A 57,671-nucleotide genomic window follows, 5' to 3' on the forward strand; every position below is an offset into this window, starting at 1 on the left:
CCTGCGCGGCGCGGCGCCGGCGCAACGGGCCGCTGCGCTGGCGCTGTGCGAGCAATGGGGGTACGACGGGGCTTACGTCGAAGCCGGCCGCAGCTTCGCCGATTTCGGCCTGCTGGTGTCGGATATGGACTCCACCCTGATCACCATCGAGTGCATAGACGAAATCGCGGACATGAACGGCCTCAAGCCGCAGGTGGCGGCCATCACCGAGCGCTCGATGCGCGGCGAACTGGATTTCGCCGCCTCGCTGACCGAGCGGGTGGCGCTGCTGCGCGGGCTGCCGGAAAGCGCGCTGGAACAGGTCTATCGTGAAAGAGTCAAGTTGATGCCGGGCGCCGAGGCGCTGCTGGCCGCCTGCAAGCGCCACGGCGTCAAGTTCATGCTGGTGTCCGGCGGCTTCACCTTTTTCACCGACAGACTGAAAGCCGAGCTGGGCCTGGACTTCGCCTACGCCAATCAGCTGGAGATCGAAAACGGCGCCTTGACCGGCCGTGTGCGCGGCCCCATCGTCGACGCCGCAGCCAAGAAGCGCTTGCTGATCCAGCAACGCGAAGCGCTGGGGCTGAAGCCGGAACAGGTGCTGGCGATGGGAGACGGCGCCAACGATTTGCAGATGCTGGCCGAAGCCGGCGTCGGCGTGGCCGTGCACGCCAAGCCGGTGGTGCGCGCCCAGGCCGACATCGCCGTCAATCACGGCGGCCTGGACCGCATCCTGAACCTGTACCACTGAACGGCCACAGCGGGAGCCGACCAATGAGCTTATTTCCTGAACTGGACAGCGCCAGCTTCGACGCTGAATTGCCGTTCTCGGTCCAGCCCCTGCCTGGCGGGATCTGCCCGGCGCGCCAAGAGCGCGAAACCCGGCTGGCGCTGCGGGTGCTGGCCGCGCCCACCGAAACCCTGCCCGAGGCGGACCCGATGCTGGTCAGGCTGGAGGCCAAGCTGGATCTGGCGCTGGAAGTGTCGCTGTTGTCGCGTCACCCGGAACGCCCGCCTCTGACGCCCTGCCGGCTGGGCCTGGACAGCATCGCCTGGATCTCAGACCACGCCAACCACGGCAGCGAACCGGTGCTGGTGGCCTTATGCCCCAATCCAGACTCCGCGCTGCTGCTCTTCCTCGCCGCCCGCATCAGCACGGTGACGCCGGGCGAAAACGGCAATTACCTGATCCGCGCCGATATTTCCGGCGCCTTCGACGAGGCCACCCGCCTGCTGTGGGAGAAGTGGGTGTTCCGCCGCCATCGCAAGGCGATACTGGAACGCTAAGAGCGTGTTTACGATCTCGCGAGCCAAGAGCTCGCGGGCAAGGGGCGAGACGAAACCGTACTCACCGTGGGGGGCCTCACGAAGCGCAGCAGACTTTGAACAGGTTCTTAGCCCTGGCGCGGAAAAGCGATCAAATGATCCAGTTCCAGCCGGATGCCTATCGCCTCCCCCACCGCGTGGTCGTGATGGCTGGGCACCTGAGCCAGCACCCGCTGGCCGGACGGCAGCGCCAGCGTGTAATGGAACTCCGCCCCGCGGAACACCTTGGCGCAGACCAGGGCTCGCGTCGGGCTGGCGTCGTCGTGCTGCACATCGTCGGGCCGCACCAGCACATCCACCTCGTCCCCGGTTTCGAACTGCAAGGGCACAATGCCGCAGAATTCGCCTATCTCCAGTTCCACACAACGCGGCCCGGTCACCTTGCCGTCCAGGAACACGCCCTGGCCGATGAAGTCGGCGACATAACGGGTGGCCGGCTCGTGATAAAGCCGGTACGGCGCGTCCCACTGCAATAGCCGGCCCTGCTGCATTACCCCGACGCGGTCCGCGATGGCGAAGGCCTCGTGCTGGTCATGGGTCACCATGATGGCGGTGGCGCCCTGGCTTTTCAGGATCTCGCGCACCTCCCGCGAGAGGCGTTCGCGCAAATCCACGTCCAAGTTGGAAAACGGCTCGTCCAGCAACAGCAGGCTGGGTTTGGGCGCCAAGGCGCGCGCCAGCGCCACCCGCTGCTGTTGGCCGCCGGACAGCTCGTGCGGGTAACGCCGCGCCCACTCCGCCAGCCCCACCACCTCCAACACCTCCAGCACCCGCGCCGCGCGCTGGCTCTTGGGCAAGGCGTCCAGGCCAAAGCCGACATTGCCGGCCACGGTCAGGTGCGGGAACAGCGCGTAGTCCTGGAACACCATGCCAATGCGGCGTTGATGCGCCGGCACTTGCTCGCGGATAGAACTGATCACCTCCCCGTTGAGCCGGATCTCCCCGCCCAGCAGGCTCTCGAAACCGGCAATGCAGCGCAACACCGTGGTTTTGCCGCAGCCGGAGCTGCCCAACAGGCAAGCGATCTCGCCCGCCTGCAATTCGAAACTCATATTGTCGACCACGCGAGTCTCGCCGTACTTCTGGCTGACCAGGTCGAACTCCAGCAACGCTTGCATATCCATCCGCTTCATCTCAGACCGCATCCTTCTGCCGCGACAGCACCCATACCGGCAACAAGCCGGCCAGCACGATGGCCACCGCCGGCAAGGCCGCGCGCTCCCATTCGCCCTCGGTCGTCAAATTGAAAATCCTCACCGCCAGCGTGTCCCAACCGTAAGGCCGAGTCATCAAGGTGATCGGCATCTCCTTCATCACATCGACGAACACCATCAGCGCCGCGGTGAACAAGCCGCCGCGCAATAGCGGCAGATGCAGCCGCGCCAACAAACGCAGGCCGCTGTAGCCCATATTGCGCGCCGCCTCTTCCTGGCTGCGGCTGATGCGATGCATGGCCGCATCCACGGCGGAGTGCCCCACCGCCAAAAAACGCGCCGCATAGGCCAGCATCAGCACCAGCAAAGTGCCCTTGACCACGGCGCTGGCGTCCTCCGCCAGCCACGGCCGCAGCCAGTCCAGCAATAGATTGTCGAACCAGGCCACCGGCACGAACACCCCCACCGCCAGCACCGTGCCCGGCACCGCGTAGCCCAGCGTCGCCAGCCGGCTCCACAGCCGGGTCCAGCGCGTCGGATCGCGCCGCGTCGCGTAACTCAACAGCAGGGCGATGAAGGCCACCAGGACGGCGGCCATCGAGGCCAGCAGCAGCGAGTTGGCCACATGGCCGAAAAAGTCCGCGTCCAGATCCTCGGCCAGATGAGCGCCGGCCCAAACCAGCAACTGACCGAAAGGCAGCGCGAAGGCCAGCGTCAGCACCAGCGCGCAGGCGGCGGCGGCCAGCCAGCCGGCCGCGCCTTCCAGGCGCAAACGCGGCTGCGGCGCCGCCTTGCCGGCCTGGGTATAGGCGCGGCGCCCGCGCGAGCGTTGCTCCAGCCATAGCAGCAGCAACACCATCAACACTAGCAGCGAGGCCAGCTGTTTGGCCGCCGGCAAGGAGAACAGGCTGAACCAGGCTTTATAGATGGCCGAGGTGAAAGCGTCGAAATTGAAAATGGCCACGGTGCCGAAATCCGCCAGCGTCTCCATCAGCGCCAGCATCAGGCCGCCGGCGATCCACGGCCGCGCCATCGGCAAGGCCACGCGGCGAAAGCCCTGCCAGCGCGACAGGCCCAGCGACTGCCCCACTTCCAGCGCGCGCCGGCCCATGGTGGCAAAGGCGTTGCGCGCCAGCAGGTAGACATAGGGATAAAAAGCCAGCGACATCACCAGGATCACGCCCGGCGCGGAACGGATATTGGGCACCCAGGACGAATCGCCGAAACGCTCGCGCAGCCAGGTTTGCACAGGCCCGGTGAAATCGAACAGGCCCAGTTGCGAAAACGCCAGCACATAGGCCGGCATCGCCAACGGCAGCATCAACGCCCAGTGGAAGAAACGACGACCGGGAAAGTCATGCACCGCGGTCAGCCAGGCCAGCGGCACGCCCAGCAGCAGCACGCCGGCGCCGACTCCGCCCGTCAGATACGCGGTGTTGAGCAGCAGCTCCGGCAAGGTGTAATCGTACAGATGCCGCCACACTTCCCAGTCCGGCGCCAACAGCGACCATAAAATCACCAGCAAGGGCGCGACGGTGAGCAGGCTGACGCCAAAGGCCAGGCCGCGCCAGGGCGACAGAGAACGAATCATCGGCGGAGAAACCATGTCAAAAACGCGGGGAAACAAGCAAAGACAGCCCGCCGGGGCTTTGGTGCCCGACAGGCTGTAAAAAAATACGGGCCGGGTCGGCCCGTCAAAGTTTATTTATATCCGACGCGGTCCATCAACTTCACCGCCTCCGCCTGGCGCGATCCGGCGTTGGCGACATTGATGTAGCTGTGCTTGAAATCGCCCCAGGCGGCCACGCGCGCGTCAGGCTTGACCTTGGGGTTGACCGGGAATTCCATGTTCACATCGGCGAACATATTCTGCGCCTTGGCGCTGGACAACCATTCCAGGAACTTCAACGCGCCCTTTTCGTTCTTGGCGTGCTTGACCACGCCGGCGCCGGAAATGTTCACATGGGTGCCCTTGCCCGCCTGATCGGCCCAGAAGATGCCCACCGGCAGATTCGGCGATTTTTCCATCAGGCGGCCGTAGTAATAGGTGTTGGCGATGCCCACTTCGCACTGGCCGGCGGCAATGGCTTCCAGCATCTTGGTGTCGTCCGGGAATTCGCGAGTGGCCAGATTATCCACCCAGCCCTTGACCACTTTCTCCGTCTTCACCGGGCCCAGGTCGGACAGCATCATCGCCACCAGCGACTGATTGTAGACCTTCTTGGACGTGCGCAGACACAGCTTGCCCTTCCACTTGGGGTCGGCCAGGTCGGCGTAGCTGGACAGTTGGCCCGGCTTCACTTTCTGGGTGTTGTAGAAAATGGTGCGCGCGCGGATGGACAGGCCGTACCACTCATGGCCGGGGTCGCGCAGATAGGACGGGATGTTGGCGTCCAGCAGCGGCGACTTCACCGGCTTGAACAAACCCATCTTGGAGGCCTGCCACAGATTGCCGGCGTCCACGGTCAACAGCAGATCCGCCGGGCTGTTGCTGCCCTCGGCGCGCAGGCGCTCCATCAGCGGGCCTTCCTTGTCCGACACCAGCTTGATGTTGACGCCGGTTTCCTTCTTGTAAACCTCGATGATGGGCTTGAGCAGCTGCTCGGCGCGAGCGCTGTAAACCACTACATCTTCCGCCACGGCGTGACCGGCGAACCCCGCCAGAACGGCGGCAAGCATCAAGTGCGTTTTCAAGGTGTGTCCCCTGTTGGGTTGAGCGATAGGAATCAGAGCCTCAATTAAGAGCCTGTTTACGATCTGCTGCGCTGCGTGGAGCGTTACACGGTGAGTGCGCCTTCGAAATGCTCATGTACCGTGTGTACATTCCGCTTTCTCAGCCGTTTTCGCCTTGTCTCGCTCTAGCTCGCGAGATCGTAAACGGACTCTAACAAAAATGAGAATGCTTATCAATCTAGTAAACACTCGCATCTTAGTTTTAATCAAAACAAATAAGAAAACCCGCCGCGGCGGGTCTTCTTGCTGCATCCCGGCGCTATCGCGCCCGGGCCTCACACATCTTCGGAATCGCCCCAGCCGCTGCGGTCGCCGATATTGAACACCTTGTCTTCCGGCACCACGTCGCCGGCGCCCAGCGTCGGCTCCGCCGCCAGCCGCGCGTAGATAGGCGCGAAGTCCGGCGCGGTGGCGTCGAACAACTGCTTGAAGCTGTCGATGACGAAATAGGTTTTCTGGAAAGTGTCGATGCGATAGCGGGTGCGCATGATGCGTTCCAGATCGAAGCCGACACGGTTGGGGCTGGCGCTGTCCAGGCAGTACACCGACTCTCCCTTGCTGGACACAATGCCGGCGCCGTAGATCCGCATGCCCTTGGGCGTGTTGATCAGGCCGAACTCCACCGTGTACCAGTACAAGCGCGCCAGCATCGGCAAAGCGCCCAGCGCCTTGGCCTTCATGCCGCCCTTGCCGTAAGCCTCCAGATAGTCGGCGAACACCGGGTTGATCAATAGCGGCACATGGCCGAACAAGTCATGAAACACATCGGGTTCTTGCAGGTAGTCCAACTGGTGCGGCTCGCGCAGCCACCAGGTCACCGGGAAGCGTCGGTTGGCGAGGTGCTCGAAAAACACGTCGTCCGGAATCAGTCCGGGCACCGCCACGATTTTCCAACCGGTGGCCGCCATCAGTTTTTCGTTCAGCTTGGCGAAATCCGGCACCCGGTCCGCGTCCACGCCCAGGCGCTCCAGACCTTCCAGGAATTCGTCGCAGGCGCGGCCCGGCAGCATCTCGCTCTGGCGGCGGTACAGCGTGGCCCAGGTGGCGTGGTCGGCGGCGGTGTAGCGCTCCAGCGGTTGCGGCAGGGTGAAATCCGCGCTGTCGTGGCTGAGTCCGACATTCTTGCGAGTGGTGATGTCGGGCACGACGAAATCGGCTCGGTCGTTCATGGCGGTGGGTCCGGATATTTAGGTGGATAACTCTAGTTTAGGCCCGGAGCCATGCGGGAAGACCGCAAAATTTGCCTGCATGCGATTTTTTTTGCACACTTGCCGCATATAACCGCCATGAAACGCTCACTATGCGCAAAATTGAATTAGACCGCTTCGATTACCAGATTCTGGAAGCGCTGCAACACGACGCCCGCGTCACCCATCAAAAGCTGGCCCAGCAAGTGGCCTTGTCCGCGTCCCAGATCGGCCGCCGCATCCAGCGCATGGAGGAAAACGGCGTGATACAGGGCTATCAGGTGGCCTTGAAGCCGGAACAGGTCGGCTTGTCCGTGATGGCTTTCGCCCACGTCAGCCTGGAGCGCCACAGCGAAAGCGCCTTGCAGGAGTTCGCCCAAGCCATCAACGAACTGCCGGAGGTGCTGGAATGCTACGCCGCCGCCGGCGAGGCGGACTACCTGCTACGCATCGTGGTGCCGGACCTGCCCTCGCTGTCCACCTTCGTGATGAACCGCCTGATGCGGCTGTCGCTGGTGCGCAGCGTCAAATCCACCATCGCCTTGAACGCGATCAAGCAGACGATGAAGCTGCCGCTCTCGTCGGTGCCGGAATGAAGAACGGCGGGGAATCCCCCGCCGTTCTTCTAGAACTTGTTCAAAGTCTGCTGCGCTTCGTGAAACTTGGCACGGTGAGTACCGCTTCGAAATGCTCATGTACCGCTTGACCATTCCGCTTTCTCAGCTGTTTTCGCCTTGTCTCGCTCTAGCTCGCGAGACTTTGAATAGGCTCTTAAAACCGCCTCAGCGCTTGAGCTTGGCGAACGCCGCCGCCATCGCGGTATCGCCGGCCGGTTGCTGGCCGCGCTGGCGATCGCCGCCGCGCCGGTCCTGCGCGCGCGGGCCGTCGTTGCGCGGGCCGCGGCTATTGCCGGCGCCCGGCGTGTCGTCCAAGCGCATGGTCAGCGCGATGCGCTTGCGCGCCGCGTCCACCTCCATCACCTTGACCTTGACCACATCGCCGGCCTTGACCACCTTGCGCGGGTCGTCGACGAACTTGTTGGACAAGGCCGAGATGTGAACCAGTCCATCCTGATGCACGCCGATATCGACGAAGGCGCCGAAGTTGGCGACATTGGTGACCACACCCTCCAACACCATGCCCGGCTGCAGGTCCTTGATGTCCTCGACGCCGTCCTGGAAGGTGGCGGTCTTGAACTCCGGACGCGGGTCGCGACCCGGCTTGTCCAGCTCGCGCAGGATGTCCATCACCGTGGGCAGGCCGAAGCGTTCGTCGGTGTAGTCCACCGCCTTCACGGTTTTGAGGAAGCCGGAATCGCCCAGCAGCGATTTCATCTCGCGGCCGGTTTTGAGCACAATCTGCTCCACCACCGGATAGGCTTCCGGATGCACGGCGGAGCCGTCCAGCGGGTTATCGCCATCACGGATGCGCAGGAAGCCGGCCGCCTGTTCGAAGGTTTTGTCGCCCAGCCGCGGCACTTTCAGCAATTGCTTGCGGCTGCGGAAGGCGCCGTTCTGATCGCGGTAGGACACGATATTGGCCGCCAATGTGGCGTTGAGGCCGGAGATGCGGGTCAGCAGCGGTATAGAGGCGGTGTTGACGTCCACGCCGACGGCGTTGACGCAATCCTCCACCACAGCGTCCAAGGCGCGCGCCAATTGACTCTGGTTGACGTCGTGCTGGTACTGGCCGACGCCGATGGACTTGGGATCGATTTTCACCAGTTCGGCCAGCGGGTCCTGCAAACGGCGGGCAATGGACACCGCGCCGCGCAGTGACACGTCCAGGTCCGGGAATTCTCGCGCCGCCAGTTCCGACGCCGAATATACCGAAGCGCCGGCTTCGGACACCACGATCTTGGTCATGCCCAATTGCGGATAGGCGCGGATCAGCTCCTGCGCCAGCTTGTCGGTTTCCCGGCTGGCCGTGCCGTTGCCGATGGCGATCAGATCCACGCGATGACGCGCGCACAAGGCGCCCAGCACCGCCAGCGAACGGTCCCAATCGCGGCGCGGCTCGTGCGGATAGATGGTGGCGGTGTCCAGCAGCTTGCCGGTGCCGTCCACCACCGCCACCTTGCAGCCGGTGCGCAGGCCCGGGTCCAGGCCCAAGGTGGCGCGCTGGCCGGCCGGGGCCGCCAGCAAGAGATCATGCAGATTGTCCGCGAACACCTTGATCGCCTCGGCGTCGGCGGCGTCCTTGAGCCGCGACACCAGTTCCAGCTCCAGCGACAGGAAAATCTTGGCGCGCCAGCACAAGCGCACGGTGTCCAGCAGCCATTTGTCGGCCGGACGGCCGGCGTCGCGCACGCCGAAGCGCGCGGCGATCAGTTGCTCGTAGGCGGAGCGTTCGGTGATCGGGGTTTCGTCCGGCTGGTATTTCAGCGCCAGACTCAGCACGCCCTCGTTGCGGCCGCGCAATAACGCCAGCGCGCGGTGCGAGGGCGTGGCGCGGATGGCTTCGCGGTGTTCGAAATAATCGGAAAACTTGGCGCCCTCGTTCTCCTTGCCAGCCACGACCTGGCCAACCAGCTCGCCCTCGTTCCACAGCTTTTCGCGCAGTTGGCCCAAGAGCTCAGCGTCTTCGGCGAAGCGCTCGATCAGGATGGCGCGCGCGCCGTCCAGCGCCGCCTTGGCGTCGGCCACGCCGGCTTCGGCGTTGACATAGGCGGCCGCGACGACGTTGGGGTCCTGGCTAGGATCGGTCAACAGGCCGTCGGCCAAGGGCTCCAGCCCGGCTTCGCGCGCGATCTGCGCCTTGGTGCGGCGCTTGGGTTTGTAGGGGAGGTAAAGGTCTTCCAGCGCGGTCTTGTTGTCCGCGGCGTAGAGCGCGGCTTCCAGTTCGGGGCTCAGTTTGCCTTGCTCGGAGATGCTGCCGAGGATGCTGACGCGGCGCTCGTCCAGCTCGCGCAGATAGACCAGGCGCTCGGCCAGCGTGCGCAGCTGGGTGTCGTCCAGGCCGCCGGTGGCTTCCTTACGGTAGCGGGCGATGAAGGGAACGGTGGCGCCGCCGTCTATCAGGTCGATGGTGGCGGCGACTTGCGCCTCGCGGACGGAAAGTTCGGCCGCCAGGCGGCTGGAAATGCTTTTCAACATCGGTTTTTATTCTTTCGAGTTGAACAAAAACCGCTACTGTACCGCCATCGCCGACAAAATCAACCGGGACGCCGCGTCGGACGTCCCGAAATCAGCGCCCCGGACAAGTCAGGTACCCGCCGCCACCGGGCTTTCCAACCAGGCCTGGGCCTCTTCCGCGGTATCAAAATACTGAGTGCGGGTATTGGACAACAAGCCGGCGATGTGGGCGGCCAGCTTGATCCAAACATCGCTGACCACCAGCGCCACGCGGCCGACGTGATTTTCATGGGCGCGCATGAATTTGACCTCTTCCAGCGCCATGTCCAGCGTGAAGTCCTTCAGTTCGGTCAGGTCCAGCAGCAGATCGGGCTTTGCACGCTCGGACTGGCGCTTGAGCAGGGCCTCCTCCAGCAGCTTGAAGTCCGCCAGCGTGAATTCGTTGTACAGCGCCACGTCCAGGCCGTAGTGTTGTTCGCGTATCGAGATCATGTCCTTCTCCTTTGCTGTGTCGCTTTCATTTTAAGGCTTGGCCGCACTGGCGCGGCAAGCTTTTTCAGCCGGCCGGCGGCGTCTTGAGCCAGGCGGCTAGCCGCCCGCGGGCATTGCGGCAGGGCGAGGCGGTATTGAACTGAATCATCCGCCCTCGCGTCCATTTGTCGTACCAGGGGCCGCCGTAAAGCGCCTCGTCGGAATAGCTCTCCACCAGCGCCTCTACCTGACGCTGGCTATCGTCCAGCATCGCGCGCAGCCTCGCCCAGTCGTCGACATCCCCGTAATCGCGGTAGAACCTCTGCGCCAGCAGGCCCAGCTGATTCCAGCGGTAGCCGGTGTCGGGAAAGTCTATAGGCAGGCCATCCCGCTCCAACCGATGCCACTTCAGCACCAGCGCCTGCCAGCCCAGCAGATAGGCCGTCAGGTCCGCGGCGCTCATCCGGCTGCCCTTGGCGTGCCCATCCAACTCCTGAGCGAAGGCGCGCTCCGGCGGCACCCGCGCCAGCACCGCGCTCAAGCGCCGGTATTCGTCCCTCATCGCCGCCAACAAGGCGGCCTTGTCCGCAGGCACCGTCATTGCCGTCCCCTCGCCGCGTCCGGTCAAACGCCGGACCATGGTTGCAGCTTAACGCCGGCTGGCCAACATGCCGCTGACGATGATCAAACCCATCGCCACCAGGCCGGCGGCGCTGAGCGGGTCGCCCCACAAGCCGACGCCCAGCAAAGTGGAAAACACCACGGTCAGGTAAGACAGATTGGCGGCCAAGAGCTTGCGCCCCACCTTGTAGGCGCGGGTCATCGCCAATTGGGCGATGGTGGCGGTGGCGCCCAAGCCCAGCAGCAGCCACGCGTTCTCCAGCGTCACCGGATGCCAGGTTTCAAACAGCATCAACAGCAGGCCGCCCAGCGTGGAAATCAGCGCGAAATAGAACACGACCTTCCATTCCGGCTCGCCCTGGCGGCCCAGTTCCCGCACATGCAGATAGGACCAGCCGGCCAGCAGGCCGGAGCCGACGCCAAGCAAACCGGCCACCCAGGCCTCGCTGGACAAGGTGGGCCGCAGCAACAGCACCACGCCGACAAAGCCCAGCGCCAGGCCGGCCAGCGCCTGCTTGGGCAGGCGCTCGCGCAACAGCGCCACCGACAGCAGCGCCAGGAACATCGGCGAGGTGTAGTTGAGCGTCACCGCCGTGGACAAGGGCAAATGGGCGATGGCGTAGAAATACAGCAATAAGGAAGCGTAGCCGATCAGGCCGCGCTGCACGTGATAGCGCAGCAAGGGCGTGGAGAAGCGCTCGCGCCGCCACAAAGCCGCCGCGCCCAGCGTGACCGCGCCCACCAGAGTGCGCCAGAACACCAGCTCGGTGGAGGAGAAATATTCGGCGCCCAGCTTGACGAACACCCCCATCAGGCCGAAAAACACCGCCGCCACCACCATCCAGCCCGAACCCAGGCGCCACTTTCCACTAGTCAAACCACATTATCCTTATTCATTCTTGTTGAACCCCCAAGCTCTGCTTCAACGCAAAGCCGCCATCAGGCCGGAGCCCACTATCAAGGCCATCGCCGCCAGCGACCAGCCGCTCAGCGGATCGCCCCACAACACCACGCCCAGCAGCGCGGAAAACAGCACCGTCAGATAGCCGAAGCTGGCCACCAGGTATTTACGTCCGTCCTTGTAAGCGCGGGTCATCGCCAATTGTCCCAACATACCGCACACGCCAACCCCAAGCAGCGGCAAGACATTGTCCGCCGTCACCGCGCTGAAACCCGGCCCCAAAGCCAGCCAGATGCCGCCGAACACGCTGGAAATGGCGAAAAACCAGAACACCACCTTCCAGGACGGCTCCCCCATCCGCCCCAACTCGCGCACCTGAAACACCGCGAAGCCGGCGCTGACGCCGGACATCAGACCAATCAAGCCTGCCAGCCACTGCTCTGAGCTGAAAGTGGGGCGCAGCAGGATAACGATGCCGACGAAGCCCAGCAACAGGGCCAGGCCGGTGCGCGGCGTCAGCCGGTCTTTCAACTTGATCACACACAGCAAGGCGAAGAACAGCGAGGAGGTGTAGTTCAACGTGACCGCCGTGGACAAGGGCAGCCGGGTCAGCGCATAGAACAGCGCCACCATGGACGCGTAGCCCACGAAGCTGCGCTTGACGTGCCCGCGCCAATGCGGCGTCCACGGCGACTGGCGCTTCCAGGCCATCGCAGCGCCCAAAGCCAGCGCGCCGATGGCGGTGCGCCAGAACAGCAACTCGGTGGAAGCGAAGGCGTCGGCGCCCAGCTTGACGAACATGCTCATCAGCGCGAAACACAACGCCGCCACCACCATCCAGCCGGAACCCAGCCGGCCTTGGCGCAAGCGCCGTCCCATGGCCCGCGCGCCGTCGCTCAACGCCGGCGTCATCGCTTCAACAATTCAAGCGACAGGCAGATGGCCTCCATCTGCCGACGATAGGTTTTGAATTCAGAAGCGTTGGCGGCGCAGCGCGCCTCGGCCATGCGCTTTTTGTCCCCCAACTGAAACACATGCAGGTTGTGGCGGACAATCCACAGCCGATTGGAAACGAAGCGGCCGTCGCGGTATTCGGTCACCAGCCGGCCGCTGCGGCTGTTGACGCGGGCGAAATTGGCGGCTTCGCGATTGTCGTCCTCCCGGCGGTATTTTTGCGCCAGCCGGGCCAGGGTGTCGCCGCGCCCCGGCTTGCGCGAGAACACCTGCACATCGATGGCGGCGCGCTCGCGCTGATCGGCTTTGGGCGGCACCACCCGCAGCACGCGCTGGCCGTCCACCACGCTGGGGCGAACCTTCCAGCCCGGCGGCACATTGAAACGCACGCGGCTCACGGCATCGGTGTAGACAGCGGCCTGGGCCAACGGAGCCAGCAAGGCCAGCGACAAGGGCAAACAGCGGAAAAGCGTTTTGAGCATGGAATCGGGCAAACCAGATAAGAGCCTGCTCACAATCCGGCGAGCAAGACAAGACGAAGACGGCGGAAGCAGCGGCATGTGCTGACGGTACATGAGCATTCTGCAGCGGTCCTCCCGCGTGACGCCTTCCAACGCGCGGCAAACTTTGAACAGGCTCGTAAAAAAGGCGCGGACAAGTCCGCGCCTTTGCATTATGACACCGCAAGCCGTCGCTTAACCAGTCAGCGCCTCGCCCATCTTGCGTCGGTAGAACTCGTGGAAGTGCAGCATGCCTTCTTCGGTGGGCGATTGATAAGGCCCCACCTCGCTCTCGCCGCGCATCCACAAGGCACGGCGGCCTTCGTGCATCCGGTAGCAGATCTCGTCGTCTTCCTTGGCGGTTTCAAAATAGGCCGCCTGCTCCGCCTCGATAAACTCCGGCTCGAACCACACCACGTCCTCCGGGTAGTAGAACTCGGTCAACACCGTGCACTGCTCCGGCCCGCGCGGCATCACCACGCTGACCACCAGCACGTGCGGATACCACTCCACCATGATGTTGGGGTAGTAGGTCAACCAGATGGCGCCGAACTCCGGCTGCTGGTCAGCGTAGCGACGGCGCACTTCCTCGTGCCATTTGCCGTAGACGCGGGAGCCGGAGGTGGCCAGCTTGTTCTTCACCCCCACGGTTTGTACATGGTATTGCGCGCCCCACTCCCACTTCAGATCGTCGCAATCGACGAAATTGCCGAGGCCGGGGTGGAAGGGATCGACGTGGTAGTCCTCGGAATACACTTCGATGAAGGTCTTCCAGTTGAAGGCGTACTCCGTCAGATGGCTGGAATGGTAGGCGTAGCCGTCAAAGCTCATGTGCTTGGCCACGCCCAGGTTTTCCAGGTCGCGCGCCACATTGCGGCGCGCGTCAAACAGCAGGCCGTTCCAACGCGTCAGTTCGGTCTGGCTCAGGTTCAAGCACGGCGTCTCCGGGAAATGTGGCGCACCCAGCAAAGAGCCTTCGGCGTCGTAAGTCCAGCCATGCAAATTGCAGACGATATGATTGCCGTTGCCGCGGCCCTTATAAATGATGGCCTGGCGGTGACGGCATACATTGGAGATCAGCTTGATCCGGCCATCCACATTCTTGAGCATCTTGCCGTGCCCCATCCATTCCAGAGTCTGATAATCGCCGGCGTTGGGCGTCATCAGCTCATGGCCATAGTAGATGGGCGCGTCTCCAAACAGCAGCCGCTGTTCCTGAGCGTAATAGGCAGGATCAAAATAGGTATAGACGGGTAGCTGGGCAGCAGATGCTTGAAGCAACTGCGCGGAAGCCAGATCAGACATTATTCCCACACCTCCGGTAGAAGATATAAGACCAGCCGAATCTCGCTTAAAACGAGTTTGCGGGACTATCAAAAACAATCAACAAAAACAAGGCCGAACCTTGCAACAGAGGGGCGGATTATGCCCCCGCCCCCCCACTGGGGCAAGCCTTTCCTCTCTACCGGAAGTAGGTTTTTGGCGTAAAAACATCAGCTTGCCGTACCCAAATCATACTTAGAATAATATTTTTGATAGGAATCAAAGATTTAGCATTCACGCTGCAATGCAATATTAGAGTCGCTTAATTCATGATGTTATAATCACCGTCATCGCCTCCATCCGGCTTTAAGCTACGGCCCCTTCTGGACTGTAGCCGATATGCCGCCAGTTACAATGCCTGCAGCGTAAATACAGGCGCAGCCATGCTTTTCGCCGATGGCCCGGCAGCGCTGACGCCAGCTTCCGGCGATGCTATACCGATTGAAAAGCCGTGCCCGCCACAGCGAGAACCCACCCTCGCCGCCGCGGCCGCAAGCTTGGGATCCATGGCGACAAAACCGCTGATTTTTGCCTAAATGCCAAATTTTACGACTCATCGCGCCACGCGCCTACAGCCTGCGACACCGCTCGGTCGGTGCCGGACCGTCGTTCGCGCCCATTCCCCCCGCGCGTCACAGGAAAGCCTCTGAAAACATGCAAACCTTTTTCCTCGCTCCCATCGGCTTCAACGCCGGCCTGACCTCGGTGGCGCTGGGCGCCATCCACAGCCTGGAGCAAGCCGGCCTGCGCGTCGGCTTCGTCAAACCCATCGCCCAGGGCGCGGACCCCAAGGAGCCGGAACGCTCCACCCACTTCGCCCGCGCCATCTGCCGGCTCAATCCGCCGGAGCCGATTCCGATGGAGCGGGTGGAACGCCTGCTGTCAAAAGGCCAGGTGGATCAATTGATGGAAGAAGTGGTCAGCCTGTATCAACAGGCGGCTAATCAGGTGGACGTGGTGCTGGTGGAGGGCCTGGTGCCGGACCAGAAACAGGTGTTCTCCACCTTTCTAAACACGAAGATCGCGCGCAATCTGCAAGCGCAGACCATCCTGGTCAGCGCGGCCGACAACCTGGCCAGCCACGAGATCGCAGAGCAGCTGGAAATGAGCATTCAGGCCTTTGGCGGCGGCCAGGGCGGCCAGATCGCCGGCTACATCCTCAACCGGGTGCCCAAGGACCAGAACGCTCAGGACATCGCCACCGAGGTGCTGGAAAGCGGCAGCTTGATGAAAAAGGCGCGGCTGCCGATGCTGGGCGCCATCCCGCACGAGCCGGAACTGCTGGCGCCGCGCACCCTGGACGTGGCCAATCATCTGAAGGCGCGGCTGTTGCACGCCGGCCAACTGACCAGCCGCCGCGTGCGCACCATGGTGGTGACCGCTCGCACCGTTCCTAATATCGTGCACCTGCTCAAGCCCGGCGCGCTGATCATCACTCCCGGCGACCGCGAGGACATCGTGCTGGCCACCGCGATGGCGGCGATGAACGGGGTGCCGCTGGCCGGGCTGTTGCTGACCTGCGATTCGATGCCGGACCCGCGCATCATGCTGCTGTGCCAGCAGGCCTTTACCGGCGGCATGCCGGTGATGGCCAGCGAATCCAACACCTTCGACACCAGCAGCGCGCTCAACAATATGAGCCTGCAAGTGCCGTCCGACGACCGCGAGCGCATGGAGCGAGTGATCGAATTCGTCGCCGAGCACCTGAACGTGGCGCCGCTGAAACAATACATCGGCACGCCTCAGGAACTGCGCCTGCCGCCGCCTGCCTTCCGTTACCAGCTGATGGAAAAGGCGCGCAAGGCCAATAAACGCATCGTGCTGCCGGAAGGCAACGAGCCGCGCACCATCCAGGCCGCCGCCATCTGCCACGAGAAGGGCATCGCCCGCTGCGTGCTGATCGGCCAGCGCGCCGAAATCCTGCAAGTGGCGGAAGCCCAGGGCGTGACACTGCCGGAGTCGGTGGAAATCATCGATCCCAACGAGGTCCGCGGCCGTTACGTGCCCCCCATGGTCGAGCTGCGCAAGAGCAAGGGCCTGAACGCTCCGATGGCCGAACAGCAATTGGAAGACAATGTGGTGATGGGCACCATGATGCTGGCGCTGGACGAAGTGGACGGCCTGGTGTCCGGCGCGGTGCACACCACCGCCAACACCATCCGCCCCGCCTTGCAGCTGATCAAGACCGCGCCGGGCGCCAGCATCGTGTCCAGCGTGTTCTTTATGCTGATGCCGGAGCAGGTGCTGGTCTACGGCGACTGCGCGGTGAACCCCGATCCTGACGCCGAACAGTTGGCCGACATCGCCATACAGTCGGCGGACTCCGCCGCCGCTTTCGGCATTCCGCCGCGTGTGGCGATGATCTCCTACTCCACCGGCTCCTCCGGCAGCGGATCGGACGTGGAGAAAGTCCGGGAAGCCACCCGCATCGCCAAGGAAAAGCGCCCGGATCTGATGATAGACGGCCCGATGCAGTACGACGCCGCCAGCGTGGAATCGGTAGGCCGCCAGAAGGCGCCGGACAGCGAAGTGGCCGGCCGCGCCACCGTGTTCGTATTCCCGGACCTCAACACGGGCAACACCACTTACAAGGCCGTTCAGCGCTCAGCCAATGTGGTGTCGGTGGGCCCGATGCTGCAAGGCCTGCGCAAGCCGGTCAACGATCTGTCGCGCGGCGCGCTGGTGGACGACATTGTCTACACCATCGCCTTGACCGCGCTGCAGGCCGAGCAAGGCGAGTCCATCTAAAGAACCTGTTCAAAGTCTCTGAGTAGTAGCGTAGTGTGAGAAAATCCAGAGGTGAGAAAAAGCTACCCAAGTGATATCAGTCGCGAACAATTTGAAGTGATCAGACCACTTCTGGAAAGTGCGCGTAAAAGAACAAGCCCCGTCGAGTGGACTTGTATGAAGTATTTTGTGCCGTGCTGTACCTGCTCCGAAGCGGCTGCCAATGGCGAATGCTTCCTGAAGCGTTTCCCAAATGGCGTACCGTCCATTCGTACTTCACCATGTGGAGTGAGCCGCGTGAAGGGGGCAGCCTGCTGGAGCAGGCGCTAAAAAATCAGGTTGGCGCGGCCCGAGAGAAACTGGGGCGGAGCGCTTGCAGCAGGTTCTTGATCGTGGACGCGCAGAGCGTGAAGAACACTGATACCGCAGGATTAAAAGGCTACGACGCAGGTAAGAAGGTCTCGGGTATCAAGCGCCATATTGTGGTGGACACGCAGGGCCTGCCACATGCGGTGGCGGTCACCACTGCGGAGGTTACAGACCGCAAAGGGGCGCTACAGGCGCTACGGCAATGTAAATCCAGATTGATTGGGGCTCAGAGCCTGCTGGCGGATAGTGGCTATGTTGGCAAACCCTTTGCTCAAGGCGTGAGCGAGATTCTGGGGGCGGACGTGACGGTGCAGATTGCCAAACGGAGCGAGCTGCACACCTTCAAGGTGATGCCCAAACGCTGGGTTGTTGAGCGCAGCTTCGCTTGGTTGGAAAAGAGCAGAAGGCTGTGGAAGAACTGCGAGCGGAAACTCAATACCAGCTTGCAGTTCATCCATCTGGCCTTCTTGGGGCTCTTACTCAAAAGACTTTGAACAGGTTCTTACTCAAAAGACTTTGAACAGGTTCTAAGCCCTGCCCCCTATCCAACCGCCCGCCTCCCGGCAGGCGGTTTCGCCATTCCGCGCAACAGTTCCCCTCCCCTATTCCACCCTGCCAGGCCATGCCATTGCGTTAATTCAAACAATTGTTTTACATTGGAGCGCCATAAAAGCCGCACAACAACAAACTGCGTCCGCAGCCGCGTCTACAACGCATCAGAGGGGCACTCCATGTCGATTCAAACCATCACCGAATGGTTCATCCCGGACCGCGTACGCCAATCTCCGGAACAGGCTATCCGCGGCCGCACCGTCGTCGGGGTCGGCCTGCTGGCCGGCCTGGTGGCGCCGCTGTTCGCCATCGAATACCTGCAACTGGGCCACCGTGCGATGGCCGTCGGCATCGCGCTGGGCGGCCTGGGCCTGCTGCTGGGGCCGCTTCTGCTCAAACTGAGCGGCGCGGTGCGCTTCAGCGCGGAATTCATCACCAGCTGCATGTACGCGATGGTGTGCTGGATGGTCTACGTCAACGGCGGCATCCAGTCCACCAGCATCGTCTGGTTCGCCGCTATTCCCTTCACCGCCGTCTTCGTCGCCACCCGCGTCTCCGGCATGGTCTGGCTGGGACTGACCGCGGCCGCCATCGGCCTGTTCCTGTGGTTGAGCGCCAAGGGACTGCTGCCCGCCAACCCGATTCCACACGCCGAAATCCCCAAGCTGCAGGCCAAATCGCTGGCCGGCTTGTCGCTAGTGGTGCTGGCCCTGGCGCTGGCCTTCGACAAGGCCAAGGTCAAAAGCTTTGAGAAACTGGAAGGCGCGCGGCGCGAGGCGGAACAAGCTCAACAAGCGATGCGGCAGCTGATGGCTCAGTTGACCGAGTCCATCCAGGCCGCTTCCAGCGCCAGCCGCGATATCGCCGGCAGCACCGGCAATATGGCCGAAACCATGGCCAGCCAGCGCGAACGCTCGGAAGACATGGTGGTGATCGCCCAACAAATGGCGGTGGTCACCAGCCAGAACGCCGAGCAATCGGTGACGGCCACTCAGCTGGCGCACACCGCCGGCCAAGCGGCCTTGGGGGGCGGCGAAGCGATGGACCAGGCGGTCAGGCAGTTGAGCAAGGCCGGCGAAGTGATCGCGTTGGCCTCCGGCCGGCTGGAACAGCTGGGCGAGCGCAGCGCAGAAGTCAGCGGCATCGTGCAACTGATCCGCGACATCGCCGACCAAACCAACCTCCTGGCGCTCAACGCCGCCATCGAGGCGGCGCGCGCCGGAGAGCTGGGCCGCGGCTTCGCGGTGGTGGCCGACGAGGTGCGCAAACTAGCCGAGCGCACCCAGAACGCCACTCTGGACATAGAACAGAAAATCCGGCTGATCGTCGACGGTACCAATCAGGCGCTCGTCGCGATGCGTGACGGCAATCAGCAGATGCAAGCGGGCCGCGACAACTCGCTGGACGCACAGCGCAAGCTATCCGGCATCATAGGCGAAACCGGCGAGCTGGCCAGCTTGCTCAGCCAGATGTCGCAGGCGGAAGCCAATCAAAACCGCGGCTTCGCCCAGTTCGCCAACGACATCACCGCGGTGGGCGAATCCACCCGCAGCCTGTCCGGCGAAACCCAGGCCATCGCGGACGCCATCGCCCGGCTGGACCGCTTGCTGGAGGATCTGGGCCAAAACACCCGCCACCTTCAAACGCAAAACGCCACGGCATGAAAAACGCCGGCCCAGGGCCGGCGTCGTCCTTTGAACAGGCTCTCGCCCGCGAACGCCCTTATTGCGGCAACTCGCTATTACTGAATACCTCCAACTGCACTTGCTTCACCCGCTTGTCCGCGGACAGGCGCTGTTGCAAGGACAGCAACTCGACCTGGGCCGGCGCGTCGAACACCACCACGCTTTGAGTGCGGTAACGCACGCTCAGGCTATGGTCGCGCGCCACCGCGGCCTCGTCTCGCGGCGAAGCCAGCTTCACCATCACCACGCCGCTGACCCTGGACGGAGCCAGTTCCCCTTCGGAACGCAGCACGTCGCCGCGCTTCAGCGTCACACCTCCCTCGCTCGCCGCCGAGCGGGCGCTGACGCCCTGCGGCAGCTTGCCGGCCGGAGCCGCTTGTTTGTAATAGGTCTTGCCGTTGATCACCAGCGGCTGGCCGCCCGGCTTCTGCTTGAAGGACGGAACGTCGGCGGCCTGAGCGCCGGCGGCCAAGGCCAGCAGGCCGGCCAGAATCAGGGAATGTTTCATCGTTATGCTCCTTTGTGGCCGATGAAGCGGATGGACCAAGACCGCAGGGTGCCGGTGGCGTTGGGCAGGCTCAGCGTGCTCTGGCCCTTAGCGTCCCGGTAGTCGTAATAGTACTCGGCGCCGTTGGTGTCGATCACGCGCAGCCGCCATTGACCGCGCGCCGATTCGCCGTAAAAGTGGTTGGACAACAAACGCTGCTGGTTCAGGCCGTAACTCTCGTTCACCAGGCCGGTGCGCGGCGACAGCAATACCGAGCGGGTACCCGCCGGCGAAATCAGTTCCACCGCCAGGTCGTTGGCGCGGCCGTGCTTGGCGTCCACCAGCACTTGCACCGCTTCCACCGTCAAATCCTCGGCGTGGGTGTACACGCTGTCCAGACCGGCTTCGCTGGCGTCTGGAATCGCCTTCATCACCGACACCGTCTGCCAGCGCGTCTTCTCCAGCGCCGTCAGCGGCTTATGAGTGCGGCCCAGCTCCACCGCCTTGTCTACATCGATCAGGCCAAAGCCGTAGAACGGATGGAAGGCGAGACCGGCGGCGTTGTTCTGCCACCCCGGCAAAGCCTGGTAGCTGTGCGCTCCCCCCTTGGCGTCCTTGAAGGCCAGGGTCACGCCGGCATGATTGGCATCCACTTTACGCGCCGATTTGATCAGCAGATCGCGCACATCGCGCGCGCTCAGGCTGGGATAAGCCGACATCAGCAACGCGAATGAACCTGAAGCCGCCGGCGCCGCGGCGGAAGTGCCGTTCATGGTGCCGCGATAATCGCAATTAGGGTCCAGCGCGGTGCCGCCGTGCAACTGATTGGTGGACGGACGCAACGTGGAGTTGGAGCCGCGGTCGCACCCCACCAAGTCGGTGGTCACCATCGCCGGGGTGGCGATGCCGTACTCGCCGCCAGGGGAAGTCAGCAGCACGTTGGCGCCCACCGAGGAGTAGGACGAGCGCACGCCGTCGGCGTTCAGCGCCGACACCACCACGTTCCAGTAGTTGCTGTTGTCGGTGGTCAGGTTGGAGTCCTGAATCGGCAGACCGTCGTTGCCGGCCTTGGCCAAGACATAAGTGGGTTTGCCGTCATTGTCCGAGCCGGATTGGAAGCTGACGTAGGCGTTGCCCGCCGACTTGACGAACACCGCGCCCTTGCCGCCGTTGCTGCGCAGGCTGACGTCCTCGTGCGCTTCGTCTCGCACTCGCAACGACATATCAGTGTCCGGATTGCCCGGAATCGAGCGGATCGCCGAGCTGCCGTAGCTCTGGTTGAACACGCGGGAGCTGGTGGACGACTGGCCGGCGCCGTCGCTCGGCGATTTGCCGTGCGACAGCATCCAACCGGCGGTGGTCTGCGCCTTCAGCCAGTTGAAGCCGTTCAAACTGGCCGCCGGCGCCACGCCGCGGCCTCCCAGATTGTTGAAGCCCACCGCGGCGGCGATGCCGGCCACGGCGGTGCCGTGGCTGTCGGTGGCCGCGCTGGGGGTCGGGTCGTCGCTATTGTTCGCCAGATTCTTGGAGCCGGGCACCACATTGCCCGCCAAGTCCGGGTGGCGGATCTCCAGGCCGTCGTCGATGACGGTCACTGTCACGCCGTGCCCCTGGATGCTGCGCGAATGGCTGAGCGCCAGGTTCAGATCAATGCCGGCCACGCCGCCGCGTTGCGAAAACGCGTTCTGCCCCGTGTTTTGCAGGAACCATTGCTGGGACACCAGCGGGTCTCCCGGCTGCAAGGGCGTTGCGGCCTGACCGGCCAGGGACGCCAGGGCCAACGAAACCGCGCCCACCGTGATATGGATACGCATTGCATCTCCTAAGTGTCGAAACTACGGTCTATTGAGAAAAACCGCCGTGAGTCCGGGGCTGCCACCCCATCGCTCTCAGCCATTCGCCCCCGCCTGCCAGCGGCGGCGAAATCCTCGGTCCCGCGCCGGCGTCCGGTTTCGGAAGGCCAAGCCATCCTTACCCGGTCGCCTTGCGGCGAACCTGCGTCGGCGCTCGCGCCGGGCCGTCAGGGCGGCCTCCACCTCCGCGCTCCGGCCGGCCCAAGCGGCATCCGCCCAAGCAGTGAACCATCAAAATCGAAAATGCCAAAGTCCTATTTATTTTTATCGTATATAAAAACTTCATAATACAAAATGCAATAATTCCCATTCGCAAATATGACGAAAGGAAGCAACAAACCAGGAAAAATGATGTCAAAATCAACCGCTTAGCATGAAACATCCAACAATTACCGTAGCCGACGGCGCAGCGGCCAGTCGCCCATAAACACAGCCAGACCCAGAGAAGAACGTCAGGATTTGTCAGACAGAAGCACTAAGAAAGAGAAGAAAAAGGAACAAATAAAAAACGCCCCGGACGGGGCGTTTTGGATTGGAAGACGATGCCGACGCGAGGTTTAGTCGCGTTCTCCGGCAAAAGCCAGCAACAGTTGCAACAAGCTGGTGAACAGGTTGTAAATGCTGATGTAGATCGACAACGCCGCGGAAATGTAGCTGTCCTCGCCGCCGTCCACCACCACCTTGACCTGCCACAGAATCATCAGCGAGCTGAACAGCGCGAAAGCCGCGGAAATCATCAGATGGAAAGCCGGCATGCGCAGGAAGATGTTGGCCACCACCGCTACCATCAGCACGATGGCGCCCACGGTGAGGAAGTTGCCCAGGCCGCTCAGATCGCGCTTGGTGGTGGTGGCAATGCCCGCCATCACGAAGAACACCAGCGCGGTGGCCGCGCCCGCGGTCATAATCAGCTGGCCGCCGTTGGAAAACTTGAACGCCAGTTGCAGCAAGGGCCCCAACAGCAAGCCCATCAGGAAAGTGAAACCCAGCATCAGAAACACACCAGCCGAGCTGTAGCGGTTTTTCTCGATGGCGAACACCAAGCCGTAGAATACGGCCAGGATCGCCAGCATGCCGATGATGGGGCTGCCGGCCAGGAAGCCGAAATTCATATTGGTGCCGACGATGGCTCCCATCACCGTAGGAATCATCGACAGGCCCAGCAAACCATAAGTATTGCGAAGAACCTTATGGCGTACCTCGGCCATACCGGTCGTCTGATAGGCCGTCTCAAGGTTCGGGTGCATAATGTAAGCCTTTCTCCAAAGGGATTTTTATCAAATTGTACCGACAGTGACAGCCGCTGTGGCAATAAGTTTCCCGGCGGCCCGGCTTGCGTCGCGCAAACGCTTCGGGTATTCTTGCACTCCCTTGCAAATGAGGACGGTTGTTTTAATTTGCAAGCGGCATCAAAGCGAAAGTGGCGGAATTGGTAGACGCACTGGATTTAGGTTCCAGCGCCGCAAGGCGTGAGAGTTCGAGTCTCTCCTTTCGCACCAACCCTGATTGTACCCATACCTCTTGCAAAACGCTTGGGCTAAGCCCTCCCTACCGTCGTAGCAAAGCGGCTCGGCTCAACACGCTGTTTTCCGTTTATCTTGCATTATCTTTGTCCCGCCCAAGCTCCAAACTGTTCCTCGGAACCTGTTCAAAACTTGCTGCGCTTCAGCGATACATCGTTAAAACAAGCTTGCTCATGCTTCGTATAAACACTCTGCTTCCCCAGCCGCTTGAGCCTTAGCCGGCAAGCACGCTCCCGAATCACAAACGCAGGCCATGAAAAACGCCCTCGAAGCGCAGACTCGTCGAGGGCGTTGGATTTAGCGTGATGGGATCAAGCACTGGCGGCGGTTTGCTTGTCCATCATGATTTTCAGAATCTGCGCATCAGTCTGCACCATTCCCTGGCTGGCCAGCTTGCCCAGGTTGGCGATGGAGGCGTCCAGCTCACATTCCACAATGCCGTCGCTGCCCGCCACGCACACGCCGTCCAGCGCCATCAGTACCGCCTTGTAAGCTGACCCCGCCGAAGTGGACACCTTCATCGCGCAGCTATTGGACGCGCCGTCGCAAATCATGCCGGCCAAGTCGCCTATCATGCTGGAAATGGCCATGCCCGCCACCGCGTAGCCGCCGCCCAGCAACTGAGCCATCCCCGCCGCCGCGCCCATGGACGCGGTAGTGACCGCGCACAGCGCGGACAGCTTGGGCAGCCGGGCGTGAATATAAATGGCCATCAAGTGCGACAGCATCAGCGCTCGCGTCAGCCCCTCGCGATCGGCGCCGACATGCTCGGCCACCACCACCACCGGCATGGTAGCGGCAATGCCCTGATTTCCGGAGCCGGAGTTGCTCATCGCCGGCAGGGTGGCGCCGCCCATGCGGGCGTCGGACGCCGCGGTGGTGCGGGTGAGGATGCGGGTCAACAGATTGTCCGACAACAATCCGGCGCTCACCTGCTTGTGCAGGGTTGCGCCAATGTGCAGGCCAAACTGTCCCCCCATGCCCGCTCGCGACAGCGCCTCGTTCAGCGTGGCCGCCTCGTGGATGAAATCCATCGCCTCCAGCGGAGCCTGGGTGGCGAAGTCGTAAACATCCCGCGCCGTCGCGTCGGAAAAGTCGTACGCGGCGCCGGCCTGGCCGGAACTCTCGAGTTCAGCGCGGAACAACGCCGCGCCATTGCGCTCGATCAGCACCACATTAGTGTGAGAGTCCGCGATACAGACCCGTGCCGTCTCGTCGCCGGCGAACACTCGGGCTTCCGAATACAGGATATTCGGCACGTCCGCGATGCTCAGCGTCACGCGCTGCTCGGCGAGCATGCGTTTGGCGGCATCCACCACTTCGCCGCTCAAACCCTTTAGCACCTCCAGCTTGCCGTCCGGGTCGCCGCCCAGCGCGCCCACCGCGGCGGCGATCTGCAAGCCCACCGCGCCAGTGCCCGGCACCGTCACGCCCATGCCGTTCTTCATCAGATTGGGCGAAACCCGCGCTTCGATGCGCTCTGGCGCGCGGCCCAGCGTCTTGGCGGCGATGGCACAGGCCAGGGCCAATGAAATCGGCTCGGTGCAACCCAGCGCCGGCGCCACTTCCGCGCGCGCCGCCTTGACGAACTTCGGCCACAGATCGGTGTTGAGAGTTGGTGTACACATAATGATTACGCTTTCAAATCAAGTAAATGTCTTGCCGCCGCCCACAAGGCGGGCCGGCGGCGAAAATCAGGAGAAAGCCAGGAACGGCGACACGCAGAGCAAAAGGCCGGTGGCGATGATGATCTTGAGCGCGGCGCCCTTGTATTTGTGCAGGAAGGGCACTTGGTAAACCAGATAGGCCGGGATCAAACAGCCCACCAAGCCAAAAACCGGGCTGCAGATCGAAGTGAAGCTCAGCACCGGCGCGTTCAGCACGATGGCGCCCCAGGACAGCAAGACGGTGAACACCATGATGCCCTTGGCCACCCACTCAGGCCGGATACGCTCCTCCGGCATCACCCGGCGCAGCAGATTCATCGCCAGGCCCTGGCAGGCCTCGCGGAAGCCCAGATAAACGCCGAAATACGCGGTCATCACCGCAAAAATATTCAGGATCAGGCTGAACAGCTTCACCATATCGCCCGGCATGCTGCTGGCCACCATGGCCAAAGCGGAAATGTTTTCATGCGAGGCCTTGACCGCCTGCTCGTGCCCCATCGCCAAGGTAAAGGACACCGCGTAGAAAAAGACGGTAACGAAGAGGATGCCGAAGGCGATGTTCATCGCCCGCATTGCCTTGTACTGCGCCACTTTCCGCGACTTTTCCCGCGCGCGGTAGGAAATCACCATCGGGCTCAGGCTTTGAATGAACAGGATGGAGGTCAGCGTGAACGGCAGCATGACGATGGCGTCCTTGATCAGGCTGCCCAGCGAGGGGAAAGCGCCCACATTGACCATTCGCCATTCCGAAACCATGGCCAGGCCCAGCACCGCCACCACGCCCAGCTTGGTCAACACCATGCCGGTGGAAATCTTGAATAGCAGTTGCTCGCCACGGGAAGCCAGCGCCACCAGCAGACAGATCAGCCCCAAGCCATAGAAGGGATTGGCGGACAGCAGCGTCTCGGTCACACCGAAGCTATGCAGAAAGGAGGCGCTGTCGTTAGTGATGGCGGTTGAATACACAAAAACCCAGATCACCAGCATGATGAAGTAGAGCGCCCCCAGCAGAATGCCCCAGTTCTTGCCCAGATAGCCGCTGATCACGCTGGGGTAATCCTTGCACTCCGGCGACTCCGCCAAGGTGTTGATGAACAGACGCTGGAACAGATACATCGCCGGATAGCCGATGACGGAAGACAGCAGGAACACCCACAAGCCCATTAGCCCCACCTGCACCGGCAGGAACACGATGCCGGCGCCTATCGCCATGCCTATGCTCATCACGACCCAACCGCGGTCGATGCCGTCGAAACGCACCGCCTCCCGCCATTCCGCCTCCCGCCATTCCGCCTCGCTCATTCCCGCGCGCTCGGCAGCGCTTGCCCTGGGCTTGACGCCCACTTGGGTGATGTCCATACTCGTTGTTCCTTTAGTGGTTCATCTACTGTCTCAAGCCCTCCGGCGCCAACCGGATGCTTGGGTTTCCCCGCCGCGTTGCGCCAACAGCGCGTGAAAGGATTCTCGGACGCGTATCGGAAGCCCTCAGTCGCGGCACTGCTTCAGATAGCGGTAAAGAGTGGGTTCGGAAATCTCCAACGCCTGCGAAGCCTTGCCGACGAATCCGCGGATAGAGAACAAGCCCCGCTGATTCAGCTCCCTGATCACCTCCAGTTTTTCATCGCCGGACAAGCGCGTAGGATCAATCGCGTATTGCTCCAGCACGCCCTGCATAATCCCCACGCCAACATCATCAATGCCTAGCGACAAGGTTTCCTGATGCGAGTCGTGAGACAGTTCCACCGGCAGCAGAGCCTGTACCGCCTCCAGCGCGCGCTTGTAGCGGCTGTCGTCGGAGTTGACGCAGAGCATGGCCTGCACGCGGCCGGTCTCGTCCTTGATCACCAGGGTGGACGAACGCAGCGACACTCCGCCTCGGGTCTTGCTGCGGTAGTTCAGCCGATAGTTCTCGCCCCCCTTGGCGGAGCACTCCCGCGCCATGCACAAGGCGAGGTCGGTGGCCGGGGCGCCGACGCTGCGGCCGGACACATGCCCATTGCGGATGATTTTGAGCGAGGCGCTGGGATCGGATAGATCGTGCACAGCCACTTCGCTGTCCGGCCCCAACAGGGCCGACACGAAATCGGCGAGCACTTCCGCGTCAAGTTGCAGTTTCATGGCGATGACAAAAAAATTATCACGTTGAGATTCTATGCATCACCACTCATCCATGTCATGCGCAACCACGAGCGCATTTGACGCGCGTCAAACCCGTTCAGGCCGCCGCCCGTCGCCAACGCGGCGCCCCATGAAAAAAACCCGCCAAAATAGCGGGTTACACAATAGAAAAACAGCCGTCAGGCCTGGCGGAGTTGAACGCCGGACAGCTAGGTCAGGGCGCTTCCCTCTTTACACATTACAAAGCCTCATCCGCCGACAACCCTCTGGCGAACAAATCCACCGGCGTGTCCGGAATGAAGTCCAAACGCACCTGCCCCTCCACCGCGAAGCCCAGCTTGCTCAACACGCGCGCGGAGCCGGCATTGTCCGGATGCACCAAGCCCACCAGCCGGTCCAGCGCGTAAACATCCCGCGCCAGGCGCAGACAGGCGCGGCCGGACTCGGTGGCCAGGCCCAAACCCCAGTACTCCGGCAGAAAGCGATAGCCCAATTCCACCGCGTCCACCGCCGCCATGTATTTCAGGCCACTGAAGCCTATTACCTCGCCGCTATCCTTCCACACGCAGGCCACTCGGCCAAAACCATGCCGCTCATAATCCGCTAGCGGGCCGTCGCGCATTGCCTGCAAAGCTTGCTCGGGCGAGCCAAAAGGCGTGTTGCCGACATAGCGGATGGCCTCGGCCACGGTACCAAGCCGGTAAAAGGCGTCCAGGTCATCCTCCTTGAAAGGCCGCAAAATCATGCGGCCGGTATCCACTGCTTGCATTTCTGCCTCCCAAGCCGTTTGCAATATCATGACAATGGAAACAATTTGCCAGCAATCATCCGTCAACGCCATATTTTTTTGCGCTGCAACAAATCCGCGCGGCAGGCGCGCCCTGCGGCTCAGCTGATATACTGTCGCTTTGATTTCCCCCGCCGCAGAACCCCGCCATGAACGATCTGTTTGCCCATGAACCGAAAAAACCGCTGGCCGAAGCGCTGCGTCCCGGCCGCCTCGACGAGGTGATCGGCCAACGGCACTTGATCGGCCCTGGCAAACCGCTGCGGCTGGCCGTGGAGGCGCGCACCCCGCACTCGATGATTCTGTGGGGCCCGCCCGGCGTCGGCAAGACCACGCTGGCGCGCATTCTCGCCGCCAGTTTCGACGCCGAATTCATCCCGCTGTCGGCAGTGTTCTCCGGCGTCAAGGACATCCGCGAGGCGGTGGAGCGCGCGCACGCCGCGCTGCAGCGCTCCGGCCGCCACACCATTCTGTTCGTCGACGAAGTGCACCGCTTCAACAAGAGCCAGCAGGACGCCTTCCTGCCCTTTGTCGAATCCGGCCTGCTCACCTTCATCGGCGCCACCACGGAAAACCCCTCCTTCGAAGTCAACTCCGCGCTGCTGTCGCGCGCCCAGGTCTATGTGCTGAACAGCCTGGACGAAGAAGAACTGCGCCAGTTGTTCGAACGGGCCGCCGCCAACGGCGCGCTGGAGGGGCTGAGCTTCGACGATGCCGCCATCGATACGCTGACCGGCTACGCCGACGGCGACGCCCGCCGCTTCCTCAACCTGCTGGAGCAGACCCGCACCGCCGCCTACGCCCGCAAGACCGGCCAGATAGACCGCGACTTTCTGTCCGAGGTGCTGACCGTCAACGCGCGTCGCTTCGACAAGGGCGGAGACGATTTCTACGACCAGATCTCCGCACTGCACAAATCGGTGCGCGGCTCCAATCCGGACGCGGCGCTGTACTGGCTGACGCGGATGCTGGACGGCGGCGCCGACGCGCGCTACCTGGCGCGCCGGCTGGTGCGCATGGCCTGGGAGGATATCGGCCTGGCCGACCCGCGCGCGATGCAGATCGCCAACGACGCCGCCGCCACCTATGAGCGGCTGGGCAGCCCGGAAGGCGAACTTGCGCTGGCTCAAGCCGCGCTGTATTTGGCCGTAGCCGCCAAGAGCAACGCCGGGTACAAGGCGTATAATGAGGCCCGCGCCTTCATCAAACAGGACAAATCCCGGCCGGTGCCGGTACACTTGCGCAATGCGCCCACCCGGCTGATGAAGGAGTTGGGCTACGGCCACGAATACCGCTACGCCCACGACGAACCCCATGCCTACGCCGCCGGAGAGACCTATCTGCCGGAAGGGCTCGAGGACATGCGCTGGTATCAGCCGACTCCGCGCGGACTGGAAAGCAAAATACGGGACAAGCTGGATTTCCTGCGTCAGCTCGACGACGACGCCCGGCAAGACTCCGAATAAGTGAAAGAAACAGGACCAACCTAACCATGCTCGACATCAATCTGCTTCGCAACGACATCGAAGCCGTCGCCGCCCGTCTGGCCGGCCGCGGCTATACCCTGGACACCGCAGCCTTCAACCAGCTGGAGTCCGAACGCAAATCCCTGCAAACCCGCATGCAGGAACTGCAAGCCAAGCGCAACGCCTCATCCAAGCAGATCGGCGTGGCCAAGGGCAAGGGCGAAGACGTGTCAGCCATCCTGGCCGAAGTGGCGACGCTGGGCGACGAATTGAAAGCCGCCGAGCAAGGCTTCGACGCGGTGCAAAAGCAGTTGGACGCCTGGCTAATGTCCATCCCCAACCTGCCGCACGAATCGGTGCCGGCGGGCAAGGACGAAAACGACAATGTGGAAGTGCGCCGCGTCGGCGTGCCGCGCCAGTTCGACTTCGAGGTCAAAGACCATGTCGACGTCGGCGCGCCGCTGGGCCTGGACTTCGACACCGGCGCCAAGCTGTCCGGCGCGCGCTTCACCGTGCTCAAAGGCGACATCGCCCGGCTGCACCGCGCCATCGCCCAGTTCATGCTGAACACCCATACCGGCGATCACGGCTACGTCGAGCATTACACTCCCTACATCGTCAACGACAGCGCGCTGCTGGGCACCGGTCAGCTGCCCAAGTTCGCCGAGGACATGTTCAAGGTGACCAAGGGCGGCGAAGAAGGCAATGTGGACCAGTACCTGATCTCCACCTCGGAAATCACGCTGACCAACACCGTCAGCAACAGCATCCTCAAGGCTGAGGAACTGCCGCTGAAACTGACCGCGCATTCGCCCTGCTTCCGTTCCGAAGCCGGCAGCTACGGCCGCGACACCCGCGGCATGATCCGCCAGCACCAGTTCGACAAGGTGGAGATGGTGCGCATCGAGAAGCCGGAAGACTCCTACGCCGCGCTGGAAGAGATGGTCAGCCACGCCGAGAACATCCTCAAGGCGCTGGAACTGCCCTACCGCGTGATCACGCTGTGCACCGGCGACATGGGCTTCGGCGCCGCCAAGACTTACGATCTGGAAGTCTGGCTGCCGGCGCAGAACACCTATCGCGAAATCTCCAGTTGCTCCAACTGCGAAGCCTTCCAGGCACGCCGCATGATGGCGCGCTACAAGGACGAAAACGGCAAGAACCAGCTGGTGCACACGCTGAACGGCTCCGGCCTGGCGGTGGGACGCACCCTGGTGGCGGTGCTGGAAAACTACCAGAACGCCGACGGCAGCGTGACCATCCCGGCGGTGCTGCGGCCTTACTTTGGCGGCCGCGACAAAATCGGCGGTTAAACTCAAGCCTGGCTTAAAACCGACACAAGACAACGGCGCCCATCGCGGGCGCCGTTTTTCACATCCGCGCCGCCAGCAGCGCTTCGAACTCGGCTCGCGGCAACGGCTTGCTGAATAGATAGCCCTGGCCCAGCCGGCAGCCCTGCCGCAGCAGGAAATCACGCTGCGACTCCAGTTCCACGCCCTCGGCCACCAGTTCCAACCCCAGACTGCGGCCTATCGAAATGATGGCGCTGGTGATGGCGGCGTCGTCGCCGTCATGGTGCAGGTCCATGATGAAGGAACGATCAATCTTCAAGCCCTTGACCGGCAGCCGCTTCAAATAGGACAGCGAGGAATAGCCGGTGCCGAAATCGTCGATGGACAGATAAACGCCCAACTCGCGCAAGCGCTGCAAAGCCTCCACCATGCCGCTATCCTCGTCCATCGCCACGCTTTCGGTAATCTCCAGCTCCAACTCGCCGCTATTCAGACCATGCCGGCGCAACGTGCGCGCCACCGTGTCGGCGAAGCTGCCGTACTTGAGCTGGCGGCCGGACACATTGACCGCGATGCGGCCGGGCTCCAGTCCCATCGCATGCCACTGAGCCCAGTCTCGGCAAGCGGTGTCCAGCACCCACTCGCCTATCGGCACCATCAACGAGCCGTCCTCGGCGATCGGGATAAACTTGGCGGGCGCCATCAGCCCCAGTTCGGGATGGCGCCAGCGCAGCAAAGCCTCCGCCCCCACCACCCGCTGCGTAGCCAGTTCCACCTTGGGCTGATACCACACTTCCAGCTCTTCCTGCGCCAGCGCGCGGTGCAGGCTGTACTCCAGTTTCAGCCGCTCCATGGCCCGCGCGTTCATGTCCGAGGTGTAGAACTGAAAATTGTTCTTGCCGCGCTCTTTGGCTTGGTACATCGCGGAATCCGCGTTCACCAACAAAGCATCCGCGCTGACCCCGTCCTCCGGATACATGCTGATGCCGATGCTGGCGGAGATGAACAGCTCGTGGCCTGTCAGGCCGGACTGTTCGGTCACGCCGTCCAGCAACTGCTGCGCCAGCGCCGCCACCTGGGTCACACGCTCCACCGCCGGAAGCAACAGGATGAACTCGTCCCCGGACAACCTGGCCACGGTGGAGTGCGGCGGCGCATACTGCAGCAACACTGAGGCGATACGCACCAGCAATTCGTCGCCGGCATGATGTCCCAGCGTGTCGTTGACCAGCTTGAAGCGGTCCAGGTCGACGAACAGCAGCGCGAACTGCGCCCGCGTCGGCTGCGCCCGCTCTATCGCCTCTTGCAGCCGCTCCAGGAACAGGGTCCGGTTGGGCAAGCCGGTCAAGGCGTCGTGATTGGCCAGAAAGTGCAGCCGCTCCTCAGACTGCTTGCGCTGGGTGATGTCGGAAAACACCGCCACGTAATGCAGGCATTCTCCGTCCGCGTCGCGGATGGCGGTAATGCTCAGATGCTCGGTGTACAACAGGCCGCCCTTGCGGCGGTTGACCACCTCGCCCTGCCAGACCCCGCTCTCTTTCAGGCTTTGCCACAGCTTCTGATAAAAGTCCGCCGGCTGCCGGCCGGATTTGAGCAAGGCGGGCGTGCGGCCCAGGGCCTCCTGGCTGCTGTAACCAGTGATGCGGCTGAACGCCGGGTTCACCATCTGGATCACCCCGTTGCCGTCGGTGATCAAGATGCCCTCAAGCGTTGACTCGAACACCTTGTCCGCCAACAACAGGCTGCGCCGAGAATGCAGCAGCGCGTCGTCGCGCTCGCGCAAGGCGGAATGCAGTTCCTGCAAAAACTCCTGCTCCACCATCTGGATAATGTCGCGGAACCCCAGCAACTGCAGCAGCGTTCCATCGACGTCGTACACCGCCAAGTGCCGAATCTTATGCTGCAGGATCAACTGCCTGGCCTGCAACAGGCTGCTGCCCTCGCGCACGCCCAGCAGCGGCCAGGAGCAGGCTTCGGCCAGCGTCGCCGGCGCTCGTCCCTCGGCCAACAGCCGCAGCAGATCGCGCAGGGTCAGGATGCCGTAGTCCCCATTATCGAAACTGACAGCCAAAGCCGTGGCGCCGTGACGCCGCATCAAGGCCAGCGCCTCTTCAGGCGAGCCCTGAGCGCCCAGCAAACATAAGGGCGCGGCGCGGTCCGCCACCACCCGCCGCACGCTTAGAAAGGATTCGCTGCCCTGGCTCAACACGATATCGGTCAGCGACACCACGCCGCACATCTTGCCGGCCTGCTCCACCAGCGCATGACGGATGCCGCGCTGGCGGAACAGGGCCACCGCCTCGCTCACCGGCAGATCGTGCGGCAGTACCACCAAGGGCGTGCTCATCGCGCCGCCCACCGGCCTCATGCCAACCACGCCATCCAACCGGTCCAGCGCCAACGCGTCGGCTTCGGTCCAAATCCCCAACGGCCGTCCCGCCTCGTCCTGCACCACGATGGAACCACAGCCCGCCAGCAACATGCGCCGCGCCGCCTCCGCCAGCGACGTATCCGCCGAGCACGCCAGGATATCCGGGGTAGAGATTTCTTTTATACACTGTTTTAAGCAATACATTAACAATCCAACCCGGGCTATTCACGGAAAAATTCCAAATGGCATTATAACGATGCAAATCGCCGTCATATAGTCGGATTGCAACAGCCCCGCTCTACAGCGGCATCGAGGCTTCTTACCCCCTCTCAAATCCCGCCGGTTTCTTCCTCAAGACATTCCTTTTGCATTCAGTAAATCGTCAAATACTCATATACATGATCTAGAACAAGGCGCGATGCGGAGCGTGGCTGCTAGGCTGACAACAGAATCGGCGAATTTAAACTCGCCATGAAAATGACAAAGGTATTGCGCGGTGCAGCAAAATCACTTGTTGGAACGGCGGCAATGCGCATAGTCAGCCCAACCACCCACACAGCGACACAAGCACCATGAGCCAACAACGCATCCACCTATCGGTTCAGGGCCGGGTTCAAGGCGTCGGCTTCCGTCCCTTCATCTGGCGCACGGCCAGCGAGTGCGGCCTCACCGGCTTTGTCCGAAACAGCGGCGAAGGCGTCACGCTGGAACTGCAAGGCGAGCCGCAGGCGCTGAGCGCCTTCCGCCAGGCGCTTCGAACCCGCCTGCCGCCGCTGGCGCACATCGACGCGCTGCAGGAGCGCGATATTCCGCTGCGCGATACCGAACAACGCTTTCAAATAGAAGAAAGCAGCGGCGCGGTCACCCACGCCCGGTTGCCGGCGGACGTAGCCACTTGTCCGTGCTGCGTGGAAGAACTGTTCACCCCTGGCGACCGCCGCTACCGCTTTCCCTTCATCAACTGCACCGATTGCGGGCCGCGCTACACCGTCACCCACCGGCTGCCCTACGACCGCGCCAACACCAGCATGCTGGCCTTTCCGCTGTGTCCCGTCTGCCGCCAAGAATACCTTGACCCGAACAGCCGCCGCTTTCACGCCGAACCCACCGCCTGCCCGGTGTGCGGCCCCAAGCTGCAGCTGACCGACCGCTTTGGCCAGAGCCTGAACGGCGACCCCATCGTGGGCGCGGTGCAAATCCTCAATATGGGTCGCAGCATAGCGATGAAAGGCTTGGGCGGCTTCCATCTGGTCTGCGACGCAGCCAGCCCGGCGGCGGTGGCGCGGCTGCGCCAGCTCAAACACCGCCCCGGCAAACCGCTGGCCATCATGGCACTGAACGTGGAATCCATCCGCGCGCTCTGCCATGTCAGCGAAGAAGAGGCCGCCTGGTTGCAACGCCCGGAACGCCCCATCGTGTTGCTGAACAAAAAACCCGAAGCCGACCAACTGCTGCCGGACATTGCACCCGGTCTGTCGGCTCTGGGCGTGATGCTGCCCTACACTCCGCTTCAATGGCTGCTGTTCCACGAAGCGCTGGGCCGCCCGCCCGGGACCAGTTGGCTGCGCCAGCCCTGCTCGCGGCTATGGGTGATGAGCAGCGCCAACTTGTCCGGCGAGCCCATCGTCACCGGCAACCAAGAGGCCCGCGAACGGCTGAACCAGGTAGCCGACGTCTTCCTGCTGCATAACCGCGCCATCGTCACTCGTTGCGACGATAGCGTGGTATCGCTGGAGCGGCGGCGGCCGCTGCTGTTCCGCCGCGCTCGCGGCTTTGTGCCGGACCCGGTGCCGTTGACGCTGGACGGCCCGCCGGTACTGGCGCTGGGCGCCTATATGAAGGCCACCGCCACCGTGCTGCGCGGCAAGGACGCCTTCGTGTCGCAATACATCGGCGCGCTCAACCACCCTCTGACCTGCGAGGCGCTGCAACAAGCGGCCGACCACTTGCTCGACCTCACCGGCGTCGCTCCGCAGGCAGTGGCTTGCGACCTGGAAACCGGCACCTACTCCAGCATGCTGGCCGAACACTTGTCCAAGCAATGGGAAGTGCCGCTGATCCGGGTTCAGCACCACCATGCCCACCTGGGCGCGGTGCTGGCCGAACACGGCGTGGCGGAACCGGCTTTGGGCTTGGCGCTGGACGGCTATGGCCTGGGTCACAACAACGGCGCCTGGGGCGGTGAAATGATGCTGGTGGACGGCGACAGCTGCGAACGCATCGGCCACATCTCGCCGTTGCCGCTGCCCGGCGTGGGACGCAGCCGGCTACCCCCCTGGAAACTGGCCGTGGCCTTATGGCAAACCCTGGAACTGGGACCGCTGCCGCCGCGGCTGGCGGCCCAGCCCGGCGCCCAACAATTGGAGAAACAGCTCTCTATCCGCCGAGACTGCCAGGACAGCACCAGCTTGGGCCGCTGGTTCGGCGCCGTCGCCGGCCTGACCCGCCAATGCGGGGTGGAAACCTTCGAAAGCGAAGCCGCGCAAAGGCTGGAGGCTCAGGCCGAGCCAGCCGAGCCGCTAGCCGACGGCTGGCTCACCCAGGCCAACCTGCTTGACCTGACGCCGCTTGCGCGCCATCTGTGCCAACTGGACGACGACCGAGCCATCGCCAGCCTGTGGCACGCCACGCTGGCAGCCGCGCTGGCGGACTGGGCCATCAAGGCGGCACGCACCACGGGCACCCGCATCGTGGCGCTGGCCGGCGGCTGCTGCGGCAATCGCCAACTGATGGCACAACTGCTGCCGCGGCTGGAGCAGGCCGGCCTGCGCCCGCTGACCGCGGAACAACTTCCGCCCAACGACGGCGGCCTGAGCCTGGGCCAGGCCTGGGTGGCCCGCCAGCGCCTGCTCCGCCGGAGCTGAAATGAAAACGGCGCGTCGCCCAAAGGCGACGCGCCGCGAAGGTCGGCCCAATCAGCGTCTTAGGACTGTAAGCGCTCGCCCCACAAATCGTGCTCGCTGCAATCGACGATCTTCACTGAATAGAACTCGCCCACTCGCATGTCCGCGGCATCCTCGACGAACACCAGACCGTCGATCTCCGGCGCATCCGCGTAGCTGCGGCAAATCGCCGTGCCTTCGTCGTCGATCTCGTCCACCAATACCTGCATCGTCTGACCGACGCGGCGCTCTAGGCGACGTGCGCTGATCTCTTCCTGCACCGCCATGAAGCGCTCTTTGCGCGCTTCCTTCACCTCTTCCGGTACCGGGTTCGGCAAATCGTTGGCGGTGGCGCCTTCCACCGGCGAATAGGTGAAACAGCCTACGCGGTCCAGCTCCGCCTCGCGGATGAAGGCCAGCAGCTCTTCGAAGTCCTCCTCGGTCTCGCCGGGGAAGCCTACGATGAAGGTGGAGCGAATCACCAATTCCGGGCAGATCTCGCGCCACTTCTTGATGCGCGCCAGCACATTATCGCTGTTGGCCGGACGCTTCATCAGCTTCAGCACCTTCTGGCTAGCGTGCTGGAACGGGATGTCCAGATAGGGCAGGATCTTACCGTCGCGCATCAGTGGAATCACCTCGTCCACATGCGGATACGGATAGACGTAGTGCAGACGCACCCAGATGCCGTGGCGGCCCAGCTCCTCGCACAGCTCGGTCATTCGGGTCTTCACCGGACGGCCATTGTGGAAGCCCAGCTTGTACTTGGTATCCACCCCGTAAGCCGACGTGTCCTGCGAGATCACCAGGATTTCCTTGACCCCGGCCTTGGCCAGGCTCTCCGCTTCGCGCAGCACATCGTGAATCGGCCGGCTTTCCAAATCCCCGCGCATGGACGGAATGATGCAGAAGGTGCAACGATGATTGCAGCCTTCGGAAATCTTCAGATACGCGTAATGCTTGGGCGTCAGCCGCACGCCAATGTCCGGCACCAGATCGACGAAGGGATCATGCGGCTTGGGCAGATGGGCATGTACCGCGCTCATCACCTCGTCGGTGGCGTGCGGGCCGGTCACGGCCAAGACCGACGGATGCGCATCCCGCACCACATCGCCCTTGGCCCCCAGACAGCCGGTGACGATGACCTTGCCGTTCTCGTTCAAGGCTTCGCCGATCGCATCCAGGGACTCCGCCACGGCGGAATCAATGAAACCACAGGTGTTGACCACCACCAGGTCGGCGCCGGCGTAACTGCCGGAAATATCGTAGCCTTCGGCGCGAAGGCGGGTCAGGATCTGCTCGGAGTCACTAGAGGCTTTGGGACAACCCAGCGACACGAAGCCGATACTTGGAATCTTGTCTGCCATGATGATGGCCTTGCTGAAGAAAAACGCGAGAGTATACAACGATTTGACAGGCGATGCGCAGCGTTGCGAGGGGTTGGGAGTCTGGGCTTGTCGATTCGTTTTCGCCGGCCCCGCGCCTGGCAGGATGCGGACGCCGCCTAGCAACGCTCCCCTTTCCGACCTCACTTGATAGTAAAATCCGACGCCTCCATATAGGCCTGAAAACCGGTTTACAATCTCGCGAGCAAAGGCGAGTCAAGGCGAAAGCAAGCGAAAAAACGGAATGGTCGAGTGGCACATGAGTATTTCAAAGGTGAACTCACCGTGTCACGCTCCACAACGCGCAGCAGATCGTGAACAGGTTCTATAAGCCGTCAACCCCTCACACAATACCGATATGAAAACTCTTGTTTCACGCATGGAGTCCCTGATTTTCGCAAGCCGCTGGCTGCAGGCTCCACTCTACCTTGGCCTCATCGTCGCCCAGGGGGTGTATGTCTATAAGTTTCTGCTCGAACTGATCCACTTGGTCGCCGACGCCTCCAGCATGACGGAAACCCAGATCATGCTGATCGTGCTGGGCCTGATCGACGTGGTGATGATCGCCAACCTGCTGATTATGGTAGTGGTGGGCGGCTACGAGACTTTCGTCTCCAAGATCGACAGCCTGAACACTCATGAGGACCGGCCGGAATGGCTCTCCCATGTGAACGCCGGGGTACTGAAGACCAAGCTGTCGCTAGCGCTGATCAGCATTTCCTCCATTCACCTGCTGAAAACCTTTATCAGCGCATCCAATCTGGGCAGCCCCGGCAACCCGCTCACCGAGCAGGGCGTGATGTGGCAGGTGGTGATCCACTGCACCTTCCTGCTGTCCGCGCTGGTGATGGCCTGGACCGACAAGCTGATGCAAAGCAAGCACTAGGAACCGCGGCGCGTCGGCGATACGGCGCTAAAACGGTCTCGCCAAGCGCAACACCTTGTCTCGTTCTGGCTCACAAGGCGTAAACATGTGGGCTCAGTCCAAACGCTCGGCGCAGTAAAAGGCGCCGGGCACCGGACACCCCGCCTCCTCTCGCAACATCATGTCCTGTCGTTCCACCTGTCGCAGCCGGCACGCCGCCAGTTGCGCCTCCACCCAGTCCGGATCATGCAGATAGCGTCCGCAGGGCTGCAGCTGGTGGCCTTCGGGCAAGGCCCTCAGCGCGCGCTCGATGCTGAACAGCAACAGGCCGCCCGGCTTGAGCGCGCGCGCCATCCAGTTTAAGGCTGGCCTCAGATCGCCAAAATAGCTGAGGGTGTCCAGGCAGCAGATCAGATCGCTAGCCGGAGGCAGCTCCGCCAGGAATTCAATGATGTCGCCTTGAGTCAAGGCGTCGTACACGCTCTTGGCTGCGGCGCGCCCTAGCATCTCTCCGCTGATATCCACCCCCTGCAAACGACGCGCGTACGGCCGCAGCGCAACGCCGGCCAGCCCGGTGCCGCAGCCCAGGTCCAGGACCTCCAGAGCGGCCGTTGGCGGCCCCAACCGCTTCAGGCATTGCGCCAGCCACTGCGGCCCCTGGTAGCGCAAGCTGGCCAGGGTCGCGTCAAACGCCTCGGCGTTGGCGTCGAAAGTCCGCCGGATGAACTCGGGACTACATTGCGGCGGCGGCTCCGCGCCGCCGCAGGCGGCAAGCAGGTGCAAAGCCACCGGATCATCCGGCGCCTGCGCCAGCCAGCCGCGCAGCAGCGCCAAGGCTTCTTCGCGCCGGTCCAACTCGCAGTAGGCCTCGATGCGCGCAATCGGCCCATGCTCCGCGGGCCGCGCCACGATGCCCAACGCGTTGTGCCGCCGCGCCTCGGCATGGCGTTCCTGGCGCAAATACAATCCGGCCAGCAGAAAGTGCGCGTCGGCGCAAGCTCCGTCCACGGCCAGCGCCTGCCGGCAAGCCTGTTCCGCGGCGGCTAAATCATCGCTCTGCTCGCAGGCGGCGGCCAGGTTGGTCCAATACATAGGCTGTCCGCCGTCCAGCTCCGCAGCCGCGGCGAAAGCCCGCCTCGCGTCGCCCAAGCGCCCCTGTCGCGCCTGCGCCATGCCCAAGCTGAAATGCCAGTCCGCATGGCCTGTTTCCGAGCAAATCGCCTCGCTCAACAAAGATTCAGCCTCCCCCGGACGCTGAGTCTGTAGCAATAGGAAAGCCAGGAAGGATTTGGCGGCGGCGCAAGCCGGCCAATCGCGCAAGCAGGAGCGGTAGCGCCGTTCTGCCTCCGCCCAGTCCCCCTCTAAATGACTGCGCTGCGCCTCGCGCAAGCAAGCGTTCAAGTCCTCGGCGGACATGTCGCGGCGCCTTGCCGGCTCAACCGGTTTGAATCGTCTAATGAAAACAGGGGAAAACGAAACGCGGCGAACGCCGCTCGAGAGAAATAGACGCCGTCAACTGCGCTCGGCATCCAGCATGCGGGGGTAAGCATGGCAAGCCCTCCAAGGGAGCGGCGGATGGAAACGGACAGGCGGCCATCCCAGCCGGCCGCCTCTGCTCAATCTTTGCTGCGCTTAGCGAAGCTTTGGAAAACTCATCCGCTTTCCGAAGCCGTTTTTAACGCCGCATCGCCAAAGCGCGGCAGGTCGTAAACAGGTTTTTAGGACGGGTCTTTGTCGTCCTCGCCGCCCTGCTTGTATGCCGGGAAGGCGAAGCCGCCGAACAGTTGCTTGGTCTGTTCCTGCATCCGGTTCTGCATGTCCAGGAACATGCTGGTGCTCTGTTCCATGTAGTTGGCCATCATGTTCTGCACCGCCGGCCCCTGAAATTTCATGAACTCCCCCCACAGATTAGCGTTCAACATGGTGTTGTCGCCGTAAATCGCGCGGGTTTGTTCCTGCATTTTCTGCTGCAGTTGGGCGAACAGTTGCAGATTGTTCTCCAGGAAAGGCCCCATCATGCCTTGCATGGCCTGGCCGTAAGAGCGGATGAACTGGGTCAGCACCTCGTAGCTGAACATAGGCATGCCGCCGTTCTCCTCCTCCAGGATGATCTGCAACAGCACACTGCGGGTGATGTCCTCCTGGCTCTTGGCGTCGACGACTTGAATATCCACATTATCAAGCACCAATTGCTTCACATCCCCCAAGGTGATGTAGGAACTGGTGGCGGTATCGTACAGCCGGCGGTTCGGGTACTTTTTGATGACCCGCTTTTCAACACTCATGTAACGCTCCCGGTTTATTTTGTTACGGTGTGCCGTGTGCCGGCAATTTATCATAAATACAACACGCTAGAGTAAATCTTCAGTCAAAGCTCCCATTTTTGCTGCAATGCATGATACATTTACTCGTCATTGTGCAGTGCAAAATTTTTGATTCAGACTATCTCCTTTAAGGTCTTACCCCACAGCGGAGGAATACATTATGTCCATCAGCAATGAGCAACTGAACAAGCTGTCCCTCAACGGTCTGGAAACCATTTTCCGCTTTTCGCAAATCACTCTGGATAGCGCCGAGCGTCTGGTCAAGCTGAACCTGGAAATCTCCAAGCAGTCGCTGGAAGAAAACGTCAAAATCGCCAAGCAGTTGAGCGGCGTGACCGACCCGCAAGAAGCGGTCAGCCATCTGAACAAGCTGGCCACCCAGAACATCGACACCGCTCTGGCCAACTCCCGCAATCTGTACGACATCGTTTCCTCCGCTCAAAGCGAACTGACCAAGCTGGCCGAAGAAAACCTGGGCAGCTTCAACAAGTCGCTGATCGGCGCGATCGAGTCCGCGGCCAAGAATGCTCCGGCCGGCTCCGACGCCGCGCTGAACGCGGTGAAGAGCTCGGTGGCCGCCGCCGCCGCCGCGGTCAACACCTTCAGCAAAGCCGCCCAGCAAGTGGTGGAATTCACCGACAGCAGCGTCAAGGCCGCCACCAGCGCCACCGCCGATGCAGTGAAGACCGCCAGCAAGCGCGCACCCACCGCCTAAGCGCAGTTTTAAGGCTAAAGCACAACCCCGTCCAGCCGACGGGGTTTTTCTTTGCCTTGCTTCGGAGGATGGCATGTGAGCGGCGACAGGTTTACAATCTCCGCGTTAAGCACGTTTCAGGAAACCAATAGGTTCAGCGCATGAAAATCAGCAGCAACTTTGACGCCGGCAGCATCGAGATCGTCTCCGCCGACAACTACGAAGACATCCAACTGCGCATCCGCCGCGACAATGCGGCCGAATTTGCCCAGTGGTTTTACTTCCGCGTGCAAGGCGCCGCTTATCAGCACTGCACCTTCAACTTTCTGAACGCCGGCCAAAGCGCGTATCCGGACGGCTGGATCGACTACCAGGCGGTGGCCTCCTACGACCGCATCAACTGGTTCCGCGTACCCACCCACTACGAAAACGGGGTGATGACGATAGATCATGTGCCGTTGTCCGGCAGCATCTATTACGCCTATTTCGAACCCTATTCCTACGATCAGCATCTGAACCTGATCGGCCAGGCGCAAGGCTCCGGCCTGTGTCAGGTCAGCGACCTGGGCTTTACCGTGCAGCAGCGCGACATCAATCTGCTGACCATAGGCCACGAGGTGGAATCGGATCTGAAAATCTGGATCATCGCCCGCCAGCACCCCGGCGAAACCATGGCGGAATGGTTTATCGAGGGCCTGCTCAATCGCCTGCTAGACCCGCAAGACCCCACCAGCCGCGCGCTGCTCGACCGCGCCACCTTCTACGTGGTGCCGAACATGAATCCGGACGGCTCGGTGTTGGGCAATCTGCGCACCAACGCCGCGGGCGCCAACCTCAACCGTGAATGGGCCAACCCCAGCGCGGAAACCAGCCCGGAAGTGCTGGCGGTGCGCAACAAGATGCAGGAAACCGGTGTGGACCTGTTCTTGGACATCCACGGCGATGAGAACATCCCCTATGTGTTCCTGGCCGGCACCGAGGGCGTGCCGTCATGGAACGAGCGTCTGGAAACCCTGGCCGACCAGTTCCGCCACCACTTGCTGCTGGCCAGCCCGGACTACCAGACCGAGCACGGCTACCCGCGCAACGCGCCGGGCAAGGCCAATATGACCATCGCCACCAACTGGGTGTGCGAAAACTTCGGCTGCCTCGCCTTCACGCTGGAAATGCCGTTCAAGGACAACGCCAATCTGCCGGACGACGACTTCGGCTGGAGCGGACAGCGCAGCCTGCGCCTGGGCGAGGCGGCCCTGTCCCCCATTTATGCGATAGCGCAAAACCTGCGCGCCTGAGAGCCATCAGGCCGAAAGCAAAAAAGCCACGGAACACCGTGGCTTTTTTCATTTCCATTGCCGCTTAAACGTGATCCAGCAATTGCAGCGGATAATCGATGGCGAGGTCGGCTCCCCACTCCGCCGGCCGGTCGCTGTCGGCAATGTAACCCCAATTGGCCAACACCGTTTTCATGCCCACGCTGCGGCCGGCGGCGATGTCGCGCTCGGCGTCGCCCACGTACAGGCAATGCTCGGGCGCGATGCCGATCTGATCGGCCGCATAACGCATCGGCCGCGGGTCCGGCTTGGGCACGCCCACGGTGTCGCCGCTGACCGTCACCGCCGGCGCCGTGATAAAAGGCAACGACGGCACTAAACGGTCAGTGAAGCGCATCGGCTTATTGGTGATGATGCCCCACGTCAGCCCCTTGTCCACCAAGCCCTGGATCAGGCCGTTGACGCCGTCGAACAACACGGTCTCGTCGGCGAAGCTGTGCTCGTAGTGATCCAAGAAGCGCAAACGATATTCCTCGAAACGAGGATGTTCGCGGTCTATGCCGAAACCCAGGCTGACCAGCCCGCGCGCGCCGTGGCTGGCGATGGGCCGCACCGCCGCGTACGGCTGCGGCGGCAAGCCCTCCTCGGCCAGCAGGCGGTTGAGCGCGGCGCCCAGATCGCGCGCAGTGTCGGCCAGAGTGCCGTCCAGATCGAATAGAACTGCCTTGATCATGATTCGCTTCAATGAAGGAGCGCGACGTCAGGCTGCCGACCATAAGCAGCCCGCCGGCCCGGTTCAACGTATGGTCTTGCCCAGAAACAGCTTGTAAGCCGGATTCTGGGTTTCCTCGACATAGGGATAGCCCAGATTATCGAGGAAGCGCTGGAACTCGGCATCGTCGCTGGCCGGCACCTGAACGCCCACCAATACGCGGCCGTAATCCGCGCCGTGATTGCGATAATGGAACAAGCTGATGTTCCAGTCCACGCTCATCGCCTCCAGGAAACGCATTAGCGCGCCGGGACGGTCCGGAAACTCGAAGCGCAGCACCCGCTCGTCCTTCAACTGCGGCGCATGGCCGCCCACCAGATGACGAATATGCAGCTTGGCCAGCTCATTATCAGTCAGGTCAATGCTCTCCAGCTCGTGAGCGTTCAGGCTGGCGAGTATGCCTTCCAGGTCCTGCTTGCCGCTGATCTGCACGCCGACGAAGACATGGGCGGTGCCCGGATCGGCGAAGCGGTAATTGAACTCGGTGATGTTGCGGCCGCCGATCACGGTACAGAAGCGCTTGAAGCTGCCCGGCTTTTCCGGAATGGTCACCGCGATAATGGCCTCGCGCCGCTCGCCCAGCTCGGAACGCTCGGACACATGGCGCAGGCGGTCGAAATTCATATTGGCGCCGCAGGAAATCGCCACCAGGGTCTGATTCTCGCAGCCCTCGCGCTCCACATAGGCCTTGGCGCCGGCCACCGCCAGAGCGCCCGCCGGCTCCACGATGGAGCGGGTGTCTTCGAAAATATCCTTGATCGCCGCGCAGATGGCGTCGGTGTCCACCAGGATGATCTCGTCCAGCAATTCGCGACAGATGCGGAAGGTCTCCTCGCCCACCAGCTTCACCGCCACCCCGTCGGCGAACAGGCCCACGTCCTTCAACTCCACCCGCTCGCCCTTGGCAATCGATTGACGCATTGCGTCGGAATCCACCGGCTGCACGCCAATCACCTTGATGTCCGGCTTCAGCCGCTTGATGAAGCTGGCGATGCCGGCGGCCAAACCGCCGCCGCCGATGGCGACGAAGATCGCGTTCAAGCCGTCCGGATGTTGACGCAGAATCTCCATGCCTATGGTGCCCTGGCCGGCGATCACATCCGGATCGTCGAATGGAGGTATATAAGTCATACCGTTTTGAGCGGCTAATTCGGATGCGTGCAGAAAGGCCTCGTTGAAAGAGTCCCCATGCAATACCACCAGGCCGCCGTATTGCTTGACCGCGTCGATTTTGATCTGCGGGGTGGTCACCGGCATCACGATGGTGGCTTCGCAGCCCAGCCGGCTGGCGGACAAGGCCACGCCCTGCGCGTGGTTGCCGGCGCTGGCGGTGATCACGCCACGTGCGCGCTGCTCCGCGCTGAGCTTGGCCATCTTGTTGTAGGCGCCGCGCAGCTTGAAAGAGAACACCGGCTGCAGATCCTCGCGCTTGAGCAGAATCGTGTTGCGATAGCGGCGCGACAGATTGGGCGCCAGCTCCAGCGGCGTTTCGATGGCGACGTCGTAAACCCGCGACGTCAGGATGCGTTCCAGATAGTCTTGCTTCTCTTGCATGGCAAAGCCTTTGTCCCGATCATTATTTTCCTTGAACTGCCAGAGTAGCAGGAACTCCAACTGAACGGGAAGCCTTGATAATATTGGATTGTTGCATTGCGGCATCGCAACGGCTCCAGCCGCCCCGCCCGCAGAAAATCGCCACTTCGCGGCAACCAGACGGCAATCCGCGTGTATAATCAACGGCTACTATTTGGACCTCAACCCCCAGCGTTGCCCATAGGAACAATGAAAACATTCACCAGCATTCTCACTGCGGCGGCGATCGCGCTGCCGTCCGTCTCTTTCGCTTCCGCCGCCTTCCTGCCGCCCGCGCCCGAGATCGCCGGCAAGGCCTATTACCTGACCGACTTCAACAGCGGACAAGTGCTGGCCGAGCGCGACCCGGACTCCCGCGTGGAGCCGGCCTCGCTGACCAAGCTGATGACCGCCTACCTCACCTTCAAGGCCTTGAAGGAAAAGCGGCTGACCCTGGAGCAAACGCTGACGGTGTCGCAAAAGGGCTGGAAGACCGAAGGCTCGCGCATGTTCCTGGATCCCAAGGTGCCTGCCAAAGTCGACGACCTGATCAAGGGCATGATCGTGCAGTCCGGCAACGACGCTTGCGTGACGCTGGCCGAAGCCATCGCCGGCAGCGAAGAAGTCTTCGCACAAGTGATGACCCAGCAGGCGCAGAAACTGGGCATGAAGAACACCCAGTTCCGCAACGCCACCGGCTTGCCCAATCCAGAGCACTACACTACCGTGCACGATCTGGGCATCCTGGCTGGCGCGCTGATCCGCGACTTCCCAGAGTTCTACCCGATCTACTCGATCAAGTCCTTCACCTATAACAACATCAAGCAGCCCAACCGCAACCTGCTGCTCTACCGCGACCCCAACGTCGACGGCATGAAGACAGGCTACACCGACAGCGCCGGCTACAATATGATCACCACCAGCCATCGCGACGGCCGTCGCGTGATTTCGGTCGTGGTGGGCACCGCCAGCCCGGAGGCGCGCGCGGTGGAAAGTTCCAAGCTGCTCAACTACGGCTTGCAGTTTTACGATACGCCCAAACTGTATAGCGGAGCCAAGCCGGTGTCCGAGCTGCCCATCTACAAGGGCGCGGCCAAAACCGTCTCCGTCGGCTTCGCCAACGATGTCTTCGCCACCGTGGCCAAGGGCCAGGCCGCCAAGCTCAAGGCAGATCTGACCACGATGCAGCCGCTGATCGCCCCGGTCAAAGCCGGCCAGGTAGTGGGCAAGCTGGTGGTGTCGCTGGACGGCAAGCCGCTGTTCGAGCGCCCGGTGGTGGCCTTGAAGGCAGTGGAAGAAGGCGGCTTCTTCAGCCGGCTGTGGGACAGCATCAAGCTGATGCTGGGCTGGAAATAAACGGCGTCCGCCGTTGATCGCGGCGCCGGGCATCGCCCGGACGCCGCTGCTGTATTATGATGTGACGTTTTAGTAATAAAGACGACCGTAAAATGTATTGGCGCGGATGGCCCGGTTTGCAGTACAACTGGCTGCTGCGCCTTTGCCCGTTTCGGGCGCGGCGTCTTTAGAACCTGTTTACGATCTGCTGCGCTTCGGCGATACAGCGTTGAAAACGCCTTCGAAATGCTCATGTACCGTGTGTACACTCCGCTTTCTCAGCGGTTTTCGCCTTGTCTCGCTCTTGCTCGCGAAATCGTAAACCCGTTCTTAGTGGATTTGATTGAATATGTCTGAAAAACAGGAACTCATGGAATTCCCCTGTCGCTTTCCCATCAAGGTGATGGGCGAGCGCCACGAGGATTTCGTCCTCACCATCACCGAGGTTGTGCGCGTCAACGCGCCAGACCTGGCCGACCACGACGTCACGCTGCGCGAAAGCTCCAATGGCCGCTTTTACGCGCTGACCGTCACCGTCACCGCCACTTCGCGTCAACAGCTGGACAACATCTATCTGTCGCTGACCGGCCATCCGATGGTCAAAATGGTGCTCTAAGCGCCAGGAGATTGCCGTGCCGCGCATCGTCAAACATCTGGGCCGGGTGGATTACGAACCCACCTGGCGCGCCATGCAGGCGTTCACCGACGCCCGCAACGCCGACACCCCCGATGAACTGTGGGTGGTTGAACACCCGCCCGTCTACACCCAGGGCCTGGCCGGCAAGCCGGAGCACCTGCTGCACGCCACCGCCATCCCGGTGGTGAAAACCGACCGCGGCGGCCAAATCACCTATCACGGCCCCGGCCAGTTGGTGGTTTACCTGCTGGTGGACTTCAAGCGCATGGGCATAGGCGTGCGCGAGCTGGTGCGCCGCATCGAACAGGCGGTGATAGACGCGCTGGCGGAACTGGGCATCCACGGCAACGGCGACGTGGACGCGCCCGGCGTATACGTCGCCGGCGCCAAGATCGCCTCGTTGGGCCTGCGCATCAAGAACCACGCGGTCTACCATGGCCTCAGCTTCAATGTGGACATGGACCTGGCGCCGTTCGATTCCATCAATCCTTGCGGTTACGCCAACCTCAAGGTGACCGATCTGAAACAACTGGGAGTGGAGCTGAGCCTTGCCGCCGCCGCCGATACGCTGCTGCCGCATCTGGAGCGCCTCCTGAACAGCACCGAGGAACTGACATGAAGCCGGAAAACCAGGCTGGGGTCAAACACAAGGGCGCGGCCAAAACCGCCCGCATCCCCATCAAGATCGTCCCGCTGGACGAAAAGCTGAAAAAACCGGAATGGATCCGCGCCAAGCTGCCCAACGGCCAGCGCTTCCACGAGATCAAGCAGATCCTGCGCGAGCAAAAGCTGCACACCGTCTGTGAGGAGGCCACCTGCCCGAACATCGGCGAATGTTTCAGCAAGGGCACCGCCACCTTCATGATCATGGGCGACATCTGCACCCGTCGCTGCCCGTTCTGCGACGTGGGCCACGGCCGCCCCAACCCACTGGACCCGGACGAGCCGCGCCACCTGGCGGAGAGCGTCGCCGCGATGAAACTGAAATACGTGGTGGTCACCTCGGTGGACCGCGACGACTTGCGCGACGGCGGCGCCCAGCACTTCGCCGACTGCATCAACTCGGTTCGCGAAATGTCGCCCAACACCCAGATCGAGACCCTGGTGCCGGACTTCCGCGGCCGCCTGGACGTGGCCGTCGACATCCTGAGCCAGACGCCTCCGGATGTGATGAACCACAATCTGGAAACCGTGCCGCGGCTGTACAAGCAGGCGCGCCCGGGCTCGGATTACGCGCACTCGCTGCAATTGCTGAAGGATTACAAGGCCAAGAACCCCGAGGTTCGCACCAAGTCCGGCCTGATGGTGGGCCTGGGCGAAACCGACGAGGAAATCCTGGAAGTGATGCGCGACCTGCGCGCCCACAATGTGGACATGCTGACCATAGGCCAGTACCTGCAGCCCTCCGACGGCCACTTGCCGGTGCTGCGCTACGTGCATCCGGACGTGTTCAAGATGTTCGAGAAAAAAGCCTATGAAATGGGCTTCGTCCACGCCGCCGTGGGCGCGATGGTGCGCTCCAGCTACCACGCCGACGTGCAGGCTCACGAGGCCGGCGTGTAAACGGGCCAAGCCAGGCAGACGCAAGGGAGCCCCAGGGCTCCCTTTTTCATTGCCATGTCTTTGGTACAGGCTCGTAACGACGACGGATCGTCTATACCACGACATGCGCCCGCCATAGCGTCCGCGCAAGTTTCATCCCGCAAACCGCGCGGTCGCGCCAGCGCCCGCCTGCCGATGGAGCCGCGCCATGTCCGTCAGTCCCGCCTTCCGCCTGCTGCCCTTGTTGCCGCTGTTGCTGGCCGCTTGCGCCAACAACGCTCCGGACAAACCGTTCGCCGATTTCGACGACGCCGCCCGCAGCGTCACGCAAAGCTCCGCCGACACCTTGGCGCGCATCCAGCAAAACACCCGCCTCAACGCGGTGCTCACCGCGCCCAACGCCCCCTTGCGCGCGGACACCTTCAGGCCTCAAGCCGGCAACGGCGCCAGCTACGATCTCGGCCCCGCGCTGGGACAGCTGCAAGCCACGCTGGACGCGCTGGAAAAATACGCCCGGACCCTGCGCAGCCTCGCCGGCGACCGCGAGGCAGAAGCCCGGGTCGACGCCGCCGCCCAGGACTTGTCCGACAGCGTCCAGGACCTGAAACTGCGCGGCGGCGACGAAACCGCCGCCAAGATTCTGGCCACCGCGGCCGACGCGCTGGGCCGCCAACTCACGATGGCGCAACGTAAGAACGCGTTGCGCAACACCATGACCATCGCCCAGCCCGGGCTGGAATTGCTGGCCGCCAGCAGCCACCGCGCCTTGAGCGCGCTGCCCGGCTACCTGAGCGTGCTCAGGGACAGCCTGCTGCGTCACGCCAACTTCAGCCGGCCGCGCTACGGCAGCTGGGAGCGCTATCAGTTCGACCTCGCCATCGCCGACCGGCTGCGCGAATTCGAACAGATCGAGGCCGCGCTGCAAGCCAGCGACAAAGCGATTCAGGCTTTCCCCGACACCAATCGACAGTTGCTGCAAAGCCTGGACGCGCCTCAATCCAAACTACAAGCGCTGCGCGACTTCGCCGCCGAAGCCAGGCGGCTGCGCAACTTTTATCGCGATCTGCCCGCCAAATAAAGGAGGCAGCATATGGACAGCCACCGAGTGACCGAGCTTGCCAGCGGCCTGGCATCCCGCATCAACAATCTGGCGGTCGCCAGCCTGGGCGCGGACAGCCGAGCCCTGCTGGCGCAGCAGGATGAATTGGCCAACCAGACCCTGGCGCTGATAGCGCGGGACTTGAACGCCGACACAGAAAACTTCCAACACGCTATAGCCGCGCTGCAGGCGGCGACGGATGCCGCCGACCACGCAGGACGGCAGCTGCAACGCGTGGGCGACGCCATCAAACTGACCGCCAAGGCCATAAGCGCGGTGGCCAAGCTGCTGGCCTGATAAGCCAGCGGCTACTTCTGCGCCGGATACGGCCGCGCGCGGCCGTCCGCCAGACTCAGAACCAGCATCAGGCCGGCGCTGGTCAGCAAGCTGAAATAAATCGGTGTATTGGCATCCAAACCATCTCTCAGCATGAAGAACACCGCCGTGCCCAAGCCGCCCAGCATCGCGCTTACAGCGCCAGTGGTCGTGGCCCGCGGCCAGCAAATCGCCGCCAGCTGGGGCACTAGCATGCTGCCCACCAGCAGGTTGTAGGCCAGAGTCAGCGCCTGGATCACGTCATTCACCCACATCGACAGCGCCAGCACCAAGACGCCGGCCAGTAAGGTGGCCGCCCGGTTGCGCCACAAACCGGCCCTCTCCCCCGGCAGCAAATCCTCGGTCAGAGTAGTCGACGCGGCCAGCAAGGCGGCGCTGGCGGTGGACATCATCGCCGCCAACGCCGCTGCGATCACTAGGCCGCGCACGCCGTCCGGCAACACGCCTTTGACTACAGTGGCGAAGGCATTGTTCGGATTCTCCAACTCTGGCAACAACACCCGCGCCGCCATGCCGATCAACGCGCAAACAAGCCCATACAACAAGCAATACAGGCCGGCGGCGCTGCTGGCAAAGCATGCCACCTTGCCGTCGCGCGCGGTAAACACCCGCTGCCACACGTCCTGGCCTATGATGATGCCGAAAAAATAGATCAGGAAATACGTCAGCACCGTCCCCCAGCCCAGGCCCGCGAAACTGAACGCGGACGCCGGCAGCCGGACGGCCAACTGTTCCCAGCCTCCCACCCGCCACAAACAGATTGGCAGCAGCACCAGCATCAGGCCAACCGTTTTGATAACGAATTGCACGATGTCGGTCAGCGTCAGCGACCACATGCCGCCGATGGTGGAGTAAGCCACTACCACTCCGCCGCCGATGATGACGGCCAGCCAGAACGGCAATTCGAATAGCACCTGCATCACCGTGCCTATCGCCAGCACCGAGGTCACGCAGATCATCAGGGCATAGGACAGCATCACCAGCGCGCTGGCTTTGCGCGCCAGCGGATGATAGCGGCGCTCCAACACCTGGGTGACGGTGAACACGCGCAGGCGCAGCAGTGGCTTGGCCAGAAACAGATTGAGCACCACGATGCCGCTGCCCAGCGCGGCGCACAGCCAAAAACCCGAAATGCCGTAAACATAGCCCAGCCGGACCGTGCCCACGGTGGAAGCACCGCCCAGCACCGTCGCCGCCATGGTGCCCATATACATTAGCGGCCCCAGATTGCGCCCAGCCACCAAATACTGCTCCCGGTCGCTGGCACGGCGCATGCCCAGCCAGCCCAGCCACAACATGGCGCCGATATAGGCGGCCACCGTCAATAGATCCAGACTCATCTCGTTCTCCTCTTGTTCTCGGGTCCGCGGCGCATTCTCCGGCGCTCGCGTGCATGGAGTCTGCGCGGCTTAGCGCGCCGGCGCGGGCAAGACGCACAGCATCTCGAACAACAGATTGGCGCCCAGTAAGGCGGTATTGCCGCTGGCGTCATACGGCGGCGACACCTCGACCAGATCGCCGCCCACCAGATCCAGGCCCCGGCAACCGCGCACGATCTCCAGCGCCTGCATCGAACTCAGGCCGCCCACTTCCGGCGTGCCGGTGCCGGGCGCGAACGCTGGGTCGATGCCATCTATATCGAAGCTCAGATACACCGGCGTCTTGCCCATTTGCGCACGTACCTCGGCCATCAGCGGTCCCAGCGAGCGATGCCAGCACTGCTCCGCCGTCACCACCCTAAACCCGCGTTGACGCGACCAGTCGAAGTCCGCAGCCCCGTAACCGCTGCCGCGCAGGCCGATCTGGACGACCCGCCCCTCGGCCAGCAGCCCCTCCTCCCAGGCGCGGCGGAAGGTGGTGCCGTGCGCGATCTTCTCGCCGAACATCTCGTCGTTGACGTCGGCGTGAGCATCCACGTGCACCAAGCCCAGCGGACCATGCTTGCGCGCCAGGGCGCGCAGGGCCGGCAAGGTAACCGTGTGGTCGCCGCCCATGCCCAGCAAACGTACCGGATGCCGCAATGCCAGATCATAGGCCGCCTCGATCCGCGCCACGCTGTCCGCCAAGTTATAGGGATTGGTGGCGACATCGCCGAGATCAGCCACTTGCAGCCGTTCGAACGGCGCCGCGCCGCTACCCAGGTTGTAGGGGCGCAGCAGCGCCGACTGGCTGCGGATTTCCCGCGGGCCAAAGCGGGTGCCGCTGCGATTAGAGGTGCCGATATCCAGCGGCAGGCCGATGAAGGCGGCGTCCAGGCCGGCGGCGCTGTCGGGCAGAGGTAGGCGCATCATGCTGGCGACGCCGCCGAAACGCGGCATCGCATTACCGCTCAGCGGTTGGTTGAGCAAAGGGGCGGACATAAGACCTCCTGCGTCTTGATGGATAGGATCACGCAGTCTATGCGGCCGTCTCCCCGGCTAATATCACCAAGCGCCACGGTTTACATGGATGGAAATGAATGTATTAATCAGTCCATTCCCACCCTTAGCGCCAAGCGGCGCGGAGGCCCATGATCAATACCTTGAGCAGCATGGATTTGAGGCTGATCCGCGTGTTTCAGGCCGTAGTCGAGGCCGGCGGCGTTTCCGCCGCGCAGGGCACGCTGAACATCAGCCAGTCCACCATCAGCAATCAGTTGGCGGCATTGGAAACCCGGCTAGGCTATCGGCTGTGCGAACGCGGCCGCGGCGGCTTCGCGCTGACGACCAAGGGCGAACGCCTGCTGACCGCCAGCCGGCAGCTGCTGGAATCGATTGAAGTGTTCTGTCAGGAAGCCCGTCAGTTGGACCGGCAATTGGTCGGACAACTGCGCATCGGCGTGATCGGCCATACCGCGCTGGGCACCAATGCGCGGTTGTCGACGGCGATCCGACGCTTTCGCGCGCGGCCGCAAGCGGTGGAGTTGATTCTGTCCATGCTGCCGCCGGGCGGCCTGGAGGAGGCGCTGCTATCGGGCGGCATTCATCTGGGCATCGGCTATTGCTGGCATCGCGCGCCGCAGCTGGATTACCAACCGCTGTTCGTCGAACAGCAGCAGGCCTACTGCGGCCGCGACCACCCGCTATTCCCGCAAGCCGGAGCGCTGGGCCCCGCCGATCTGGCCGCGCACGACTGGGCCTGGCGCAGCTATCCGCTGCCCGATACCGGGCTGCCGGTGGGGGATTGGCGCATCAGCGCCCGCGCCGACAATATGGAGGCGATCGCCGCGCTGGTCTTGTCCGGCCAACATCTGGGCTTTTTACCGGAACACTATGCCGCGCCGCTGGCGGAGCGGGACTTGCTGCGAGCGCTGGACCCGGCGCGCTGGCGCTATCTGGCCGAATTCCAGCTGGTCACCCGCAAACGCGGCCATCCCAATCCGACGCTGCAGGCTTTCGTCGCCGACCTCGTCGCCGCCCACGCCTAGCCGCGCGCCGGACATGAAAAATGCCGCCCCTGTTGCCAGGGGCGGCATTCCAAACTGTTCGCAGCTTTACGTCTAGCCCGTAACGCTTAGAACTTGTGTACGACGTTCAGACCGAAGGCCTTGATCTTGTCGGTGTTGTTGCTATTGCTCTTCAGGAAAGCGCTATCAGCCTTGATTTCGCCGTACTGAGCGCCGATAACGGTGCGCTTGGACAGGCTGTAATCAACGCCCAGCAGGTACTGTTTGTAGCCGCTGTCGTCTTTCTTCACGCCATCAACTTTGTAGTCTTTGGACTGAGCGTAGGTGAACTTGGGCATGAAGGCGCCGATCTGGTAGCCGGCGGTCAGCGCGTATTCTTGCGACTCGTACTTGCTGTTGTTAACAGCGCTGCTGTCGCTCAAGAAGCTGAACGGGGTAACGGAGAAGTCGCCTTTGTCATTGCGATAGCCCAGCGCCACGAAGATGTTGTTGGCGTTGTAGCCAGCTTCGATGCGGTGCTTGTTGTTAGCCTTGCTGCTCAGGTTCAGACCGGCAACAGTCGGGCTTTCGTGGATGAACTGGTACTTGCCGAAGAAGCCGCTGTTCTCGTAGGACAGGCCCAGGTTGTAGGTTTCACGATCGGTGTTCTGAACAACGTTCGGGTTACCAGAGGCATCAAAGCCACGCTTGTCTTCTTTAGTGCCGTACAGGAAGGCGGCCTTGAAGCCGGCGAATTCCGGGGTGTCGAAACGCACGGCGTTCTTAACATAGCCGTCGCCGCGGGTGAAGGCGTTCAGTTGCAGCGCGTTGCTGCTGCTTTCCCACGGGTTAACTTGAGCCATGTCGGACTCGCCGTAGTTGGCCAGGTGACCCAGACGGAAGGTACCGAAGTTGGAGGACAGACCCACGAAGGATTCGCGGCTGGCGAAGGAACCGCTGCTTTCGCCGGTGCGGCTCTGGCCGTCAATGCCGAAGCCGGTTTCAACTTGCCAGATGGCTTTCAGGCCATTGCCCAGATCTTCATTGCCCTTGAAACCGATACGCGAACCCAGGTCGTCGATATTGGTTTGCTTAGTGCCCTTGCTGCTGTCGACGTATTCAACGCCGCCTTTGATGGTACCGAACACGGTTACGTCGGCGAAAGCGGCTGCCGGCAGAGTGGCAACCATCAGAGCGATCAGACTTTTTTTCATGATGTGGCTATCCTTCTTGTTTACTTAGGAAGTGAGCGAATACTAGTTGCTGTGTTTCACATTTGCAACTAGCCATGCAAACTTGTGGTCATTAAACAACAGTAGTGTCAAAAAAACAACATCAGACTTCAGGCAATCAGACTGGAACACTCAGGCGAAGTTTCACTCACAACTTGTTAAAATTCATTAACCACAAGCATTTGAGCAAAAAAATGCCCGCACGCGGCGGGCTTAAGATTGGATAGACTTGACTCGAATTCAAAGAAGCGAAAAAGAATCTGTATCAGTGAATTCTGACACTGATTGTAATCAATCACTTTGTAAAAGTCCATTTACAATACGGCTTTAATGTAAATAAAGTGTGAACACATCGTAAATTTTGAGAATTCGGTAGATACAAAGACACCAGACGGCTATTCATCCCCTTCATGGCCCCCCGGCAACGGGACAAGAAAAAAGCCGCGCTAGCGCGGCTGGGCTGTAAGATCAAAATGCTGTCAATGCCCGGCCGGCAAAGTCAGTTGCACGCACAAGCCGCCTTGCGGTCGGTTGTTAAGCTTGAGGTCGCCTCCGTGGTCTCGCGCAATCGCCCGCGCGATCGCCAGACCCAGACCGCTGCCCCCGGTATGACGCGCCCGGGAGTCCTCCAGACGCACATAAGGCTCCATGACCCGCTCCAGGTCGGCTTCGGCGATGCCCGGCCCCTGATCCTGAATACGCACCTCCACCCAGTCCTCCCGCTGCCGCAGGCTGACCTCGATCGCCCCGCCGCCATAGCGGCGAGCATTCTCCAGCAAATTGCCCAGGCAGCGGCGCAAGGCGCCGACCTTGCCGGCCACCGGGGCTACCGGCTCGCTGTGCAACTGGATGTCGGCGCCGAAAGCCTCCATATCCTCCACCACGCTTTCCAACAAGGCGTTGAGATTGAGCTTCACCACCCCCTCACTGCCGCAGCCGCCTCGCAGATAGGTCAGCGAATCATTGATCAGTTGGTCCATTTCCAGCAGGTCGCGCTCGATCGCCTGTTTTTCCGACGATTCGGCCAAGCCCTCCAGACGCAAGCGGATGCGCGTGATGGGCAAGCGCAGGTCGTGCGATACGCCGGCCAGCATCTGATTGCGGGTCTTCAGCAAGCGCTGCAACTCGGTCTGCATCCGGTTGAAGGTTCTAGCGGCTTCAGCCACCTCTTCGGAACCGGTTTCCGGCAAGGGTGCCTGATTAAGGTTGCTGGCCAGGCCACGAGCCGCGCGCGCGAACAGATCCAGCGGCCGAATCAACTGCCGCACTGCCCAGGCGCCCAGGATCGCCGCCGTCAAGGCCACCAACAAGAGCCAAGCCAAGATACGGATAGGTTGATCGGCCAGCGAAATCGGCCGCGAAGCGTTGAAGGTCAGCACCGTGCCGTCGCTCAGTCGAGCCTGTACCGTTGCAAGGTGGGTCTTGAACTCGGCCAGCGGGCCCAGCGCGGTCAACTCCTCGCTCACAATGGAGCCGGCGACGCCAGCGTCCCGCGTGGGCGTGAAATTCTTCAACCCCAGGCCCCCAACCTTCTCGATCAAGGCCGCGCGACCGCCTGCCGACGAGTCTTGCTGCTTGGACAGCACCTGCAGCGGGTAAGGCTTGATCAGGTCGCGCTTGATCAATTGCTGAAACGAACGGCCATGTAAGCTCAACGGATTTTCCGGCCGCTCCCAGAACCGGTCCATGCGCACCAGCAGCGTGGGCTGGTTCAAGGCGGAAATCACCTGCTCCCGATATTTGCTCGGACACTCGTCCAACAGGTTGACAATGTCGGCGATGTGTTGCGCGGTGTATTGCACGCGCAAGGAATTGCTCAAGCGATCGCGGTCGCTGAGTATGAAATAGATGCCCAAGGCGTTGGCCAGCAGCAAGCCCCCCACCAAGGTCAACAAAATCTGGCCATACAATGTGCGCGGCAACCACTTCATCTCAGCGCTTCCACCTCGCAGGCCAGCATGTAGCCGCCGCTGCGTATGGTCTTGAGCAGCATGGGCTCGCGCGCGTCCTCGCCCAGCCGGCGGCGCACCCGTCCTATCATCACATCTACGGTGCGGTCGAAGGGTCCGGCTTCTTTGCCGTTCATCGCCTCCATCAGTTGATCGCGCGACATCACCGCGTTGGCGTTTTCCGCCAAGGCTTGCAACAGCTTGAATTCGCCGCCGGACAACGGGGTAACCACGCCGGCCTCATCCAGCAGATGCTGGGCGTTCAGATCCAGCGTCCAGCCGGCGAAGCGCAACCGGCGCACGCTGGCCGTATTCGCAGGCTGATCCGATACCCGGCGCAGAATGCTCTTGATCCGCGCCAGCAACTCGCGTGGACTGAACGGCTTGGTCAGGTAATCGTCCGCGCCCATTTCCAGGCCGATAATGCGATCCAATTCGTCGCCGCGCGCGGTCAGCATCAGGATGGGCATGCAGGAACGTTCGCGCAAGTTGCGGCACAGGGTCAGACCATCCTCGCCCGGCAACATCAGGTCCAGGATCAACATATTGTAGTTCTGCGCGGCAATCGCCTGATGCATGGCCTGACCATCGCCGACGGCGTCGACGGCGAAACCCTGCCTACCCAGGTAGTCACACAGAAGATCTCGCAAATCGGGGTCGTCATCCACCACCAGCAGTCTTGGCAAATCGACAGTCATAACAGCTTTTCTCCATTGCGGCTTTGTTATTAGGATACCGCGCCCACCCGCCGGGCTGAGGGAGAAATCGTGGGCAAATGAGAAAGGTTTACACAAGGTTTACAAAAAACCGGCCACGCGCATCGCGCGTGACCGGCTTCTCTCTCGCCCTCGGGGCCATGCTCCGCCGCTGACGATGCGCCTACCTCAATCGTTGGGGTTCTGGTCTCGCGTCTTGTGCAGCGAATACAGCACGCCCGCCAACAGCAAGCCCAGTGTCGCAGCCAGGGACCAAGCAGTGGGGATCTTGAACGTTACCCAACCCGCGTCGTTGAAGAACACCAGGCCCACCTTGACGCCTATCAACACCAACACCAGCGACAAAGCGTACTTCAGGTAATGGAACCTATGCACCATCGCAGCCAACGCGAAGTACAGCGCGCGCAGGCCCAGAATCGCGAAGATGTTGGAGGTGTACACCAGGAACGGGTCCTGGGTAATGGCGAAGATGGCCGGGATGCTGTCCACCGCGAACACCAGATCGGCGCTCTCCACCATGATCAATGCCAACAGCAGCGGCGTCGCCCACCAGCCACGCGCCAAGCCATGCTTCTC

49 protein-coding genes and 1 tRNA gene (2 of these 50 only partly in view) are annotated in these 57,671 nt (G+C 62.3%); 20 read left to right on the forward strand and 30 right to left on the reverse strand.

The features are described from left to right. Together serB and GYH29_RS16330 are read left to right on the forward strand one after the other, a co-directional pair. Positions 1-730, forward strand: partial view of a phosphoserine phosphatase SerB gene (gene serB, locus GYH29_RS16325; protein WP_043590365.1) — the 3' portion only. The gene continues 119 nt to the left of window position 1, outside the view; the window shows 730 of its 849 coding nt (coding positions 120-849); its start codon lies beyond the left edge, outside the window; it ends in the stop codon at positions 728-730. Between the two features lie 23 nt (positions 731-753). Then, positions 754-1,266, forward strand: coding sequence for a hypothetical protein (locus GYH29_RS16330; RefSeq protein WP_161524144.1), 513 nt, complete (start codon positions 754-756; stop codon positions 1,264-1,266). Between the two features lie 107 nt (positions 1,267-1,373). Here GYH29_RS16330 and GYH29_RS16335 read toward each other — a convergent pair whose 3' ends face one another. The 4 genes from GYH29_RS16335 to phhA all read right to left on the reverse strand — a co-directional run bounded on the left by GYH29_RS16335 (position 1,374) and on the right by phhA (position 6,361). Then, positions 1,374-2,438 (reverse strand): ABC transporter ATP-binding protein, encoded by a 1,065-nt coding sequence (locus GYH29_RS16335; RefSeq protein WP_231138310.1) that lies wholly within the window; start codon positions 2,436-2,438, stop codon positions 1,374-1,376. 1 nt (position 2,439) lies between these two features. Next, the gene (locus GYH29_RS16340; RefSeq protein ID WP_019100252.1) at positions 2,440-4,050 is read right to left on the reverse strand and encodes an ABC transporter permease; all 1,611 of its coding nucleotides are present in this window, start codon (positions 4,048-4,050) and stop codon (positions 2,440-2,442) included. A gap of 110 nt (positions 4,051-4,160) precedes the next feature. Next, positions 4,161-5,153 (reverse strand): extracellular solute-binding protein, encoded by a 993-nt coding sequence (locus GYH29_RS16345; RefSeq protein ID WP_039753549.1) that lies wholly within the window; start codon positions 5,151-5,153, stop codon positions 4,161-4,163. Positions 5,154-5,467: 314 nt separating this feature from the next. Continuing rightward, entirely contained in the window at positions 5,468-6,361 is an 894-nt protein-coding gene (gene phhA / locus GYH29_RS16350) for a phenylalanine 4-monooxygenase (RefSeq protein WP_161524145.1), read from the reverse strand. Positions 6,362-6,492: 131 nt separating this feature from the next. Between phhA and GYH29_RS16355 the strand changes: the two genes are divergently transcribed. Further along, positions 6,493-6,975 carry an Lrp/AsnC family transcriptional regulator gene (locus GYH29_RS16355; RefSeq protein ID WP_043590381.1) on the forward strand — a complete coding sequence of 161 codons (483 nt, stop codon included), beginning with the start codon at positions 6,493-6,495 and terminating at the stop codon, positions 6,973-6,975. A gap of 186 nt (positions 6,976-7,161) precedes the next feature. On the opposite strand, the gene GYH29_RS16360 is transcribed toward GYH29_RS16355, so the two are convergent. From GYH29_RS16360 to GYH29_RS16390, 7 genes are all read right to left on the reverse strand, one after another. Continuing rightward, complete coding sequence (locus GYH29_RS16360; protein WP_161524146.1) at positions 7,162-9,474, reverse strand: Tex family protein; 2,313 nt, start codon at positions 9,472-9,474, stop codon at positions 7,162-7,164. Positions 9,475-9,582: 108 nt separating this feature from the next. After that, positions 9,583-9,945, reverse strand: coding sequence for a SpoIIAA family protein (locus GYH29_RS16365; protein WP_019100258.1), 363 nt, complete (start codon positions 9,943-9,945; stop codon positions 9,583-9,585). A gap of 64 nt (positions 9,946-10,009) precedes the next feature. Next, positions 10,010-10,525: a ClbS/DfsB family four-helix bundle protein gene (locus GYH29_RS16370; protein WP_161524147.1), complete on the reverse strand. Its 516-nt coding sequence runs from the start codon at positions 10,523-10,525 to the stop codon at positions 10,010-10,012. A gap of 48 nt (positions 10,526-10,573) precedes the next feature. Continuing rightward, positions 10,574-11,386 (reverse strand): DMT family transporter, encoded by an 813-nt coding sequence (locus tag GYH29_RS16375; RefSeq protein WP_161524600.1) that lies wholly within the window; start codon positions 11,384-11,386, stop codon positions 10,574-10,576. A gap of 81 nt (positions 11,387-11,467) precedes the next feature. Further along, positions 11,468-12,358, reverse strand: coding sequence for a DMT family transporter (locus tag GYH29_RS16380; RefSeq protein WP_232060411.1), 891 nt, complete (start codon positions 12,356-12,358; stop codon positions 11,468-11,470). Then, the gene (locus GYH29_RS16385; protein ID WP_043633142.1) at positions 12,355-12,882 is read right to left on the reverse strand and encodes a hypothetical protein; all 528 of its coding nucleotides are present in this window, start codon (positions 12,880-12,882) and stop codon (positions 12,355-12,357) included. Before GYH29_RS16385 ends, GYH29_RS16380 begins: the two co-directional genes overlap by 4 nt. 213 nt (positions 12,883-13,095) lie before the next feature. After that, a complete protein-coding gene (locus GYH29_RS16390; RefSeq protein WP_161524148.1) occupies positions 13,096-14,205 on the reverse strand; it encodes an aromatic ring-hydroxylating oxygenase subunit alpha in 1,110 nt (369 codons plus the stop codon). Positions 14,206-14,877: 672 nt separating this feature from the next. Here GYH29_RS16390 and pta point away from each other — a divergent pair. From pta to GYH29_RS16405, 3 genes are all read left to right on the forward strand, one after another. After that, a complete protein-coding gene (pta, locus tag GYH29_RS16395) occupies positions 14,878-16,971 on the forward strand; it encodes a phosphate acetyltransferase (RefSeq protein WP_043590402.1) in 2,094 nt (697 codons plus the stop codon). 51 nt (positions 16,972-17,022) lie between these two features. Beyond that, a protein-coding gene (locus GYH29_RS16400; protein ID WP_161524149.1) for an IS5 family transposase occupies positions 17,023-17,813 on the forward strand; the annotation gives its coding sequence in 2 pieces (ribosomal slippage) (positions 17,023-17,107 and positions 17,107-17,813; 792 coding nt in all). Positions 17,814-18,050: 237 nt separating this feature from the next. Further along, entirely contained in the window at positions 18,051-19,535 is a 1,485-nt protein-coding gene (locus GYH29_RS16405) for a methyl-accepting chemotaxis protein (protein WP_019100265.1), read from the forward strand. A 58-nt stretch (positions 19,536-19,593) separates the two neighbouring features. Here the strand turns inward: GYH29_RS16405 and GYH29_RS16410 are convergent, their stop codons facing one another. From GYH29_RS16410 to GYH29_RS16420, 3 genes are all read right to left on the reverse strand, one after another. Then, on the reverse strand, positions 19,594-20,064 hold the full coding sequence (locus tag GYH29_RS16410; protein WP_019100266.1) for a hypothetical protein: 471 nt from the start codon (positions 20,062-20,064) through the stop codon (positions 19,594-19,596). 2 nt (positions 20,065-20,066) lie between these two features. Further along, the gene (locus tag GYH29_RS16415) at positions 20,067-21,857 is read right to left on the reverse strand and encodes a S8 family serine peptidase (protein ID WP_081575977.1); all 1,791 of its coding nucleotides are present in this window, start codon (positions 21,855-21,857) and stop codon (positions 20,067-20,069) included. A 596-nt stretch (positions 21,858-22,453) separates the two neighbouring features. Continuing rightward, a complete protein-coding gene (locus GYH29_RS16420) occupies positions 22,454-23,143 on the reverse strand; it encodes a Bax inhibitor-1/YccA family protein (RefSeq protein ID WP_039753556.1) in 690 nt (229 codons plus the stop codon). Between the two features lie 167 nt (positions 23,144-23,310). Here GYH29_RS16420 and GYH29_RS16425 point away from each other — a divergent pair. After that, a tRNA-Leu gene (locus tag GYH29_RS16425) sits at positions 23,311-23,395 on the forward strand. Between the two features lie 335 nt (positions 23,396-23,730). On the opposite strand, the gene GYH29_RS16430 is transcribed toward GYH29_RS16425, so the two are convergent. From GYH29_RS16430 to GYH29_RS16445, 4 genes are all read right to left on the reverse strand, one after another. Next, complete coding sequence (locus tag GYH29_RS16430) at positions 23,731-25,047, reverse strand: L-cysteine desulfidase family protein (RefSeq protein WP_118268138.1); 1,317 nt, start codon at positions 25,045-25,047, stop codon at positions 23,731-23,733. 66 nt (positions 25,048-25,113) lie between these two features. Further along, positions 25,114-26,445, reverse strand: a complete 1,332-nt coding sequence (locus GYH29_RS16435) for an SLC5/6 family protein (RefSeq protein ID WP_118268139.1) — start codon at positions 26,443-26,445, stop codon at positions 25,114-25,116. A 126-nt stretch (positions 26,446-26,571) separates the two neighbouring features. Further along, positions 26,572-27,204 (reverse strand): helix-turn-helix transcriptional regulator, encoded by a 633-nt coding sequence (locus tag GYH29_RS16440; protein WP_019100271.1) that lies wholly within the window; start codon positions 27,202-27,204, stop codon positions 26,572-26,574. A 238-nt stretch (positions 27,205-27,442) separates the two neighbouring features. Next, complete coding sequence (locus GYH29_RS16445) at positions 27,443-27,973, reverse strand: GNAT family N-acetyltransferase (protein WP_161524150.1); 531 nt, start codon at positions 27,971-27,973, stop codon at positions 27,443-27,445. 167 nt (positions 27,974-28,140) lie between these two features. Here GYH29_RS16445 and GYH29_RS16450 point away from each other — a divergent pair, with 167 nt between their 5' ends. Both GYH29_RS16450 and serS read left to right on the forward strand, forming a co-directional pair. Continuing rightward, the gene (locus tag GYH29_RS16450) at positions 28,141-29,457 is read left to right on the forward strand and encodes a replication-associated recombination protein A (protein WP_081550979.1); all 1,317 of its coding nucleotides are present in this window, start codon (positions 28,141-28,143) and stop codon (positions 29,455-29,457) included. Between the two features lie 26 nt (positions 29,458-29,483). Next, on the forward strand, positions 29,484-30,770 hold the full coding sequence (gene serS, locus GYH29_RS16455; RefSeq protein WP_019100274.1) for a serine--tRNA ligase: 1,287 nt from the start codon (positions 29,484-29,486) through the stop codon (positions 30,768-30,770). A 58-nt stretch (positions 30,771-30,828) separates the two neighbouring features. On the opposite strand, the gene GYH29_RS16460 is transcribed toward serS, so the two are convergent. After that, complete coding sequence (locus GYH29_RS16460) at positions 30,829-33,324, reverse strand: EAL domain-containing protein (protein ID WP_043594224.1); 2,496 nt, start codon at positions 33,322-33,324, stop codon at positions 30,829-30,831. A gap of 368 nt (positions 33,325-33,692) precedes the next feature. Between GYH29_RS16460 and hypF the strand changes: the two genes are divergently transcribed. Continuing rightward, a complete protein-coding gene (gene hypF / locus GYH29_RS16465; protein WP_107731792.1) occupies positions 33,693-35,984 on the forward strand; it encodes a carbamoyltransferase HypF in 2,292 nt (763 codons plus the stop codon). A gap of 59 nt (positions 35,985-36,043) precedes the next feature. Here the strand turns inward: hypF and rimO are convergent, their stop codons facing one another. Next, positions 36,044-37,369: a 30S ribosomal protein S12 methylthiotransferase RimO gene (gene rimO / locus GYH29_RS16470; RefSeq protein WP_039754865.1), complete on the reverse strand. Its 1,326-nt coding sequence runs from the start codon at positions 37,367-37,369 to the stop codon at positions 36,044-36,046. A gap of 397 nt (positions 37,370-37,766) precedes the next feature. Here rimO and GYH29_RS16475 point away from each other — a divergent pair, with 397 nt between their 5' ends. After that, the gene (locus GYH29_RS16475; protein WP_232060412.1) at positions 37,767-38,273 is read left to right on the forward strand and encodes a TIGR00645 family protein; all 507 of its coding nucleotides are present in this window, start codon (positions 37,767-37,769) and stop codon (positions 38,271-38,273) included. A gap of 93 nt (positions 38,274-38,366) precedes the next feature. On the opposite strand, the gene GYH29_RS16480 is transcribed toward GYH29_RS16475, so the two are convergent. Further along, on the reverse strand, positions 38,367-39,668 hold the full coding sequence (locus GYH29_RS16480; protein ID WP_161524151.1) for a tetratricopeptide repeat protein: 1,302 nt from the start codon (positions 39,666-39,668) through the stop codon (positions 38,367-38,369). A gap of 302 nt (positions 39,669-39,970) precedes the next feature. Beyond that, the gene (gene phaR, locus GYH29_RS16485) at positions 39,971-40,537 is read right to left on the reverse strand and encodes a polyhydroxyalkanoate synthesis repressor PhaR (RefSeq protein WP_019101300.1); all 567 of its coding nucleotides are present in this window, start codon (positions 40,535-40,537) and stop codon (positions 39,971-39,973) included. 199 nt (positions 40,538-40,736) lie between these two features. Between phaR and GYH29_RS16490 the strand changes: the two genes are divergently transcribed. Both GYH29_RS16490 and GYH29_RS16495 read left to right on the forward strand, forming a co-directional pair. Beyond that, on the forward strand, positions 40,737-41,291 hold the full coding sequence (locus tag GYH29_RS16490; protein ID WP_019101299.1) for a phasin family protein: 555 nt from the start codon (positions 40,737-40,739) through the stop codon (positions 41,289-41,291). Between the two features lie 140 nt (positions 41,292-41,431). Next, complete coding sequence (locus tag GYH29_RS16495; protein ID WP_019101298.1) at positions 41,432-42,562, forward strand: M14 family metallopeptidase; 1,131 nt, start codon at positions 41,432-41,434, stop codon at positions 42,560-42,562. 64 nt (positions 42,563-42,626) lie between these two features. On the opposite strand, the gene GYH29_RS16500 is transcribed toward GYH29_RS16495, so the two are convergent. Further along, the gene (locus tag GYH29_RS16500) at positions 42,627-43,274 is read right to left on the reverse strand and encodes an HAD family hydrolase (RefSeq protein ID WP_019101297.1); all 648 of its coding nucleotides are present in this window, start codon (positions 43,272-43,274) and stop codon (positions 42,627-42,629) included. A 63-nt stretch (positions 43,275-43,337) separates the two neighbouring features. Continuing rightward, on the reverse strand, positions 43,338-44,867 hold the full coding sequence (gene ilvA, locus GYH29_RS16505; RefSeq protein WP_043594274.1) for a threonine ammonia-lyase, biosynthetic: 1,530 nt from the start codon (positions 44,865-44,867) through the stop codon (positions 43,338-43,340). Positions 44,868-45,095: 228 nt separating this feature from the next. On the opposite strand from ilvA, the gene GYH29_RS16510 reads away from it, so the two are divergent. The 6 genes from GYH29_RS16510 to GYH29_RS16535 all read left to right on the forward strand — a co-directional run bounded on the left by GYH29_RS16510 (position 45,096) and on the right by GYH29_RS16535 (position 49,795). Then, positions 45,096-46,241 carry a D-alanyl-D-alanine carboxypeptidase family protein gene (locus tag GYH29_RS16510; RefSeq protein ID WP_019101295.1) on the forward strand — a complete coding sequence of 382 codons (1,146 nt, stop codon included), beginning with the start codon at positions 45,096-45,098 and terminating at the stop codon, positions 46,239-46,241. 328 nt (positions 46,242-46,569) lie between these two features. Further along, the gene (locus tag GYH29_RS16515; RefSeq protein ID WP_019101294.1) at positions 46,570-46,836 is read left to right on the forward strand and encodes an HP0495 family protein; all 267 of its coding nucleotides are present in this window, start codon (positions 46,570-46,572) and stop codon (positions 46,834-46,836) included. A 16-nt stretch (positions 46,837-46,852) separates the two neighbouring features. Next, positions 46,853-47,476, forward strand: a complete 624-nt coding sequence (lipB, locus tag GYH29_RS16520) for a lipoyl(octanoyl) transferase LipB (protein WP_019101293.1) — start codon at positions 46,853-46,855, stop codon at positions 47,474-47,476. Continuing rightward, positions 47,473-48,420, forward strand: coding sequence for a lipoyl synthase (gene lipA, locus GYH29_RS16525; RefSeq protein WP_019101292.1), 948 nt, complete (start codon positions 47,473-47,475; stop codon positions 48,418-48,420). The genes lipB and lipA overlap by 4 nt, the downstream gene beginning before the upstream one ends. Before the next feature lie 187 nt (positions 48,421-48,607). Beyond that, entirely contained in the window at positions 48,608-49,477 is an 870-nt protein-coding gene (locus GYH29_RS16530) for a hypothetical protein (protein WP_161524152.1), read from the forward strand. 12 nt (positions 49,478-49,489) lie between these two features. Next, positions 49,490-49,795, forward strand: a complete 306-nt coding sequence (locus GYH29_RS16535; RefSeq protein ID WP_019101290.1) for a hypothetical protein — start codon at positions 49,490-49,492, stop codon at positions 49,793-49,795. Between the two features lie 11 nt (positions 49,796-49,806). Here GYH29_RS16535 and GYH29_RS16540 read toward each other — a convergent pair whose 3' ends face one another. Beyond that, a complete protein-coding gene (locus GYH29_RS16540) occupies positions 49,807-51,174 on the reverse strand; it encodes a sodium:solute symporter (protein ID WP_161524153.1) in 1,368 nt (455 codons plus the stop codon). Positions 51,175-51,243: 69 nt separating this feature from the next. Beyond that, positions 51,244-52,194 (reverse strand): agmatinase, encoded by a 951-nt coding sequence (speB, locus tag GYH29_RS16545; RefSeq protein WP_198001589.1) that lies wholly within the window; start codon positions 52,192-52,194, stop codon positions 51,244-51,246. Positions 52,195-52,343: 149 nt separating this feature from the next. Between speB and GYH29_RS16550 the strand changes: the two genes are divergently transcribed. Next, positions 52,344-53,240 carry a LysR family transcriptional regulator gene (locus GYH29_RS16550; protein ID WP_019101287.1) on the forward strand — a complete coding sequence of 299 codons (897 nt, stop codon included), beginning with the start codon at positions 52,344-52,346 and terminating at the stop codon, positions 53,238-53,240. Positions 53,241-53,326: 86 nt separating this feature from the next. Here GYH29_RS16550 and GYH29_RS16555 read toward each other — a convergent pair whose 3' ends face one another. The 4 genes from GYH29_RS16555 to GYH29_RS16570 all read right to left on the reverse strand — a co-directional run. Next, positions 53,327-54,412: a porin gene (locus GYH29_RS16555; RefSeq protein WP_019101286.1), complete on the reverse strand. Its 1,086-nt coding sequence runs from the start codon at positions 54,410-54,412 to the stop codon at positions 53,327-53,329. A 497-nt stretch (positions 54,413-54,909) separates the two neighbouring features. Next, positions 54,910-56,361, reverse strand: a complete 1,452-nt coding sequence (locus GYH29_RS16560; protein WP_019101285.1) for an ATP-binding protein — start codon at positions 56,359-56,361, stop codon at positions 54,910-54,912. Continuing rightward, complete coding sequence (locus GYH29_RS16565; RefSeq protein WP_161524154.1) at positions 56,358-57,077, reverse strand: response regulator; 720 nt, start codon at positions 57,075-57,077, stop codon at positions 56,358-56,360. The genes GYH29_RS16560 and GYH29_RS16565 overlap by 4 nt, the downstream gene beginning before the upstream one ends. Positions 57,078-57,263: 186 nt before the next feature. Then, a protein-coding gene (locus GYH29_RS16570; protein WP_019101283.1) for a TerC family protein crosses the window boundary here: on the reverse strand, positions 57,264-57,671 show its final stretch. The gene runs 579 nt beyond the window's last position; the window shows 408 of its 987 coding nt (coding positions 580-987); its start codon lies beyond the right edge, outside the window; the stop codon is at positions 57,264-57,266.

Source organism: Chromobacterium haemolyticum, from assembly GCF_009936155.1.
GTDB lineage: Bacteria > Pseudomonadota > Gammaproteobacteria > Burkholderiales > Chromobacteriaceae > Chromobacterium > Chromobacterium haemolyticum.

Coding starts and splice junctions, on each gene's coding strand:
- GYH29_RS16330 (WP_161524144.1), top strand. CDS start 754: ATGAGCTTATTTCCTGAACTGGACAGCGCCAGCTTCGACGCTGAATTG.
- GYH29_RS16335 (WP_231138310.1), bottom strand. CDS start 2,438: ATGAAGCGGATGGATATGCAAGCGTTGCTGGAGTTCGACCTGGTCAGC.
- GYH29_RS16340 (WP_019100252.1), bottom strand. CDS start 4,050: ATGATTCGTTCTCTGTCGCCCTGGCGCGGCCTGGCCTTTGGCGTCAGC.
- phhA (WP_161524145.1), bottom strand. CDS start 6,361: ATGAACGACCGAGCCGATTTCGTCGTGCCCGACATCACCACTCGCAAG.
- GYH29_RS16355 (WP_043590381.1), top strand. CDS start 6,493: ATGCGCAAAATTGAATTAGACCGCTTCGATTACCAGATTCTGGAAGCG.
- GYH29_RS16360 (WP_161524146.1), bottom strand. CDS start 9,474: ATGTTGAAAAGCATTTCCAGCCGCCTGGCGGCCGAACTTTCCGTCCGC.
- GYH29_RS16365 (WP_019100258.1), bottom strand. CDS start 9,945: ATGATCTCGATACGCGAACAACACTACGGCCTGGACGTGGCGCTGTAC.
- GYH29_RS16370 (WP_161524147.1), bottom strand. CDS start 10,525: ATGACGGTGCCTGCGGACAAGGCCGCCTTGTTGGCGGCGATGAGGGAC.
- GYH29_RS16375 (WP_161524600.1), bottom strand. CDS start 11,386: ATGGTGGTGGCGGCGGTGTTTTTCGGCCTGATGGGGGTGTTCGTCAAG.
- GYH29_RS16380 (WP_232060411.1), bottom strand. CDS start 12,358: ATGACGCCGGCGTTGAGCGACGGCGCGCGGGCCATGGGACGGCGCTTG.
- GYH29_RS16385 (WP_043633142.1), bottom strand. CDS start 12,882: ATGCTCAAAACGCTTTTCCGCTGTTTGCCCTTGTCGCTGGCCTTGCTG.
- GYH29_RS16390 (WP_161524148.1), bottom strand. CDS start 14,205: ATGTCTGATCTGGCTTCCGCGCAGTTGCTTCAAGCATCTGCTGCCCAG.
- pta (WP_043590402.1), top strand. CDS start 14,878: ATGCAAACCTTTTTCCTCGCTCCCATCGGCTTCAACGCCGGCCTGACC.
- GYH29_RS16405 (WP_019100265.1), top strand. CDS start 18,051: ATGTCGATTCAAACCATCACCGAATGGTTCATCCCGGACCGCGTACGC.
- GYH29_RS16410 (WP_019100266.1), bottom strand. CDS start 20,064: ATGAAACATTCCCTGATTCTGGCCGGCCTGCTGGCCTTGGCCGCCGGC.
- GYH29_RS16415 (WP_081575977.1), bottom strand. CDS start 21,857: ATGCGTATCCATATCACGGTGGGCGCGGTTTCGTTGGCCCTGGCGTCC.
- GYH29_RS16420 (WP_039753556.1), bottom strand. CDS start 23,143: ATGCACCCGAACCTTGAGACGGCCTATCAGACGACCGGTATGGCCGAG.
- GYH29_RS16430 (WP_118268138.1), bottom strand. CDS start 25,047: ATGTGTACACCAACTCTCAACACCGATCTGTGGCCGAAGTTCGTCAAG.
- GYH29_RS16435 (WP_118268139.1), bottom strand. CDS start 26,445: ATGGACATCACCCAAGTGGGCGTCAAGCCCAGGGCAAGCGCTGCCGAG.
- GYH29_RS16440 (WP_019100271.1), bottom strand. CDS start 27,204: ATGAAACTGCAACTTGACGCGGAAGTGCTCGCCGATTTCGTGTCGGCC.
- GYH29_RS16445 (WP_161524150.1), bottom strand. CDS start 27,973: ATGCAAGCAGTGGATACCGGCCGCATGATTTTGCGGCCTTTCAAGGAG.
- GYH29_RS16450 (WP_081550979.1), top strand. CDS start 28,141: ATGAACGATCTGTTTGCCCATGAACCGAAAAAACCGCTGGCCGAAGCG.
- serS (WP_019100274.1), top strand. CDS start 29,484: ATGCTCGACATCAATCTGCTTCGCAACGACATCGAAGCCGTCGCCGCC.
- GYH29_RS16460 (WP_043594224.1), bottom strand. CDS start 33,324: ATGTATTGCTTAAAACAGTGTATAAAAGAAATCTCTACCCCGGATATC.
- hypF (WP_107731792.1), top strand. CDS start 33,693: ATGAGCCAACAACGCATCCACCTATCGGTTCAGGGCCGGGTTCAAGGC.
- rimO (WP_039754865.1), bottom strand. CDS start 37,369: ATGGCAGACAAGATTCCAAGTATCGGCTTCGTGTCGCTGGGTTGTCCC.
- GYH29_RS16475 (WP_232060412.1), top strand. CDS start 37,767: ATGGAGTCCCTGATTTTCGCAAGCCGCTGGCTGCAGGCTCCACTCTAC.
- GYH29_RS16480 (WP_161524151.1), bottom strand. CDS start 39,668: ATGTCCGCCGAGGACTTGAACGCTTGCTTGCGCGAGGCGCAGCGCAGT.
- phaR (WP_019101300.1), bottom strand. CDS start 40,537: ATGAGTGTTGAAAAGCGGGTCATCAAAAAGTACCCGAACCGCCGGCTG.
- GYH29_RS16490 (WP_019101299.1), top strand. CDS start 40,737: ATGTCCATCAGCAATGAGCAACTGAACAAGCTGTCCCTCAACGGTCTG.
- GYH29_RS16495 (WP_019101298.1), top strand. CDS start 41,432: ATGAAAATCAGCAGCAACTTTGACGCCGGCAGCATCGAGATCGTCTCC.
- GYH29_RS16500 (WP_019101297.1), bottom strand. CDS start 43,274: ATGATCAAGGCAGTTCTATTCGATCTGGACGGCACTCTGGCCGACACT.
- ilvA (WP_043594274.1), bottom strand. CDS start 44,867: ATGCAAGAGAAGCAAGACTATCTGGAACGCATCCTGACGTCGCGGGTT.
- GYH29_RS16510 (WP_019101295.1), top strand. CDS start 45,096: ATGAAAACATTCACCAGCATTCTCACTGCGGCGGCGATCGCGCTGCCG.
- GYH29_RS16515 (WP_019101294.1), top strand. CDS start 46,570: ATGTCTGAAAAACAGGAACTCATGGAATTCCCCTGTCGCTTTCCCATC.
- lipA (WP_019101292.1), top strand. CDS start 47,473: ATGAAGCCGGAAAACCAGGCTGGGGTCAAACACAAGGGCGCGGCCAAA.
- GYH29_RS16530 (WP_161524152.1), top strand. CDS start 48,608: ATGTCCGTCAGTCCCGCCTTCCGCCTGCTGCCCTTGTTGCCGCTGTTG.
- GYH29_RS16535 (WP_019101290.1), top strand. CDS start 49,490: ATGGACAGCCACCGAGTGACCGAGCTTGCCAGCGGCCTGGCATCCCGC.
- GYH29_RS16540 (WP_161524153.1), bottom strand. CDS start 51,174: ATGAGTCTGGATCTATTGACGGTGGCCGCCTATATCGGCGCCATGTTG.
- speB (WP_198001589.1), bottom strand. CDS start 52,194: ATGTCCGCCCCTTTGCTCAACCAACCGCTGAGCGGTAATGCGATGCCG.
- GYH29_RS16550 (WP_019101287.1), top strand. CDS start 52,344: ATGATCAATACCTTGAGCAGCATGGATTTGAGGCTGATCCGCGTGTTT.
- GYH29_RS16555 (WP_019101286.1), bottom strand. CDS start 54,412: ATGAAAAAAAGTCTGATCGCTCTGATGGTTGCCACTCTGCCGGCAGCC.
- GYH29_RS16560 (WP_019101285.1), bottom strand. CDS start 56,361: ATGAAGTGGTTGCCGCGCACATTGTATGGCCAGATTTTGTTGACCTTG.
- GYH29_RS16565 (WP_161524154.1), bottom strand. CDS start 57,077: ATGACTGTCGATTTGCCAAGACTGCTGGTGGTGGATGACGACCCCGAT.